At 64.8% G+C, this 50985-nt stretch carries 40 protein-coding genes and 2 pseudogenes (1 of these 42 cut by a window edge); 20 read left to right on the forward strand and 22 right to left on the reverse strand.

Annotation, left to right across the window (positions count from 1 at the left end):
* On the reverse strand, positions 1–617 hold the start of the coding sequence (locus K3F48_RS02610; protein WP_255608039.1) for an SNF2-related protein. The gene continues 2143 nt to the left of window position 1, outside the view; only the first 617 of its 2760 coding nucleotides appear in the window; it begins with the start codon at positions 615–617; its stop codon lies beyond the left edge, outside the window.
* Positions 618–703: 86 nt separating this feature from the next.
* Complete coding sequence (locus tag K3F48_RS02615; RefSeq protein ID WP_222573845.1) at positions 704–898, reverse strand: helix-turn-helix domain-containing protein; 195 nt, start codon at positions 896–898, stop codon at positions 704–706.
* A gap of 367 nt (positions 899–1265) precedes the next feature.
* Between K3F48_RS02615 and K3F48_RS02620 the strand changes: the two genes are divergently transcribed.
* The 3 genes and pseudogenes from K3F48_RS02620 (at position 1266) to K3F48_RS02625 (ending at position 2839) form a co-directional block, all read left to right on the forward strand.
* Positions 1266–1562, forward strand: a complete 297-nt coding sequence (locus K3F48_RS02620) for a helix-turn-helix domain-containing protein (RefSeq protein WP_222573846.1) — start codon at positions 1266–1268, stop codon at positions 1560–1562.
* A pseudogene (locus K3F48_RS24135) lies at positions 1559–1861 on the forward strand (HipA N-terminal domain-containing protein); the annotation flags it as partial. The gene K3F48_RS02620 and the pseudogene K3F48_RS24135, both read left to right, overlap by 4 nt.
* A gap of 57 nt (positions 1862–1918) precedes the next feature.
* Positions 1919–2839 (forward strand): HipA domain-containing protein, encoded by a 921-nt coding sequence (locus K3F48_RS02625; RefSeq protein WP_370631338.1) that lies wholly within the window; start codon positions 1919–1921, stop codon positions 2837–2839.
* Between the two features lie 1336 nt (positions 2840–4175).
* Here the strand turns inward: K3F48_RS02625 and K3F48_RS02630 are convergent.
* Both K3F48_RS02630 and K3F48_RS02635 read right to left on the reverse strand, forming a co-directional pair.
* Positions 4176–4475: a hypothetical protein gene (locus K3F48_RS02630; RefSeq protein WP_222573889.1), complete on the reverse strand. Its 300-nt coding sequence runs from the start codon at positions 4473–4475 to the stop codon at positions 4176–4178.
* A 373-nt stretch (positions 4476–4848) separates the two neighbouring features.
* Positions 4849–5175: pseudogene (locus tag K3F48_RS02635) on the reverse strand (heavy metal-binding domain-containing protein); the annotation flags it as partial.
* Positions 5176–5394: 219 nt separating this feature from the next.
* Between K3F48_RS02635 and K3F48_RS24770 the strand changes: the two are divergent.
* Entirely contained in the window at positions 5395–5826 is a 432-nt protein-coding gene (locus K3F48_RS24770) for a hypothetical protein (RefSeq protein ID WP_370631333.1), read from the forward strand.
* An 86-nt stretch (positions 5827–5912) separates the two neighbouring features.
* Here K3F48_RS24770 and K3F48_RS02645 read toward each other — a convergent pair whose 3' ends face one another.
* Together K3F48_RS02645 and K3F48_RS02650 are read right to left on the reverse strand one after the other, a co-directional pair.
* A complete protein-coding gene (locus K3F48_RS02645; protein WP_222573848.1) occupies positions 5913–7004 on the reverse strand; it encodes an ATP-binding protein in 1092 nt (363 codons plus the stop codon).
* Positions 7001–7687, reverse strand: a complete 687-nt coding sequence (locus K3F48_RS02650; protein WP_222573849.1) for a response regulator — start codon at positions 7685–7687, stop codon at positions 7001–7003. Before K3F48_RS02650 ends, K3F48_RS02645 begins: the two co-directional genes overlap by 4 nt.
* A gap of 238 nt (positions 7688–7925) precedes the next feature.
* Between K3F48_RS02650 and K3F48_RS02655 the strand changes: the two genes are divergently transcribed.
* From K3F48_RS02655 to ada, 14 genes are all read left to right on the forward strand, one after another.
* Positions 7926–9119: an efflux RND transporter periplasmic adaptor subunit gene (locus K3F48_RS02655; RefSeq protein WP_222573850.1), complete on the forward strand. Its 1194-nt coding sequence runs from the start codon at positions 7926–7928 to the stop codon at positions 9117–9119.
* 8 nt (positions 9120–9127) lie between these two features.
* Positions 9128–12241, forward strand: coding sequence for an efflux RND transporter permease subunit (locus tag K3F48_RS02660; protein ID WP_222573883.1), 3114 nt, complete (start codon positions 9128–9130; stop codon positions 12239–12241).
* 522 nt (positions 12242–12763) lie between these two features.
* Positions 12764–14968, forward strand: a complete 2205-nt coding sequence (locus tag K3F48_RS02665; protein ID WP_370631334.1) for a TonB-dependent receptor — start codon at positions 12764–12766, stop codon at positions 14966–14968.
* 10 nt (positions 14969–14978) lie between these two features.
* Positions 14979–15242, forward strand: coding sequence for a hypothetical protein (locus tag K3F48_RS02670; RefSeq protein WP_222573851.1), 264 nt, complete (start codon positions 14979–14981; stop codon positions 15240–15242).
* A 2-nt stretch (positions 15243–15244) separates the two neighbouring features.
* Positions 15245–15529, forward strand: a complete 285-nt coding sequence (locus tag K3F48_RS02675) for a hypothetical protein (protein ID WP_222573852.1) — start codon at positions 15245–15247, stop codon at positions 15527–15529.
* Between the two features lie 9 nt (positions 15530–15538).
* Complete coding sequence (locus K3F48_RS02680) at positions 15539–17194, forward strand: PepSY domain-containing protein (RefSeq protein ID WP_222573853.1); 1656 nt, start codon at positions 15539–15541, stop codon at positions 17192–17194.
* Positions 17187–17399: an MbtH family protein gene (locus K3F48_RS02685; protein ID WP_222573854.1), complete on the forward strand. Its 213-nt coding sequence runs from the start codon at positions 17187–17189 to the stop codon at positions 17397–17399. Before K3F48_RS02680 ends, K3F48_RS02685 begins: the two co-directional genes overlap by 8 nt.
* 63 nt (positions 17400–17462) lie before the next feature.
* Positions 17463–24638 (forward strand): amino acid adenylation domain-containing protein, encoded by a 7176-nt coding sequence (locus tag K3F48_RS02690; RefSeq protein WP_370631335.1) that lies wholly within the window; start codon positions 17463–17465, stop codon positions 24636–24638.
* Positions 24639–24681: 43 nt separating this feature from the next.
* Positions 24682–25962, forward strand: coding sequence for an enterobactin transporter EntS (gene entS / locus K3F48_RS02695; RefSeq protein WP_222573855.1), 1281 nt, complete (start codon positions 24682–24684; stop codon positions 25960–25962).
* A gap of 124 nt (positions 25963–26086) precedes the next feature.
* Positions 26087–27274 (forward strand): isochorismate synthase MenF, encoded by a 1188-nt coding sequence (locus K3F48_RS02700; RefSeq protein WP_222573856.1) that lies wholly within the window; start codon positions 26087–26089, stop codon positions 27272–27274.
* A complete protein-coding gene (locus tag K3F48_RS02705; RefSeq protein ID WP_222573857.1) occupies positions 27271–28902 on the forward strand; it encodes a (2,3-dihydroxybenzoyl)adenylate synthase in 1632 nt (543 codons plus the stop codon). Before K3F48_RS02700 ends, K3F48_RS02705 begins: the two co-directional genes overlap by 4 nt.
* A gap of 20 nt (positions 28903–28922) precedes the next feature.
* Positions 28923–29792 (forward strand): isochorismatase family protein, encoded by an 870-nt coding sequence (locus K3F48_RS02710; RefSeq protein ID WP_222573858.1) that lies wholly within the window; start codon positions 28923–28925, stop codon positions 29790–29792.
* Positions 29793–29820: 28 nt separating this feature from the next.
* Positions 29821–30591 carry a 2,3-dihydro-2,3-dihydroxybenzoate dehydrogenase gene (gene dhbA / locus K3F48_RS02715; protein WP_305080286.1) on the forward strand — a complete coding sequence of 257 codons (771 nt, stop codon included), beginning with the start codon at positions 29821–29823 and terminating at the stop codon, positions 30589–30591.
* A gap of 158 nt (positions 30592–30749) precedes the next feature.
* The gene (gene ada / locus K3F48_RS02720; protein ID WP_255608044.1) at positions 30750–31832 is read left to right on the forward strand and encodes a bifunctional DNA-binding transcriptional regulator/O6-methylguanine-DNA methyltransferase Ada; all 1083 of its coding nucleotides are present in this window, start codon (positions 30750–30752) and stop codon (positions 31830–31832) included.
* Between the two features lie 164 nt (positions 31833–31996).
* On the opposite strand, the gene K3F48_RS02725 is transcribed toward ada, so the two are convergent.
* From K3F48_RS02725 to K3F48_RS02765, 9 genes are all read right to left on the reverse strand, one after another.
* Positions 31997–33031 (reverse strand): methyltransferase domain-containing protein, encoded by a 1035-nt coding sequence (locus tag K3F48_RS02725; protein WP_222573860.1) that lies wholly within the window; start codon positions 33029–33031, stop codon positions 31997–31999.
* Between the two features lie 157 nt (positions 33032–33188).
* Entirely contained in the window at positions 33189–34238 is a 1050-nt protein-coding gene (locus K3F48_RS02730) for a methyltransferase domain-containing protein (protein ID WP_222573861.1), read from the reverse strand.
* A gap of 472 nt (positions 34239–34710) precedes the next feature.
* Positions 34711–35775 carry an ACR3 family arsenite efflux transporter gene (gene arsB, locus K3F48_RS02735; RefSeq protein ID WP_222573862.1) on the reverse strand — a complete coding sequence of 355 codons (1065 nt, stop codon included), beginning with the start codon at positions 35773–35775 and terminating at the stop codon, positions 34711–34713.
* 89 nt (positions 35776–35864) lie between these two features.
* Entirely contained in the window at positions 35865–37631 is a 1767-nt protein-coding gene (gene arsA, locus K3F48_RS02740; protein WP_222573863.1) for an arsenical pump-driving ATPase, read from the reverse strand.
* A gap of 9 nt (positions 37632–37640) precedes the next feature.
* Complete coding sequence (gene arsD / locus K3F48_RS02745) at positions 37641–37997, reverse strand: arsenite efflux transporter metallochaperone ArsD (protein WP_222573864.1); 357 nt, start codon at positions 37995–37997, stop codon at positions 37641–37643.
* Positions 37998–38015: 18 nt separating this feature from the next.
* On the reverse strand, positions 38016–38453 hold the full coding sequence (gene arsC / locus K3F48_RS02750; protein ID WP_222573865.1) for an arsenate reductase (glutaredoxin): 438 nt from the start codon (positions 38451–38453) through the stop codon (positions 38016–38018).
* Positions 38450–38956: an ArsI/CadI family heavy metal resistance metalloenzyme gene (locus tag K3F48_RS02755; protein WP_222573866.1), complete on the reverse strand. Its 507-nt coding sequence runs from the start codon at positions 38954–38956 to the stop codon at positions 38450–38452. The genes arsC and K3F48_RS02755 overlap by 4 nt, the downstream gene beginning before the upstream one ends.
* Entirely contained in the window at positions 38953–39297 is a 345-nt protein-coding gene (locus tag K3F48_RS02760) for a helix-turn-helix transcriptional regulator (RefSeq protein WP_222573867.1), read from the reverse strand. Before K3F48_RS02760 ends, K3F48_RS02755 begins: the two co-directional genes overlap by 4 nt.
* 78 nt (positions 39298–39375) lie before the next feature.
* Positions 39376–40161: a TSUP family transporter gene (locus K3F48_RS02765; protein ID WP_370631336.1), complete on the reverse strand. Its 786-nt coding sequence runs from the start codon at positions 40159–40161 to the stop codon at positions 39376–39378.
* A gap of 284 nt (positions 40162–40445) precedes the next feature.
* On the opposite strand from K3F48_RS02765, the gene K3F48_RS02770 reads away from it, so the two are divergent.
* The gene (locus K3F48_RS02770; RefSeq protein ID WP_370631337.1) at positions 40446–41405 is read left to right on the forward strand and encodes a substrate-binding domain-containing protein; all 960 of its coding nucleotides are present in this window, start codon (positions 40446–40448) and stop codon (positions 41403–41405) included.
* 93 nt (positions 41406–41498) lie between these two features.
* Here the strand turns inward: K3F48_RS02770 and K3F48_RS02775 are convergent, their stop codons facing one another.
* The 7 genes from K3F48_RS02775 to K3F48_RS02805 all read right to left on the reverse strand — a co-directional run bounded on the left by K3F48_RS02775 (position 41499) and on the right by K3F48_RS02805 (position 47971).
* Positions 41499–42407 carry a metalloregulator ArsR/SmtB family transcription factor gene (locus K3F48_RS02775; protein ID WP_222573868.1) on the reverse strand — a complete coding sequence of 303 codons (909 nt, stop codon included), beginning with the start codon at positions 42405–42407 and terminating at the stop codon, positions 41499–41501.
* A gap of 6 nt (positions 42408–42413) precedes the next feature.
* A complete protein-coding gene (locus K3F48_RS24775; RefSeq protein ID WP_222573869.1) occupies positions 42414–42752 on the reverse strand; it encodes a DUF4880 domain-containing protein in 339 nt (112 codons plus the stop codon).
* Positions 42753–42812: 60 nt separating this feature from the next.
* Positions 42813–43331, reverse strand: coding sequence for an arsenate reductase ArsC (locus K3F48_RS02785; protein ID WP_222573870.1), 519 nt, complete (start codon positions 43329–43331; stop codon positions 42813–42815).
* Between the two features lie 736 nt (positions 43332–44067).
* Positions 44068–44475, reverse strand: a complete 408-nt coding sequence (locus K3F48_RS02790) for a PIN domain-containing protein (RefSeq protein ID WP_222573871.1) — start codon at positions 44473–44475, stop codon at positions 44068–44070.
* 8 nt (positions 44476–44483) lie between these two features.
* A complete protein-coding gene (locus K3F48_RS02795) occupies positions 44484–44771 on the reverse strand; it encodes an antitoxin (RefSeq protein WP_196406931.1) in 288 nt (95 codons plus the stop codon).
* Positions 44772–45213: 442 nt separating this feature from the next.
* Positions 45214–46590: a multicopper oxidase family protein gene (locus K3F48_RS02800; RefSeq protein WP_222573872.1), complete on the reverse strand. Its 1377-nt coding sequence runs from the start codon at positions 46588–46590 to the stop codon at positions 45214–45216.
* 19 nt (positions 46591–46609) lie between these two features.
* Positions 46610–47971 carry a TolC family protein gene (locus K3F48_RS02805; RefSeq protein ID WP_255608047.1) on the reverse strand — a complete coding sequence of 454 codons (1362 nt, stop codon included), beginning with the start codon at positions 47969–47971 and terminating at the stop codon, positions 46610–46612.
* An 816-nt stretch (positions 47972–48787) separates the two neighbouring features.
* Here K3F48_RS02805 and K3F48_RS02810 point away from each other — a divergent pair.
* Positions 48788–50985 (forward strand): copper-translocating P-type ATPase (locus K3F48_RS02810; RefSeq protein ID WP_222573874.1); only part of this gene is annotated, 2198 nt, incomplete at its 3' end.

Here is a 50985-nt window from a genome sequence, read left to right on the forward strand (position 1 = left end):
TCGAAGAGATTATCGCCCGCAAGACGTGCATACTGGGCGCGAAAACTCTTGGCATCGCCGAAGGCATAATCGTCGACCAAGCTTACAAGCCCGTACAGCTCCATGAGCGAGTTCTGAAGCGGAGTTGCCGTGAGCAGTACCTTGGGGGCGTTGGCAAGCGCGCCTTTCAGCGTCTTGCCGATGCGATTGTCGAGCCGATAGACATTGCGCAGCCGGTGCGCCTCGTCGATCACCACCAAATCCCACGGGATCACCATCAGCTCGTCGGCATGCCGGGCGGCGAACTGGAACGAACAAATGACAAGGGCCTTCTGCTCGAAGGGCCGGCGCATGCCGTCCTTGGCCATCTTGTTGTAATTGCGCGCCTCGAGGATCACCGATGGAAGAAAGAACTTTTCCGCGATTTCTTGCGCCCATTGTTTACGGAGGTTCGCAGGCGTGACGACAAGGATGCGGCGGCGGCCTTCTGTCCATTTCTGTGCAAGGACAAGTCCGGCCTCGATGGTTTTACCAAGGCCTACTTCGTCAGCGAGAATTGCGCCCTTGGACATCGGGGACTTGAACGCGAACAACGCCGCCTCGACCTGATGGGGGTTGAGGTCGACCTGAGCATCCATGAGAGCGCCAGCCAGCTTCTCGGCATCCGCAACGGAATGCCGCCTGCCCAGTTCATGAGCGAATAGCTTGGCGTGGTACTCTGTTATCACTTGTCGTTGCCCCCTTGCTGCTCCTCAACCTTGCGTCTGATCCACCTTGCAATTTCCTGCCGCTCAAAACGCCATGATCCCCCGACCTTGAAACCGGGAACCTTGCCTGCCGAGGCCAGCTTGTAGGCGGTCTTCTCATTGATCTTGAGAAGTTCCGCTACCTCCCGGATCGTCAGGATTTCGTCGTTCATGCGTCCAAGCCGCAGGTTGATTCGAAAGAGAATAGGCGAAAATTAGAGAAAATCCGAGAGGAAGATCGACACCTTTGCACGCTATCGTTGTGGCGCGGTCCGACTGGATCATTCAGGAAAGTCCCTGCCGATAGAGGTCGACGAGCATCTTTGCTGGGGGCGTTCAATGGCCGCATTAGGCGCATAGCCTCTACGAGGACGCCTATCGACCGGACGAAATCACAGAAGCGCAATCCGACACGATGCCGGGCGGCATTGCACGATTTAAATACCGGTCACCGAAGCTACAGCGCAGTGTCACCGATCATTTACATATTGACATGTCACCGTACGATGTCATATAGATGTGTGATCGAATGGTGTCATTATGAATGTCCGAACTGCTCTCGAACTGGGCGCTGCGATCCGCGAGCGCCGCCGCCAGTTGAACCTCGACCAGGATAGACTGGCGAAGATCGTCGGCGTGAGCCGGAAATGGATCATCGACGTCGAGAAAGGCAAGACGCGTGCGGAGATCGGGCTGATTTTGCGTACACTCGACGCCCTGGGGATCAGCGTGTCGCTCGACACAACGGAAACCGGGGTGTCCGGAGCCAATACCCCCGACGCGATCGAAACGCCCGACATCGACAGCGTCCTTGATCGGACGCGGGATCGCCGATGACAGCCGAACTCCTCGCTCTCGCTAATGGCCGCAAAGTCGGGCGCGTGATCCGCGATCAGCGCGGGCGTCTGGCCTTCGTCTACGAGGAGACATGGCGCGCCGCACAGGGCGCCTATCCGCTTTCGCTCTCGATGCCGCTCACGGCGGAGAAGCACGGTCATCAGCCGATCGACGCATTCCTGTGGGGGCTGCTGCCCGACAATGAAGCCGTGCTCGCCCGGTGGGCGCGGCGGTTTCAGGTGTCGGCGCGCAATCCCTTCGCGCTTCTCTCCCATGTCGGCGAGGATTGCGCCGGCGCCGTTCAGTTCGTCCGCCCCGACAGGGTCGATGCGATCCTCGGCGAGGAGCGTGGCGCTGTGGAATGGCTGAACGAGGCGGACATCGCCGAACGCCTGAGAACCCTTCGGGCCGACCATGCCGCATGGCGAGCGCCCAGCGACACGGGGCAGTTCAGCTTGGCGGGAGCCCAGCCCAAGACGGCTCTTCTTTGCGAGAACGGGCGATGGGGCGTCCCGTCGGGACGAACGCCGACGACCCATATCCTCAAGCCGCCTACCGGCGAATATGACGGCCATGCCGAGAACGAGCATCTCTGCATGTCGCTCGCCAGCCGGCTCGGCCTGCTCACGGCGCGTTCACGCGTCCAATGGTTTGGCGACGAGGTCGCCATCGTGATCGAGCGCTATGACCGGGATTGGACAGATTCGGCGATCATCCGGGTTCATCAGGAGGATTTTTGCCAGGCGCTGGCGATTCCGCCGACGCGCAAATACGAGAATGAGGGCGGGCCGGGCGCACGCATGGCCGTCGATCTCCTGCGAACCGTGTCGGGCCGGCCCCAGGAAGATGTGCAACGCTTCGTCGAGGCCGTCATTTTCAACTGGCTGATCGCGGGGACGGACGCGCACGCGAAGAACTATTCGCTGCTGATCGGCGCCCAAGGGCGGGCGCGGCTTGCCCCGCTCTACGACATCGCCAGCATCCTGCCTTACGGCTTCGATCCCCACCGGGTGCGTCTGGCGATGAAAATAGGCGACACGTACAAGCTCCGCGACATCGGCGCGCCGCAATGGCGAAAATTCGCCGGGCAGCTTCGGCTGAATGGCGACGAAGTGTTGCACCGGATTCGGGAAATGGCGGCGATGCTCCCCGACCATCTGGCGGATGTGCGCCGGACCGCCGAGTCCGACGGAATCGCCCATTCGATCATGGCCAGGCTTTCTGACGCGCTGACAGAACGCGCCGACCGGTGCCGCAAGGCCATTGGTGAGTTATAGAACGGCGTTCTATCGCTCATGACAGAAACGGCGGCAGGTTTTTGAGACGGTGCCCCCGCATGCGTGGGGCCAAGAACAACCGCCTTTCTTGGGTCATCTCATTTCTTGGGGCCCATTCGCCACCCGATAGCCCTTCAGCGAGAGGGCATTTTATAACTTTCCCGCGCTTGAAGAACGCGAAAGTTATAAATGGCGCTCCGCCTGTCGACGCTGGCGACGGACATAGGCGCCACGGTGCTCAGGCATGCCGTGCCCATACATCGCGCACTATCTCTATCCACGCACCTGTCTCTCTGCCGCAAGCGCGCTTGCTCGGCCCGACCCGCGACGGCCACGCAAGGCCGTTGGTGAGTTATAGAACGGCATTCTATCGCTCACGAAATGGAACGGGTAACAGACTGGCCCAACCCCGGAGCCTGCCAGGACACGCAAAAGGCTGCTCACCTTTTCGGGAAAAGCGGAACGCTCTCGATGTTCGCTTTTTTGGCCGATTCTTTGTCAGCCATAACATCATGAACTTGATTGAAGAATTGAAATTCATCCAGCTTTTTTGGCCGAACCTTTGGCCGATCTCACGAAGCGCGTCTTTACCGGTCGGCGCTATCACCGCAGATGCTGTCGACAAGGTGCGGAGCCTGTTTGCTCGACGATGGGCGAATTCGATTAAGGCGATCCGTCATTCAGAGGTTCGAAACCCGTGAGGCGCTTCCAACCTCCTGTCCAACAGGAATGTCCAACCTAGCGTCCCACATCGGCGCGGAGGCACACTCAAAAAACAGTTGATTTTCCACACAAACCTGTGTAATTTGTCAATGAAAACAAGCTCTTCGCCCGCTCCAAAATAACTCAAGAAAATCCAGCAATTATGCGAGGGCTGCTACAAAGCGGCCTTTCTCGCATTTTGCGTGGTGTCCACATGGTGTCCACCAAGGCCGAATCCGAGGCTTCCTTCTCCGGGGCGTTCGCGCCACCCGTCAGCCGCGTATTTGTGGCTTTTCCGCCCTCGCCTGTGAATCTCGTCGAACGGACTGCAAAAAAATGCCCTAGGATACGCCGGACTCAGCAATTTTGACCGATTGACCGTCCACGAAGACCGGTGTCGCCTCGCGGTCTGCCGCACTCTCATGCGTGCCTGACAAAAATGCAGACGTGACGCTATGCGTTTAAACGTTTCTGTGCCCTCCCTAAACGGTGAAAGCCCTTTTGTAGAAACCGCTTAGGTCTATAAATTACCAGCCGTACCGCGTTGGTGGGGCATCGATGGCCGCAGAGAAATGCGACCGTCAAAGGTGCGGATGATCTGCACATACCCCTCATGTTCAAGCAATGCTGGACCTCAATCCTTAGATATCCAGAGGACCCCGGAGGCCTCACGTACCGTCCAAGTCGCAGCATTGCCGAACTGGTCAATGATTTGCAGAGCGCCGGGAGGAAGTCCGCATCCCTTGTTTGTGACGGCGGAGGGCTTCGACGCGAGCGCCCGCGCGCGCAGGCGAGAGGCGTCGACGCCGAGCCGCGTCAGCGCCAGGACGACCGCCTCCGCCCGCTGCTTCGACAGCTTCCTGGCGTCGCCATGGACGGCGACGATCGCTCTGGCGCGGGGATGGGTCGCCAGAACATCGGCGATCGTCTGCAATCGCATCTCGCGCAGTGGGTTGCAGGCCGGCTCCGCGCGGCTCGAACGCCACGCCGTCGAGCTCGAACCAGGCGAGCTTTCGCGCTGGCGGCGTTTCGCGCTCGAGGTAGGCGCGCAGCTTCGACTCCACCGCTTCGCTCGCGGCGACGCCGGATCGCGCATCGGTCTTCGGCGCTTCGGCGGGTCGCTCGGTGACCGAGGGCGCCGGCTCGCGCCGTGCTGGCGGAGATGGCGGCGTCTCGGCGATGGGGAAGCGCGGCCGCCAGTCGAGCCACGCCAGCCCCGCCGCGATCGCCAGCGCGGCGGCCGTCGCACCCGCCAACGCCAGACCTCTCGATCTTTCCGGGCGACGCAGGGCGCCGGCGGCCGCGGCCGGCTCTTCGTGATGAAGGCCGAAGAAATGCCCGCCCATTTCCAGAACGACGCCCGGAACGGCGAGAGCGAGGCCGATCCAGAACCGCCGTGTCACGTCGACGAGCTCCGGGCTCGGGCCGCTCTCCGCGCTTGCGAGGACAGGTTCGAGCGTCATTCCGCAGATTGGACAATTGCCGGGCTGTGGCCGGCGGATCTGCGGATGCATCGGACATGTGTAGATCGCGTCTGGGCGAAAGCTTCGCCCAGCGCCTTCTCCGAGCGTGATCCCCGCCGGACGAGGCGCATGCTCCTCTCGCGAGTGGCGATGGGCGCGCTCATGGGCCATGAGAGAACCCTTCAGAGACAATGGGGCGCGGATCGCCTCATTCGGAACGGGGGCATCGATTGAAAAACCAGAGATGGGAATATACAGGCGGAAATCGCCGCGTTCGACCACCATGTCGCATGGCGGTCTCTCTATGTCGTGGCGAGCAAGGCCTGTCCGCCGTTGAGCCGCGGCCATTTTTTTTCACTCCGCCTGCGTCAGCTTTACGGATGACGGGGCATGAGCATTGTCGCGAGCGTCGCCGGCGCGCCCGCTCGAATGACGGGCTCGCGATCTGCTGCGCTTCTCGACGGATTGACCAATGCGCTGGCCACAAGAGATCTATCAAAAGATCTATCAAAGATCGTCACCGAGACGCGAGATAACCGCGAGCGCCGGCAAGCCCACCGAAGGAAAAGCGACCGCCAAGCTGTTCATGCACGGCCGCAGCCAGGCCGTGCGCCTGCCAAAGGAGTTCCGCTTCGAGGGGAAAGAGGCGCGCGTCAGCAAGGAGGGCGACAAGGCGATCTTGGGAGCCGGTGCAAAAAAGAGCCGTTCGACGTGGAGGCTCGGCGCGCGCGGCTCGACGCCTTGGGCGCGCGGGACGTCTTGCCCGATGGTCTGCCCGACGATCCGCCGCTCGAGCCCGACGACTCGATCTCATTCGATTGACGCGGACGATGTTGAACAAGCGGAGACTCTGGATCTCCGTGCATTCTATCGTCTCTGCTTTCTCGATGGGCATCGTGGCGGCGCCGTCATTCGGCAGGCTCGTCGATATGATTGCCCGCTCGGGAAAGCGGCAAAACGATCTCGAAGATCGCGCCGCCGGCTGCGGAGGCTCTGTATTGCGCGCGGCCGTGATGCGCCTCTGCTATGGCGCGCACCACGGAGAGGCCGAGGCCCGCGCCGCCATGTCGACGCGAGCGTGAGGCTTCCGCCCGGCTGAATGTATCGAACGCATGGGGCGCGAAGTCGGGAGCGAGGCCCGGCCCCTGGTCCTCGACGGCGATCACGATGTCGTCCTCCTCCGCTCGCGTCGAAACGCGCAGGAGCCCCTGCGTCGCATAGCGTTTTGCGTTCTCGAGAAGGGCGAGCAGCGCCTGCCGCAATCGAACCCCGTCGCAGGCCAGGACGATTCGGCGGGTCTCGAGCTCGATCGTGAAGCCGGCCTCGACGAGAGCGGGCCGCATGGCGTCGACGGCCTGCCGAATCTCCTGCTCGAGATCGGTCGGCTCGAAACGCATCTCCAGACGGCGACTCTCCGACAATGTGACGATGCGCAAATCGTCGACGAGGCGCGACAAGCCTTCCACCTGCGACAGGAGATTGCGGAACAATTCGTCGCTCGGCGCGAACACGCCGTCGGCGAGGCCATGCAGCCGGCCTCGCAGGATCGTCAATGGCGTGCGGAGCTCATGCGCGATCGCGGCGTTCCAGGAGGCCATCGCCGCGACGCTATCCTCGAGGCGTTGCGCCATCGCATTGAAGTCGTCCACCAGTCGAGCTGTTTCACCCAGCGATCTGTCGCCGGGCGAGGCCCGCGCCGTGAGATCGCCGGCGGCGATGCGGCGCGCGCCTTCGGCGAGCGACTCGAGGGGAACGAGAATCCGCTTCGTCAGGCGGAGCGCCGCGAAGATCGCGATGACGAGAGCAAAGAGCAGCAGGACCGCGATAAGTACGAAGTCCGGCGCCTCGGGAAGAAGCGGCGGCGGCCCGGGCGGCGGCGGGTAGTAGGTCAGATAGATGCCGTAGAAGGTGAAGGAGCCGACGAAAACGATCATGACGGCGACGGCGACGACCGCGCTCATCGACAGCGTGATCTGTCGGCTCAAACGATGGCGGCTCATGGCGTCGCCAGCCGATAGCCGACGCCGCGCACGACATTCATCAGCCCGGTCGCGCCGCCTTCGTCGAGCTTGCGGCGCAGATTGCTCATATGACTGTCGACGGTCCGCTCGAGCGCGTCGCCGCCGGGCAGACAAGCGTCCACCAGCTCGCCGCGGGTGAACGCGCGCGAGGGCGATTTCGCCATATGGGCGAGGAGGCGGAATTCCGTCAGCGTCAAGGGCAGCGTCGCCGTGGCGTCGCCGTCTCGCACCTTGGCGAGAAAGCTCTGGAGATCGATCTCGAGCTTGCCGATGCGCAAGACGGCGCTGTCGGCGCGTGCATTGGTTCGCCGCAGAACCGCTTTCACGCGCGCGACGATTTCCGCCGGATTGAACGGCTTCACCACATAATCGTCGGCGCCGAGACGCAGTCCCTGCAGGCGCTCTATGTCCTCGTCGAGCGCGGTAATCATGATGACCGGCGTGTCGCCGCGGCGCCGCAGCTCGGCCAGAGTCTCCCAGCCGTCGACATTCGGCATGTTCACATCCAGCAAGACGATGTCCGGCTTCAGAATCACATGTTGATCGAGCGCGATCCGGCCATCCGCCGCGCTCACGGTTCGTAGCCCTTCCCGCGCCAGATAGGCTTCCAGAATCGCGGTGATGTCCGCTTCGTCGTCGGCGATGAGAACGAGCTCGTTCATTGTCGAACGCTCGCGGGCTTGCTGGATAGGCTCACATCGGTCCTCGCGGGTCGGACGGCGCCTTCGCGCTCTCTCCGCCTCGACATATGGCCGAATTTCCAGCCGCTGCAAACGCTCCCGACGACTCGGAATGACAGGCGTCGGCGGTCTCCATCAAATCTCCATCAAATCTGCGCGATCCGCGAACGGCGACGGCGTAGGTCACGATCCGACCCGATATCTCCTCGAGAGCGCGCCCATGGATATTCGCTCGGCGATCGCCATCTTCACCGCCGCCGCCGCGCTCGCCGGATGCGATTTTCAATCGAGCGACCGAGGCGAGGCGCCCCCCGCGCGGCCCGAGGTGGGCGTCGTCACCTTGCATCCACGAAATGTCGCCATCGCCTCCGAGCTGCCTGGCCGCGTCGTCGCGTCGCTGGTGGCGGAGGTGCGGCCACAGGTCGCGGGGATCATTCAGCAGCGGCTGTTCCAGGAGGGCGGCGAGGTCGCCGAGGGCGCGCCGCTCTATCAGATCGATCCCGGGCCCTATCGCGCCGCTCACGACAGCGCCGTCGCCGCCTCGCAGAAGGCCGAGGCCTCTGTGCCCAGCGCTCGAGCCAAGGTCGAGCGCTACCAGGGATTGAGCAAGAAGAACGCCGTCAGCACGCAGGATCTGGAGACGGCCGTCGCGGCGCTGGCCCAGGCGCGCGCCGATGTGGCGACCGCACGGGCGAATGTCGCGAGCGCCAAGATCAATCTCGACCATACGACGATCAAGGCGCCGATCGGCGGCCGCGCCGACAAATCCTCGCTGACGCAAGGCGCGCTGGTGACCGCCGGTCAGGCCGACACGCTCACCACGATCCGCACGCTCGATCCGATCCATGTCGACCTCGCCCGATCGAGCGCCGCCATGCTCGATCTGCGACAGGCCATCGACGAGGGCCGCATCAGATTGTCGGAGCGCACTGTCGAGGTGAGGCTGAGGCTCGAGAATGGCCGGGTCTATCCGATGACGGGTCGGCTCGAATTCACAGAGGCCAAGGTCAGCCAGACGACCGGAACCGTGACGATGCGCGCGACCTTCCCCAATCCGTCGCGCCTGCTGCTGCCGGGAATGTATGTCCGCGCGATCGTCGAGGAAGGCGTCGCGCCCGGCGGCTTCCTCGTCCCGCAGCGCGCCGTCGTCCGCAATGTCAAGGGCGAGGCGACCGCGCTGGCGCTCGGCAAGGACGACAAGATCGAGGAGCGCGTGCTCACGATCGTCAAGGCCGTCGGCAATAATTGGCTGGTCACGGCGGGGCTCGGCGATGGCGACCGTGTGGTGGTCGAAGGCCTTCGGCTCGTGCGCGCCGGGCAGCAGGCGAGAGGCGTCGAGGTCGTGATCGACGACGCCACCGGCGAGCTGCGCGAGCGCGAGCCGACGATTGCGAAAATCAAGGCGAAAGGCTGACGCGCGTGATCTCGGCGTTTTTCATCGTTCGTTCGATCTTCGCCTGCGTGATCGCGATCGTCGTCATGCTCGGCGGCCTGCTGGCGCTCATCGGCCTGCCGGTTTCGCAATATCCGGAGATCGCGCCGCCGACGATCCAGGTCGCCGCCACCTATCCCGGCGCCGATGCGCGGACGGTCGAGAATTCGGTCACCAAGATCATCGAGCAAGGCATGACCGGCCTCGACCATCTCGACTATATGACGTCGACGTCGACCTCGACCGGCCAGGCCGACATCACTCTCACCTTCACCAACGCCGCCAATTCCGATGTGGCGCAGATGCAGGTGCAGAACAAGCTGCAGCTCGTCACCGCGCTGCTGCCGACCATGGTCCAGTCCAATGGCCTCACCGTCACCAAATCCTCGAGCGCCTTTTTGATGGTCGTCGGTTTCGTCTCGACCGACGGCAAGATGACCGACACGGATCTGTCGGATTACGTCAAGAGCGCGCTCAATGACACGCTGAAACGAGTCGAAGGCGTCGGCGCCACCCAGCTCTTCGGCGCCGGCTATGCGATGCGCATATGGCTCGATCCGGACAGGCTCGCCGAATATGCGCTGATCCCGAGCGATGTCGCGAGCGCGATTCAGGCGCAGAATGCGCAAGTGTCGGCAGGACAGCTCGGCGGTCTGCCGGCGCGCAGAGGGCAGCAGCTCAACGCCACCGTCACGGCGCAGAGCCGCCTGCAGACGCCCGAGCAGTTTCGGAATGTCATCGTGAAAAGCGCGGCCGACGGCTCGCTGGTCCGCATCGGCGATGTCGCGACCGTCGAGCTCGGCGCCGAGGATTATGTCAGCGCCTCGACCTATAATGGCGCGCCAGCGACCGGCCTCGCCATTAATCTGGCGACGGGCGCGAATGCGGTGCGTACGGCCGCGTTGGTGAAGGCGGCGATCGATCGACTCGCGCCGACTTTCCCCGAAGGAATGAAGGTCGTCTATCCCTACGACACGACGCCTTTCGTCAAAATCTCGATCGAGCAGGTGACGCACACGCTGATCGAGGCGATCGCGCTCGTCTTTCTTGTCATGCTGGCCTTTCTGCACAATATTCGCGCCACGCTCATTCCGACGCTCGCCGTGCCGGTGGTGCTGCTCGGAACCTTCGGCGTTCTGGCGGTGGCGGGATATTCGATCAACACGCTCACCATGTTCGCCATGGTGCTGGCGATCGGGCTCCTGGTCGACGACGCCATCGTCGTGGTCGAGAATGTCGAGCGCATCATGCATGAGGAAGGACTGTCGCCACGCGAGGCGACGGTCAAATCCATGCGCGAGATCACCGGCGCGCTCATCGGCGTCACGACGGTCTTGTCCGCGGTCTTCGTGCCGATGGCCTTCTTCGGCGGCTCGGTCGGCGTCATCTATCGCCAGTTCTCGGTCACCATCGTTGCGGCCATGGCGCTGTCGGTCGGCGTCGCGTTGATCCTGACGCCGGCGCTCTGCGCAACGCTTCTGCGTCCGCCGAATCCGGGCGCCGAAAAGGCCGGCTTGTTCCGCTGGCTCGATCGCGAGATGGAACGCGGCGCCGACGCCTATCGAGATGGCGCGCACGCTGTTCTGCGGCGCCCGAGACGCGGCTTCGCGGCTCTGGCCGTGATGACGATCGCGGCCGCCGCGCTGTTCACGCGCCTGCCGAGCTCATTCCTGCCGCAGGAGGATCAGGGCTATCTGATGGTCAGCGTGCAGCTGCCTGTCGGCGCGACCAGCGACCGCACGGAACGCGCGCTCGATCAGGTGACGCGCTACTTCCTCGATCGGGAGAATAAGGCTGTCGACGGCGTCATGACGGTGAGAGGCTTCGCCTTCAGCGGACTCGGCCAGAATGTCGGCATGGCCTTCGTGGGCCTGCGCGACTTTTCGGAACGCAAGGCGTCCGACCTCTCCGCGACCGCGGTGACGGAGCGCGCGACGGCGGCGCTCGCCGGCATTCGCGACGCACAGGTCTTCGTGCTGGCGCCGCCGGCGATCGAGGGATTGGGCACGAGCAGCGGCTTCGATTTCTATCTCGAGGATATGACCGGCGCCGGCCACGAAAAGCTCTTGGCCGCGCGCGACCATCTGCTCGCCGCATCGGCGCGAAGCAGGCTCTTGAACGGCGTGCGGCCGAACGGCCAGGACGACACGCCGCAATTTGCGATCGAGGTCGATCAGGACAAAGCGAGCGCCCTCGGCGTCGGACTTTCCGACGTCAACGCCACGCTGTCGACGGCCTGGGGCGGCGCCTATGTGAACGACTTCATCGATCGCGGCCGCGTCAAGAAAGTCTATCTGCAATCGGCGGCCGATTTCCGCATGCAGCCGGACGATCTCGACCGCTGGCATGTCCGCACTGCATCGGGCGAGATGGCGCCTTTCTCGTCCTTCGCGTCCGGTCGCTGGGCATTCATCTCGCCGCGCCTCGAGCGCTACAATGGATCGCCCGCCGTTCAGATTCAGGGCGAGGCCGCGATCGGCGCCAGCTCCGGCGACGCCATGACGGAGATCGACCGTCTCGTCGCCGGCCTGCCGCCCGGATTCTCCCATGAGTGGGCCAGCCTGTCGCGGCAGGAGCGCCTCTCGGGCAACCAGGCCACGGCGCTCTATGCGATCTCGCTCCTCGTCGTTTTTCTATGCCTCGCCGCGCTCTATGAGAGCTGGACGGTCCCGCTCGCCGTCATGCTGTGCGCGCCGATCGGTGTGCTCGGCGCGCTCGTCGCGGCGCTGATGTTCGGCGAGGCCAATGACGTCTATTTCAAGGTCGGCCTGCTGACGACGATCGGTCTCGTCGCCAAGAACGCTATTCTGATCGTCGAATTCGCCATCGACCATCAAAGGGCGGGCATGGATGTGTTTGAAGCGACGCTGCTCGCGGCGCGCCAGCGGCTGCGTCCGATCGTCATGACCTCCTTCGCCTTCATTCTCGGCGTCGCGCCGCTCGCCTTCGCCCGTGGCGCCGGCTCGGCCGCGCAAAATGCGATCGGCGTCGGCGTCATGGGCGGCATGATCGCGGCGACGACGCTCGCCATCTTCTTCGTTCCTCTGCTGCTCGTCGGCGTGCGCGGCGTCTTCGAGGACGGAAGCGGATGGTTGCGCCGATGAGCGCTGCGGAGGCGGGCAAGAGCGAGCCGAAGAACGGGCGGCCTTGTCGAAAAGGGCGAGACCATAGCCTGGACAAATTCCGAGCGGCGTAGCGCGCCTTCGTATTCGCTCGCGATCGTCGCGATAGCCGCTGATCGTCACACGCGCGCGCCAGCTGCGCCAGTCGCGTGCATGTGGGACCGCGCACGAAGGCGCTCTTGTTCGGAAGTCTTACAATTCCAAATTTGCCGGAATGCGATAGCTAAACTGCTATTGCAATTGAGCAAAATCATAATCTGCAAATGTTTCAACATGAGCTGTGCCGCAATTGACCCATATGGCTCAGTTTATAGGATAAGCGAAAGATATGTTGATGTAATGTGAAGGGAAAACATGAATACGCTCTGCCCATGCCGCGCCACGACCTCGAGTCGTTCCCGAGTAAAAAAACGGTCGGACAGCCGGCCCGATGGGGGCAGATTGCTGAGCGCCGCGGCGCTTCTGCTCTTGAGCGCGGACGCGGCTGCGCAGGCGGAGCCCGCCGTGACCTCCTTGCCGGCCGTGGCCGTCGATGCGCCCAAAGAGAAGCCGCGGCCGGTCGTGCGGCAGAACGCAGCCGCGACGCGCGTCGCGCGGACGCGAGCACGCGCCGCGACGACGCCCGCGCAGAGACATGCGCCGTCGCCAACGGTCTCTGCGACGCCATCGAGCGCGTCCGCGCCTTTTGCGGCGCCCGCGCGAGCGGAGCTCGGCAACCTGCCGAAGGAATATGCCGGCGGCCAGGCGGCGCGCGGCGCGCGTCTCGGCATGCTCGGCAATCGCGATTTTCTGGACACGCCTTTCAATGTGACGAGCTACACGTCGAAGCTCATCGAGAACCAGCAGGCGCGCACGCTCTCCGATGTTCTCGAGAACGATCCCTCCGTACGCTTCACCGTCTCTTCCGGTCAGGTCCGCGAGAATTTTCGCATCCGCGGCTTTTCCGTTCTCGTGAGCGAGACGGCGCTCAATGGGCTCTACGGCGTCGCGCCGGACGGACGCGTGCCGACGGAGTTTCTAGAGCGAGTCGAGGTGTTGAAAGGACCAGCGGCTCTGCTGAGCGGCATGGCTCCATATGGCGCGGTCGGCGGATCGATCAATCTCGTCACCAAGCAGGCCGGCGATACGCCGGTCACGAGAGTCACCGGCGATTATACGTCGAACTCGCAATTCGGGACGCATATCGACATCGGCAGGCGCTTCGGCCAGGACAACGCCTTCGGCATTCGTTTCAACGGCGTGTATCGTGGCGGCGACACGACGCTCGATTATCAATCTCGTGAGCGCGGGCTCGAGGCGCTCGCGCTCGACTATCGCGGCGTGAAGCTGCGCATCGCGCTCGACGCTTATTTCAACCAGGAGGTCGCCCGCGGCGGCGTGCCGATGATGGCGAGCTTCACCGGAACGGGCGTCGCCGCCGCGCCGGATTCCAGCAACAATATTTTCCGCGGACTCTCTGGCCGCATGAACAATTCCGGCGCCATGGGGCGTGCGGAATATGATCTCGCCGATAATGTCACGCTGTTCGCGAGCGCGGGCGCGATCGACGCCCGCTTCAACGGGCTGACGAACTCGACCGTCGCGACCAATGTCAATGTGCTCGGACGCTACAACGGAACCGCCATTAATCTGCGCGGCTATACAGACACGATTTCGTTTCAAGGCGGCCTGCGCGCCGACTTCCGAACTTTCGACATCGGGCATCGATTGTCCTTGAGCGCGGCCAATCTCGAGTCGAAGACCGGCTCGGCCTTTCAGCGCGGCTCGGCCTTTGTGTCGAGCATTTATTTTCCCGTCACGCCGCTCGTCGCGCGCGATCCGGGAGAAGCGCCGAAGTCGACCGATACGACGCTGTCGAGCATCGCCCTCGCCGATACGCTCTCGGCCTTCGACGATCGCGCGCAGCTCATTCTCGGCCTGCGCGCGCAGCGTGTTCAGGCGAAGAGCTATAATGCGACCGGCGCCGAGACGAACTATTACGACGAGAGCGCGGTGACGCCTGCTTTCGGCCTCATCGTCAAGCCTCTGCCGATGCCCATGTCGGTCTACGCCAATTACATCGAAGGCCTGACCCAGGGCGACCGCGTCACCGACACGACGGCGAACTATAATCAGATGTTTCCGCCCTATAAGTCGCGGCAGATCGAGACGGGCGTCAAATGGGACGCCGGAACCGTCGCCAACACGCTGAGCTTCTATGAGATCGAGAAGCCGAGCCTCATCAAGAGCGGCAATGTCTACAATTCCGACGGACGTCAGCGCAATCAAGGCATAGAATGGAACGTGTTCGGCGAAATCGTCGAAGGCGTGCGCATTCTCGGCGGCGCGGCCTATACGATCGGCGTGCTCACCAAGACGGCGAATGGCCAGCTCGACGGCAAGACCGCCTATGGCACGCCGAAATGGCAGGTCAATCTCGGAGGCGAATGGGACACGCCATTCGTTCCGGGCCTGACGCTCGAAGGACGCGTCGTCTACACGAGCGCGCAATTCGTCAACTCCGCCAATACGCAGAAAATTCCCGAATGGGCGCGCCTCGACGCGGGCCTTCGCTATTCGACGCAGCTCGTCGACAAGAAAGTCACCTTCCGCGCCAATGCGAATAATCTGCTCGATCACAATTATTGGGCCGGGTCCTATTTCGCGGATGGCATCGTCACATTGAGCTCGCCGCGAACGGTTCTCATGTCTGCGACCGTCGATTTCTGAGGACAGCGAAATGTCGGCGGCGCTCTTCCATTCGTCGGCTCTCGCGCTCGTCCTCGCCGGCTCGGCCTGCATCTATGGCGCCTCGCCGCGGCAATCGCTCTTGCGCGTTCGGCGGCGGAGAGCCGGCGTCTTCGCTGTCGCTTTACTCCTCGCCGCTTGGATGGTCTGGCGGAGTCGTCTCGAATCCACGACGGCCTTCTTCACGACGCTCGCCGCGCTGATGCCGCTGCTGATCGCATGGCCGTGCCTCGCCGCCCTGAGAAAGAGGAAATAGGCATGACGGAGTTTCGCTCCGATTGGCTGAGCAAGAGCGTCGCCGGCTCTGTCTTCGGCTTCACTTTGGCGATCGCGGTCGCCGGGCTCTTCGCCGTCGCGGGACCGGGCGGCCTCGAGGCGCGCAACAAATATCAATTCGTCATGTGGCTCGTCGCGCCGATCTGGCTCTGCGTCGCGAGCCTCGTCTTCTTCTTTCGCAGCGGCCGCGCCGCTCTTTTGTGGCTCGGCGGCGCAAATCTTCTCGCCTTCGGCGGGCTCTATCTCTGTCGGCGGCTTCTGCACTGAGGACGAGCAATGCGCGGCGAGATTTTGCGGCTCTACAAGAGCGTTCACACATGGACCGGCCTCGTGACCGGCATGTTGCTCTTCATCTGCTTCTACGCGGGCGCGCTCACCATCTTCTCGGAGCCTCTCGCTCATTGGGCGTCGCCGCCGACTGGCGGATCGATTTCGGTCGAGGACGCCGATCGGCTCATCGAGACGACATTGGCGGCGCGGCCCGAAGCGGCCAAGGATTTTACGCTCCGTCTCGCGACGGCGAGCGAGCCGGCTCGTCTGAGCTGGCGCAAGAGCCGCAACGATGATGTCGTCTGGTCGGCGACGCTCGGCGCGGATGGCGAATTGCGCGTCGATCGCTCGAATGTTTCCGGCGTCGGCGCCTTTGTGGACACGATCCATCGCACGGCGGGCCTCCCTCTCGATCGTGAGACGGGAACGACGGCGATGGGCGTCGTGAGCGCCGTCTACGCCGTCGCGCTCATCTCCGGCCTCATCCTGGTTCTGCCCTCGCTGGCCAAGGACCTTCTGGCGCTGCGCCTCACCACGAATCTGAAACGAATGTGGCTCGACGCGCATAATCTCGTCGGCGTCGCCAGCTTCCCTTTCCATCTCGTCATCGCGCTGACCGCCGTCGTGTTCGGCCTGCACGAGCCGATCTATGATGCTTTGGATCATGTCGTCTATGACGGCAGGCTGCCGACCATCATGCGCTCGACCGGCCCCTTCGCCGGAGTGAAGCGCGACGAGCAGAAGGCGCCGATGAAGACGGTCGCGGAATTGGTCGCGGTCGTCGTTTCGGCATCGCCGAATTTCTCGCCCACCAGCCTGCACTATCGCGACGCGGACACGCGCGGCGCGCTGGTGCGCGTCATCGGAGAGGACCCGCGCTTTCTCTCGCGCGGCGGCGGCTTCGCCGTCGTGCGCGGCGCGACCGCGGAGGTCGTCAATGTCGATTATCTTCCCGAGAAGCAGAGCGGCTGGACGGCCGCCGTGTCGCCCTTCTTCGCGCTGCATTTCGGCAGCTATGGCGGCGAGCCCGTGCGCTGGGCCTATTTCTCGCTCGGCCTCGCGGGCGCCTTCCTGTTCTATTCGGGCAATCTCTTGTGGATCGAATCGCGTCGGCGGACCGCGCGCCGCCATGGGGAGAAGGTCGTGCAGACCACGGCCGCGCGCCTCATGGCGGCGGCGTCGATCGGCGTATGCCTCGGATGCGTCTGCGCGCTCTCTTTCGCCATCGTCTCCACCAAATGGCTCTACGGCCATGTCGAGGATGTCGATGCATGGCGCCGCGGAATTTATCACGCCGTCTTCTTCGGCGCTCTCGCCTTCGCGCTTGTGCGTGGCGCGGCGCGCGCCGGAGTCGAGCTGGCCTGTGTCGCGGCGCTCGGCGCTCTCGCGCTTCCCGTCACCAGCGCGGTCGCATGGGCGGCGCCGGGCCTCGGGCCCTGGGCGGCCGCCGATCCCGAGAGCGCGGGCGTCGACATCGTCGGTTTGATCGCCGCGCTCTGCTTCGCGGCTCTGGCGCGGGCGACGGCGCGCCGCGCAGAGCGCGGACCGACCGATAGCGTCTGGTCGGCTCGCGAAGCGAGCCGAAGCGCCCGATCTCCACTTTCTTCGAACGGATGCGCCGTTGCGGTCGGCGCCGATGCAGGAGACGACATCCATGGATGACGCGCAGATCAATCCCTTCGATGATGAGCGGCTGAGCTTCGTCGTTCTCGTCAATTCCCGCGCGCAATACAGTCTGTGGCCAGATTTCTCCGCCGATCCGAACGGATGGCGCCGCATCTTTGGTCCGGGGACGCGCCAGCAATGCATGCAATATGTCGACGATCATTGGATCGACATGCGACCGCGCGCGGAGGCCGGGGGATAACGCGCCTTTTCGCATGAGATTTTCTGTTTCGTGACCATTCTTATTTCGAAAGGACGAGAAATCGTGCTCGCAGACATCGCTTCAGAGCGGCAGCTCGCGGCTGCGCGGACGCTTCCGCTCGTCGCGGCGCAGCCCGGCATATGGATGGCGGATCAGCTCTCCGCCGGGTCCAACGCCTATGTCGTCGCGCAATATGTCGAGCTGAACGGTCGGCTCGATGTCGCCTGCTTCAGCGCCGCGGTTCGTGTCGGCCTCGCCGAGGCCGATCTCGTCCATGCGCGCTTCGTGGAGACGGAGGAGGGCCCCGCGCAGATCGTGCCGAGCGATCTGCAGGCGGCCGATCTGCCGGAGCCGGAGCTTGTCGATGTTCGAGGCGAGAGCGATCCCGGCGGCGCCGCGCTGCGCGCGATGCGCGCCGATCTCGAGACGCCCTTGTCGATCGCGCAGGGCGCGCGGCTCTATCGCCACATTCTGTTTCGTCTCGGCTCGGCGACGGAGGCAGGCGTCGAGCGCTGGTTCTGGTTTCAGCGCTATCATCATCTCTCGGTCGACGGCTTCGGGTTCACGGCGATCGCGCGCCGGGTCAGCGAGATCTACACCGCGCTGCGTCGTGGCCTCACGCCGTCTCCATCGCCTTTCATCTCCTTCGCCGAGGTGGTGAAGGAATATGCGGCCTATGAGGGCTCGCCTGCGCAATCCGCCGATCGGCGATTTTGGGCGGAGCACGCGCGCGATCTGCCGCCTCCTCTGCGCCTGTCGACGCGGCGTGCTCCGGCGGAAGGAAAATTCGCGCTCCCGCGGCGCGAGCGGATCGTGCTGGACGCGCGCACGACGGCGCTGCTGTCCGAGCAGGCGGAAGCCGGGCGCGTCTCCGTCGGCGTCACGGCGATGGCGGCGGTCGTCGTCTATCTGCGCCGCATGACGGGCGCGGCCCGCCTCGCGGTCGGCGCGCATTTCATGCGCCGCATGGGCTCAGTGGCGTTGCATGCCGTGGGGCCGGTGGTGAATGTCCTGCCCCTGCAGATCACGATCGACGCCGATATGTCCTTCGTCGATGTCGCCGCCGCGCTCGGGCGCGAATTGGATGTGGTGCGTCGGCGTCAGCGATATGAGGCCGAGCAGCTGCGGCGCGATCTCGGCTTTCTCGGCTCGGGACGTTCGCTCTATGGGCCTCTTCTGAATTTCAAAATGTTCGACTATCGTCTCGATTTCGCGGGGGTTGAAGGGATCACGCATCAGCTCGCGTCCGGTCCCGTCGAGGACATCGAATTCGACCTCTATCTCGGCGAGCGCGAGCTGATCGTCGATGTCGTCGCCAATGGCGAGCGCTACAAGGAGCAAGAGCTCGAGCTGCACGCGGAGCGACTCTCGCGCTTCGCGCGTCGGCTCGCCGAGAGCCCCGAAGCGCCGATCGGCGAAATCGCGCTCATGACGCCGAGCGAAGCGGCGCTGATGGCGGCGGCCAATGACACACGGCGCGCCGTTCCATCGATCACGCTCTGCGATCTCCTCGACGCGCAGGCCGAACGCACGCCGAATGCGCCCGCCCTGATCGATGGCCGACATACGTTGTCCTATCGCGACATGCGCCGTGAAGTCGCGCGGCTGGCGCGGGACCTCGCCGCCGCCGGCGTCGTTCGCGGCGATCGCGTCGCCGTGGCGCTGCCGCGCTCCGTCCATCTGAGCCTGGCGCTGATGGCGGCGCTCGAAGCGGGCGCCGCCTATCTGCCGCTCGACACCGGCTATCCCGACGAGCGCCTCGCCTTCATGGTCGAGGACGCGGAGCCACGGCTCATCGTCACCGATAGCGCGTTGCGCGGGCGCTTCGAGACGATGGCTCCGGTTCTGATCTTCGATACGCTCGGCGTCACAGAAGCGGATCCGCGGCCCACGCGCGTCGCTTCGCCGTCGCCAAAGGATGCCGCCTATGTCATCTATACGTCCGGCTCGACGGGGCGGCCCAAGGGCGTCGTCGTGCCGCATGGGGCCGTCGTCAATTTTCTGCTCTGGCTGCAGCATGAATATCATCTCACGACCGATGACGTCGTGCTGCAGAAGACGCCGTGCAGCTTCGACGTGTCGGTCGGCGAATTCTTCTGGCCGCTGACGGCGGGCGCGCGCCTCGTGATGGCGCCGCCGGAAGTGGATCGCGATCCGGAGGAATTGCTGCGTGTCATTCGCGCGCATCGCGTCACCACGCTGAATTTCGTGCCGTCGCTGCTTTCGGCCTTCGTGGGGGCCGCGCGCGCGACGCCGGGCGCGGAGCCGGAAAAGACCGATTTGCGGCGCGTGTTCTGCATTGGCGAGCCGCTGTCGCGCGAGCTCGCGGAAGCGTTCGAGCGGAGTTTCCGCGCGCCGCTGCATAATGTGTACGGCCCGACCGAGGCGACCGTGGAGGTCACCTATCAGCCGGCGTTCGGCGCGTCGCTCGCGGCGGCCGAGGGCGTCGGCGTGCCCGTGGGGCGCCCGCTGTGGAATTGCGGCGTGCGCGTGCTGGACGCGCGGCTGCGTCCGGTCCCGATCGGCGTCGCCGGCGATCTCTATCTGATCGGCGCGCAGCTCGCTCAATATTATTGGCGGCGGCCTTCGCTGACGGCGAGTCGCTTCGTCGCCGATCCCGACGGCGACGGCGAGCGCATGTATCGCACCGGCGACGTCGCCCGTTGGCTGCCCAGCGGCGTTGTCGATTTTCTCGGGCGCAACGACGATCAGCTCAAAATTCGCGGGCAGCGCATCGAATTGGGCGAGATCGAGAGCGCGCTCCTCGATCAGCCCGGCGTCGGCGGCGCAGCGGCGGTCGCGCGTCTCTTCGGCGCGGCGGCGGGGGACGTCGACGCGCGCCAGATCGTCGCCTATGCGACGCCGGACGCGCCGGGGCGCGCGCTCGACGCGGACGCTTTGCGCGCCGCTCTGGCGCGCCGCCTACCGGCCTATATGACGCCGGTCGCCATCGTTCTTCTCGACGAATTTCCGCTCGGCGCGAGCGGCAAGCTCGATCGCAAGGCGCTGCCCGACCCGTCCTTGGATGTGCCGACGGCGCGCGCGCCGGCGCCCGGCCTCGAGACTCTGCTCGCGGAAATTTTCACGGAGGCGCTGCAGGTCGAAGCGGTCGGCGCGGAAGATGATTTCTTCTTTCTCGGCGGCGACAGCATTTCCGCCATCGGCTTCTGCGCGGCGCTGCGCAAGCGCGGCTTCCTGCTGCGGCCGCGCGACGTGTTCGAGCTGCGCTGCGTCGCGCGCCTCGCAGCCGCGCTACGGCCTGCGGAGGAGTCGTCTCCGCTCGAGGATCGCGTCGATGCGGAGATCGTCGCCGCCCTGCGCGCGCGGCACGGCGCGATCGCGGCCGTGCTGCCGGCGCTGCCGTTGCAGGAGGGGCTGTTGTTTCACGCCCGGCTCGGCGACAGCGCGAGCCGCTACAACGCCATTTCGCGCTTCGATCTCGACGGGCCGCTCGATGTCGGCCGACTGCGCGACGCGCTCGAGGCGCTGCTGCGCCGTCATCCGCAGCTCGCCGCGATCTTCGACGTCGAGCAGGGCAGGGCGTTCCAGATTCTGCCGCTCGTCGAGGGGCCGCAGGCGCTGCGCCGCTGGCCCTGGAGCGAGCATCGTCTAGACGGTCTCGGCGCGCAGGAGCGCGCCGCCGCCCTCGATCGGATCGAGCTCGAAGAGCTCGCCCGCGACCTCATCGCCGAGAGCGGCGGACGCCGCATGCTCGCGCGCGCCGTGCTGGTTCGGCTGGCCGAAGAGAGCCATGCGCTGCTTGTCGTCTCCCATCATCTCATCGGCGACGGCTGGTCCTCCGGCGTGATGATGCGCGATCTTCTCGCCGCCTACGCCGGCGCCGCGCTCGCGCCGATCCTTCCCGATTATGCGAGCGTCGTCCGCCGCCTCGCGGCGCGTGATCCAGAACCCGCTCGCGCCGCATGGCGGGAGGCGTTCGCCGGCGCCGAGCCGACGCTGCTGTTCGATCCCGCTGCGCCATTCGGCGAGACGCGTGAGTTGACGCTCGATCTGCGTCCCGGCCTGGCGAAGGAGCTGGAGGCGTTCGGCCGCCGGCGCGGCCTCACCTTCGCCACTCTGATGCAAGGCGTGTGGGGCGCCTTTCTCTGCGCGATGACCGGGCGCGGCGATGTGGTGTTCGGCGCGCCGGTCTCCGGGCGCTCGGAGGCGGAGGCGGGGCTCGACGAGCATATCGGTCTCTTCACCAACACGCTGCCCGTGCGCGCGCGGCTGCGGCCCGATCGGCCGCTCGCCGCGCAACTCGCCGAGCTGCAGGCGCGGCAGATCGCCCTCATGGAGCATGACGGCCTCGGCCTCGGCGAGATCCAGCGTCTCGCCGGCGTCTCGACGCTGTTCGACACGCTGCTCGTCGTCGAGAATTTTCCCGACGACGCGCGCCTCTACGCCGCGGAATTCGCGGGCCTGCGCCTCGCCGGCGCGCGCAATCGCAGCTACTCGCATTATCCGCTGACGCTGATGGCGCCGCCCGGCCGCGAGTTGGAGCTGCGGCTCGAATATCGCGAAGGCGTCGCCGCGCCCGAGCGCCTCAGACACCGCATTCTCCGGCTGCTCGAGCAGCTCGTCGCCGCGCCCGACGTCCCGCTCGCGGCGTTCGACCTCCTCACGCCGGACGAGCGCGCGACGATCGCCGCCGCCAATGACACGCGCGTCGCGACGCTGGCGGCGACGCTCTGCAGTCTGCTCGAGGATCAGGCGCGGAGGACGCCGCATGCGCTCGCGCTGATCGACGCGGACCATGCGCTCACTTACTCGCAAGTTCGCCGTCAGGTCGCGCGATTGGCGCGCCGTCTCGCCGGGGCCGGAGTCGGAAGAGGCGACCTCGTCGCGGTCGCCCTGCCGCGGTCGGCGCGGCTCTCCATCGCTCTGATGGCGGCGCAGCAGGCCGGCGCCGCCTATCTTCCGCTCGACACGAGCTATCCCGACGAGCGTCTGCGCGACATGGTCGAGGACGGCGCGCCGCGCCTCATCGTCACGGATGAGGCGTCGCGAAGCCGCTTCGAGGGGCTGGCGCCGCTGCTCGCCTTCGACCGCTTGCCGGAGATCGGGGAAGAGGAGGAGCCCGGCTTCGCCTCTCCCGCGACGCCCGACGATCCAGCCTATGTGATCTACACCTCCGGCTCGACTGGTCGGCCCAAGGGCGTCGTCGTCTCGCATCGCGCCATCGTCAACCGGCTGCTGTGGATGCAGCACGAATATGGCCTTTGCGCCGAAGACGTCGTGCTGCAGAAGACGCCGTCGAGCTTCGACGTCTCGGTCTGGGAGTTCTTCTGGCCGCTGATGACCGGCGCCGTTCTCGTCATGGCGCCGCCGGAGGCGCATCGCGATCCGGCGGAGATTTTGCGTCTCATCCGCGCGCATCGCGTCACCACCCTGCATTTCGTTCCCTCGATGCTCGCGGCCTTCGTCGCCGCGACCGACGCGGCGCGCGCCGCCGAGGCGGAGAGCCTGCGCCGCGTGTTCTGCAGCGGCGAGGCGCTGTCGCGGGAGCTGGCCGAGGACTTCGAGAGGCTGTTCGGCGCGCCGCTGCACAATCTCTATGGGCCGACCGAGGCCGCCGTGGACGTCACCTACCAGCCGGCCTTCGGCGCGGCGCTCGCCGGGCTCGAGACCTCGGGCGTCCCGATCGGCCGGCCGGTGTGGAACACGGGCGTGCGCGTGCTCGACGCATGGCTGCGGGAGACGCCGATCGGCGTTCCGGGCGACCTCTATCTCACCGGCGTCCAGCTCGCGGAGGGCTATCTGCGCCGGCCGTCGCTGACGGCGAGCCGTTTCGTCGCCGATCCCAACGGCGACGGCGAGCGCATGTATCGCACCGGGGATATCGTCCGCTGGCGCCCGGACGGCGCGCTCGACTATCTCGGACGCGGCGACGATCAGATCAAGATTCGCGGCCAGCGCGTCGAGCTCGGCGAGATCGAGAGCGTCTTGCGGGAACAGCCCGGCGTGGAGCAGGCGGCCGTCGTCGCGAGGGCGCCCTCGGCGGGCGGCCTCGCCGGCGCGGACGAGCGGCGGCTCGTCGGCTATGTGGTCGCGGCCGAGGGCGCCGAATTGAACGCCGAGGCGCTGCGCCGCGCATTGGCGTTGCGGCTGCCGGCGCATATGACGCCCGCAGCGATCGTTCGCCTCGCCGAATTTCCGCTCTCCGCCAGCGGCAAGCTCGATCGCAAGGCGCTGCCGGAGCCGGAGGCCGCGCCGCGACGCAATGGACGCAAGCCGACGCCCGGCGTCGAGATCGCGCTCGCCGAACTCTTCGCCCGCGCGCTCGGCGTCGATCAGCTCGACGCGGACGATGATTTCTTCGCGCTCGGCGGCCATTCCTTGATGGCCATGCGCCTCGCCGCCGATATTCAGCGCGAGATGAAGGTTTCCGTCTCGGTCGGCCAGCTGATGGCGGCGCCGAGCGTCGAGAGCCTCGCGCGCGAATTGTTCTCGGAGCGTCGCGAGGAGGACCGCCGCGCGGGATTTGGCGAGACGCTGCGCCTGCGCGCGGGCGAGGGGTCGCCGCTCGTCTGCATCCATCCGGCCTCGGGCTTCTCCTGGCAATTCGGCGCGCTCACCCGCTATCTGCGCAGCGATTGGCCGGCAGTCGCGCTGCAATCGCCGCGGCCGTCGGGGCCGATCGCCTCCTGCCGCAATATGGAAGAGGTCTGCGATCGGCATCTCGCGACGCTGCGCGAAATCCAGCCGCGCGGTCCCTATCGGCTGCTCGGCTATTCGCTCGGCGGCGTCGTGGCGCAGGCCATTGCGGCGCGTCTTTCGGCCGAAGGGGAGGAGATCGCCTTTCTCGGCCTGCTCGACACGTACCCTTCAGAAATCCAGGATTGGAGCAAGCCGCTCGACGCGGCCGGCGAAGCGGAGATCGAGCGCGAGAAGGCGCTGTTCATGGACGCTTCGCAAGTGGCGCTCGACTCGGCGCTCGCGCGCGAGAAGGCGGAGATGTTCGGCCATATCATGGCCAATTACGAGGACTCGGTCCGGCTGCTCGCCTCCGCGCGAACCCCTCGCTACGAGGGCGAGGCGACGCTCTTCGTCGCGCTGCGCACGCTGCCGGAAGGCATGGACGTCGAGGCGACATGGCGGCCCTATGTCGGCGCGTTGAACGTCGTCGCTTTCGATTGCCCGCACACCGAGATCATCTCGCCGCGCATGCTGCGGGAGCTCGGCCCCGCGCTGAACGAGATTCTCGTCGCGATCGACGCGAAGCGAGGCGCGCGATGACCTCTCGCCTCCCTCTCCCGAGATTTCCAGCGATAGGACGACCATGACCAGACCTCGCATTTTGACGGACTTCAGCCTGCTGCGAAACAATCGCGATTTCCGCGCGGTCTTCGTGGCGCGGACGCTGTCGCTGCTCGCGCTCGGCCTGCTCACCGTCGCGGTTCCCGTGCAGGCGCTGCAGCTGACCGGCTCCCCGGCCGCCGCCGGATTCATCGTCGCATTCGGCGGCGCCGCGGCCTTCGTCGGCCTGCTCGCAGGCGGCGTGCTGGCGGATCGTCACGACCGCCGCCAGCTCATCCTCTTCGCGCGCGGAACCTGCGGCCTCGGCTTCGTCGCGCTCGCCCTCAACGGCTTCTCGACCTCGCCCTCGCTCGCCGTCGTCTATGCGCTCGCGGCCTGGGACGGCTTCTTCAGCGCATTGGGCATTACGGCGCTGCTCGCCGCGACGCCCGCCATCGTCGGGCGCGAAAATCTCGCCGCGGCCGGCGCGCTCAATATGATCGCCATGCGCCTCGGCGGCGTCGCGTCGCCGGCGCTCGGCGGGCTGCTCATCATGTCGGCCGGCCTCGGCTGGACCTATGCCTGCGCCGCGGCCGGCGTGCTGGCGACGCTGGCGCCGCTCATGCGCCTGCCGTCGCTGCCGCCCAAGGGCGCGAGTCCCGAGACGCCGGCGCGCGCGCTGCTCGCGGGCGTGCGCTATCTCTTCGAAAACCGCGTCGTCGGCGCCGTCGTCGCAGTGGGGACGCTGGCGAGCCTCGCCGGCGGCGTGCGCATTCTGTTTCCCGCGCTCGCCGGCGCCTATGGGGGCGGTCCCGCCGAAGCGGGGCTCATGTATTCCGCCGTTCCGCTCGGCGCGGCGCTCGGCGCGACGACGAGCGGCTTCGTCGCGCGCATCGCCCGCCCCGGCCTCGCGCTGCTCTCCTGCGCCGCGGCCGCCTTCGTCGCGCTGGCCGCGCTCGACGCCGTCGGCGGGCCCGTTCCTGCGCTCCTTCTTCTCGTGGTCTACGGCTATCTCGGCTCCATCGTCTCGCTGCTGCAATTCACGCTGGTGCAGAAGAACACGCCGGACCGTTTGCTCGGCCGCGTCAACGGCCTCTGGACCGCGCAATTCATCGTCGGCGACGCGCTCGGCGCGCTCCTGCTCGGCCTCCTCGGCGGCGTTCTTTCGCCTGCGCCGGCGGTGGGCATGTTCGGCCTCGCCGCTCTTCTCTCGTGCCTCACGATGGCAGCGGCCTTCGGCGCTCTGCGCCGATCGCCGGCCGAACCCTCCGCCGAAGTCGAGGCGACCGAAAAGGAAAAGCAGAGCTTCGCGCCCTCGAGGTGACGCGCGACGCCCGAAACGAACACAGGGGACGGTCTTCTCGATGATCGCGACGGCGCTGGCCGACGCGGCTGGAAGCGCGCGTCCCACGCGACCGATTTTCATTCGTCCACAAAGGAGAGTTCCGATGGACGCGATTGTCGCAGAGAGGCCGTCTCGAGACGTGTCGGGGCATGCCGAAAAACCGTCGTTTCTGTTCGGTTCGCCCCATTGCGCCATAGAGGCCTATGGCGTCTTCGAGAGAATTCGCACGCCCGCCGTCGGCGGCGGGCGTGCGGACAGCGTCCTGCAGGCGGCGGTGGACGCCACGCTGGCGCGAGCGCGGCGCGCGGGGCAGGAAAATCCGATCGTCGTCGGCGCGATCCCCTTCGACTCGCGTCAGCCCTCTTTCCTCTTCGCCCCGAAGACGCATCGCATCTCGGCGCCGCGCATCGCGACGAACGCGCCCGAGGCGCAGGCGAATGTTTCCGCGCTGTGGTTTCGCAGCGTGCCGGGTCAGAGAGGATTCGAGGAGGCGGTGGCCCAGGCCATCGCAACATTTCGCGACGGCCATGCGAGCAAGGCGGTGCTGTCGCGTATTCTCGAGATCGAATTCTCCGAGCGCGTCGACGCCATGGCGATTCTCGAAATCCTGCGGCGCCAGAATCCCGCTGGCTATCATTTCCACGCGCCATTGCCAGACGGCGGCGTTCTGCTCGGCGCGAGCCCGGAGCTGCTGATCCGCAAGATCGGCGGCTCGATCCGATCCAATCCTCTTGCCGGCTCGGCGAAGCGCGTCGCCGACGCCGAAGAGGATGCGCGCGTCGGGCGTCGTCTCCTGCAATCGAGCAAGGATAATTTCGAGCACAGGCTGGTGATCGACGAAATCCGTCGCCTGCTCGCGCCGCTCTGCGCAAAGCTGAGCATTCCGGAGGAGCCGGCGCTGATGAGCACGCCGACCATGTGGCATCTCTCGTCCTCCGTCTCCGGCGAGCTCGCCGACGGGCGGCTCTCCTCGTTGCAGCTGGCGAGCCTGCTGCATCCGACGCCTGCCATATGCGGATCTCCGACGGCGCAGGCGCGCATGTTGATCGAGCGGCTCGAGCCTTTCGACCGCGGATTCTTCGCCGGAATCGTCGGCTGGTGCGACGAGAAGGGCGATGGCGAATGGGCGATCGCCATAAGATGCGGCACGGTGAACGAGATGGTCGTGCGCCTGTTCGCGGGAGCGGGAATCGTCGAAGCCTCCGACCCGCGCGCCGAATGGGCCGAAACGGAAGCCAAGCTCGGCACCATGCTGCGCGCTTTCGGCGTCGAGCGGGGGATCGCGCCATGAGCGTCGCTCTCACCAATGTCGACTTCACCCCTTGGCCGGAAGAATTCGCGCGCCGCTATCGCGAGAAGGGCTATTGGCGCGGCGAGCCTCTGACCGCGATCCTGGCAAAGCGGCTGGCGGTCGCTCCCGACGCCGCGGCGATCATCTGCGGCGAGCGCCGCTTCAGCTACGCCGAGCTCGACGCCTGGTCGACGAGCCTCGCCATAGGATTCTCGCGCCAGGGCCTGCGCGCCGGCGACACGGCGCTCGTGCAGCTCCCGAATGTCGCGGAGTTCTACGCGGCGCTCTTCGCTCTCCTGAAAATCGGCGTTGCGCCCGTCAATGCGCTGTTCAGCCACAATCGGTTGGAGCTCTCGGCCTATGCCGAGCAGATACGGCCTGCGCTTCTCATCGCCTGCGCGCGGCATGCGCTGTTCGCCAATGGCGCTTTCGTCGAAGCCTTGCAGATCGCCATTCCGGCGCTGCGCGTCGTGCAGATCCTCGGCGAGACGTCCTATGCGGAAAGCCTGCAGCCTTTCGCCGAGCGTCGCTACGAGGTCTCGGCCCGAGAGCTGCGCGGCTCTGCGCCGGGAGAGGTCGCCTTTCTGCAATTGTCGGGCGGCAGCACGGGAGCGCCCAAGCTCATCCCGCGCACGCATGACGATTATTACTACAGCGTGCGCCGCAGCGCCGAGATTTGCGGCTTGACCGAGAATAGCCGCTATCTCTGCGCGCTGCCGGCTCCGCATAATTTTCCATTGAGCTCGCCGGGCGCGCTCGGCGTGTTTCACGCCGGCGGAACGGTCGTGCTGGCGCCGGACCCGAGCCCATCCGTCTGCTTCGATCTCATCCGCCGCCATGGCGTCGACATCGCCGCCGTCGCGCCGCCGATCGCCATGCTCTGGCTGGAGGCGGCGGCGGACGAGGCGCCGATTCCAAGCCTCCGCCTGCTGCAGGTCGGTGGCGCGAGGCTCGGCGAAGCGGTCGCGCGGCGCATTCCCGCGACGCTCGGCTGCCGCTTGCAGCAAGTGTTCGGCATGGCCGAAGGGCTGGTGAACTATACGCGCCTCGACGATGACGAGGAGTCGATCTTCACGACACAGGGGAAGCCCATGTGCGAGGACGACGAGGTGAAGATCGTCGATGCGGATGGCGCGGCGGTCGGCGTCGGCGAGACCGGCGAATTGCTCACGCGCGGACCCTATACATTCCGCGGCTATCATCGCGCCCCGGAGGAGAACGCCCGCGCCTTCGACGCCGAGGGCTTCTATCGCTCCGGCGATCTCGTGCGCATGACGGAGACCGGCCATATTCAAGTCGTCGGGCGCAAGAAGGATCAGATCAACCGCGGCGGCGAGAAATTCGCGGCGGAGGAGCTCGAGACTCTGCTGCTGACGCATGCCCAAGTCGCCGACGCCGCGCTGATCGCGACGCCCGACGCGCTGATGGGCGAGAAGAGCTGCGCCTGCGTCGTGGCGCGCGGCGATGTGCGGCCGCTCGCTCTGCGCAAGCATTTGCGCGCGCTCGGCGTCGCCGAATTCAAGCTGCCGGACCGTTTCGAATTTCTCGAGCGGCTGCCGGTCACGGCCGCCGGCAAGATCGACAAGCGCGCCTTGCGCGATCTCGTCGCGAGTAGACCGGCTCATTGAGACTCGAAGAGGAAACGACAATGGCTATTCCCCGGCTTCCGACCTATTCCCTGCCGCAGCCAGAGGATTTTCCGAAGAACAGGGTCGGCTGGACCTTCGCGCCGAAGCGCGCTGTGCTGCTCATTCACGACATGCAGGATTATTTCCTGCATTTCTTCGGCGAGGACAGCCCGCTCGTCGCGCAGCTCGTCGCCAATGTCGCGGCGCTGCGCGCCTTCTGCACGTCGCACGCCGTTCCGGTCGTCTACACGGCGCAGCCGATCGATCAGAGCCTGGAGGATCGCGGCCTGCTGAACGATATGTGGGGGCCGGGGCTGAACGCGCATCCGCAGCTGAAGGACATAGCCGCGGCGCTGGCGCCTCGAAGCGAGGATATAGTGCTCGTCAAATGGCGCTACAGCGCCTTCCAGCGCTCGCCGCTCGAGCAGATGATGAGAGAGTGGGGCCGCGATCAGCTGGTGATCTGCGGCGTTTATGGGCATATCGGATGCCTGACGACGGCGCTCGACTCCTTCATGCGCGATTTCGAGACCTTCGTCGTCGGCGACGCCATCGCCGATTTTTCGCCAGAGGACCATGACACGACCTTGCGATATGTCGCCGGCCGCTGCGGCGTCGTCGTCGGAGTGGATGCGTTGATCCGCGCACCCGCGTCGCGTCTGACGCGCGCGGAGGTCGAGGCGCATGTGCGAACGCTCATTTCCCTCGACGGGGAGATGTTCGATCCGACTGAAAATCTGATGAACTACGGGCTCGATTCCGTTCGGGTCATGACGCTGGCGACGCAATGGCGCAAGCTCGGCGTCGATGTCGGCTTCGTCGACCTCGCCGATAATCCGACGCTCGAAGGCTGGTGGGCGCTGATCGAGCGCAAGCTCGCCGCGGCGTGACGTTCATCGTCGAGGAGGGACGGTCGAGATGAAGTCTGCGCGGGGTCCACAGATGGACTTCACCGGCAAGAGCGTCTGGGTGACGGGCGCAGGGCAAGGGATCGGCCTTTGCGCCGCGACGACATTCGTCGCGCTCGGCGCGAATGTCATCGGGCTGGACAAGGCGTTCGCCGAAGCGAGCTATCCATTTCGCACGCTCAACGTGGACATCGCCGATCACGAGCAGACGGCGCGCGCCTGCGCGCATCTGCTGGACGACGCCGGACGGCTGGATGTGCTCGTCAACGCGGCGGGAATTCTGCGGCTCGGCGCGACGGAGGAAGTGAGCCTCGAGGATTGGCGCGCCTCTTTCGACGTCAATGTTTCGGGCGCCTTTCATCTGCTGCGCAACACCATCGCTCAGTTCAAGCGTCAGCGCTTCGGCGCCGTGGTCACGATCGGCTCCAATGCGGCGCATGTTCCGCGCCTGTCGATGGCGGCCTATTGCGCCTCCAAGGCTGCGCTCGCCAGCCTGACGCATTGCGTCGCGCTGGAGCTGGCGCCCTTCGGAGTTCGATGCAATCTCGTCTCGCCCGGCTCGACCGACACGCCCATGCAGCGCTCCATGTGGCGCGCGCCGGACGCCGAGCAGCGCGTCATTGCCGGCAATCCCGAGACGTTCAAGCTCGGCGTTCCGCTCGGCAAGATCGCGACGCCGCAGGAGATCGCCAATGTCGTCGCCTTTCTGGCGTCGGATCTTTCGAGCCACATCGTCATGCAGGACATCGTCGTCGATGGCGGCGCCATATTGACGGCATAGCGTCGCGATCCGCCGAAGATCGCAGCGAGGTCGTCAGGGTCAAATCGCGGTCGTCGTCTCGTTTGCGCGGCCGAACGAATTTGGCGGCAGGAAGCGGAGCAGCGATCCTCACGCTTTGAGCTATCGTTGGTGGAGAGTAGCATTCGGATACAATGACAATGGGTCGACCAACCCTCCATGCTGACGAGATGCTTCGGGCCGTGGCGACGCGCGACAGGGCCTATGAGGGCCGGTTCCTCTATGGCGTCGAGACCACGCGAATATTCTGCCGTCCATCATGCCCATCGCGCGCCGCGAAGCCGGAAAATCTCCGTTTCTTCGCGGATGTTCCGGAAGCGCAGGCGGCGGGCTATCGCGCATGCAAACGTTGCAGGCCTCAGGAACGACCTTCCGATGTCGAGAAGGCGCAGGAAATCGCCCGCCTCATCGAAAAGCGCGCGGAGGAAGTCTTACCGCTCTCCCGACTCGCAGCCGCGGTCGGCTTATCCCCGACCCATATGCAAAAGCTATTCAAAGCGGTGTTCGGCGTCTCGCCCAAAGCCTATCAGGATGGGCTGAGAGCAAGACGTCTCAAGGAGCTTCTACGAGACGGCGACGGCGTGACGGGCGCCATCTACGAGGCCGGCTATGGCCGGCCGAGCCGGGTCTATGGCGAAGGGCGACGCAATATCGGCACGGCCCCATCGGCTTATCGAGCGGGCGGCGCCGGCGAGACGATCAGCTATGCGTGTCGCTGTTGCGCGCTCGGCCCGCTCATGATGGCCGCCACCGATCGTGGCGTCTGCTTCGTCATGTTCGGCGAAAGCGAAGCGTCGCTTGTGGACGCCTTGGCCGCCGAGTTCCCGAAAGCGCGGCTGCAACAATCGATCGAGGTTGATGGCGAGCAGTTGAGCCGATGGATCGACGCGCTCGATGCGCATCTTTCGCGGCGTGGACCGCGCCCGGAGCTGCCGCTCGATCTTCGGGGAACGGCCTTTCAGCTGCTGGTCTGGCGATTTCTGATCGGCCTTCCCGAAGGGAATGTCGTCAGCTACGCCGATGTCGCGGCAGGAATAGGCAAACCGAAAGCGCATCGCGCCGCGGCGTCGGCATGTGCTGCCAATCGCTTGGCGGTGCTGGCGCCATGCCATCGTGTGCTTCGTGGGGGTGGCGGCCTCGGCGGTTACCGCTGGGGCGTCGACCGAAAGCGAGCGCTCCTCGATTTGGAGCGCGCCAGCCTTCCCGATGCGCGAAAACGATAGGTTCGGATATTGCGAATGTCTTCTGGCGGGCCTCGAGGAGGTCGAATGGCTTCGGCCTGGCCATTGCGAGGTCGTCGACCGGCGGTCATGATCGCCGCCTCGGCCGCCTCGGGCATGAGCGCCTGGCGAATATCCCAGCATCAGCTCGGCGCCGTGCGGGTCTGTCACGAGATGCTCTGCTCGCAGACGTCCATGACGGGAATATTCGTTCCGCAGCCCTGAAAGGGGCCGACATGAGTCGTGAAGTCTCCGAGAAAATCGAAACAGCTAGCGAGCCGGCTCTGCTTCAAGATGCGCCACGTATTGCCGCAGACTGGGAACGCTCGACCTGGCTCGAGGAGATGGCGGCTATCGAGCGTAAAGTCGCGCAGCCCATCCTCCATGCCGCCCTTATAGACGACAGCCTGACCATAGTCCTCGCAGGTGGGCTCGAGACCTTCGATCTTGAACAAGCGATAGGTTGCGGAATAGAAGCGTGCGGCGCCGATTTTCTTCTCCACCTCGGGGTCGGTGATGGCGAGCGGCCGGCTCGTGACGAGGCGGGGATCGCCGAAGCCGGCGGCTTTCGCCATCGTGAGAAAGTCGCTCCAATAGAGCGCGCCTCCGAGGCCTTCTCCATAGACAACCGGGTCTTTGCGAAGAGTGTCGCTCATGCGCCTGTCGGCATACATGTCTGCGAAATAGAATTCGCCGCCGGGCTTCAACAGGTCGAACACCCCTTTCAATACCGCGGGCTTGTCCACCGATAGATTGACGACGCAATTCGAGACGATGACGTCGAAGCTCTGCGGCTCGAGGCCGAGCGAGTCCAGCTTTTCGATGAATCCTTCGAGAAAATCGACATTGGGGCGATCATAGCCGAACCTGTCCATGTGCCAGTCGACATATGCGCGGGCCGTTTGCAGCTGCTCGGGCGTCATATCGACGCCGATGACCTCGCCCGCGGGACCGACGAGCTGCGACAGCGCATAGACGTCGCGACCCGAGCCGCAGCCGAGATCGAGGATGCGTCGGCCTTCCAACAATTCGGGAGCGACCAGTCCGCAGCCGTAATATTTGGCCAGAACCTCCTCGTGGATGTTCGCGAGGAGCGTTTTGATGCGCGCGGGCATATCGCTCGCCGCGCAGGCCGTGGTCTTGAGATCGCCGGAACCACGCAAGGTCTTGCCGTAGTAGTTTTTGACTGAATCGATGTCCATCACTTCCTCCCTCTCGACTGGTAAGCCGGGGCGAGGTCGTCCCGGCTCATTTCGTCGGAACGACCCAGATCCGCGCTCTCGCCTGTTCCCGATCGCTGCGCCTTTGTTTTTTATGCCGGCGCCACGAGTCTGCCGTTCGCGGTTACGGCCTTCGGCTTCAGCAACATTCCGTCGCCGCCCCGTCTCGATCGCTCGCGAACGGAATATTCGTTCCGCAGCCCGGAAAGACGCCGAAATGCGTGGAGAAATCGCCGAAGAACTTGAAATAAGGGGCGAACCGGCTCTCTTTCAACATGCGCCAAGTGTTGCCGCAGACCGGAAATGCGCGCCCCTTCTCGATGACGTGATGGCTGTCGAGCATGAAACTGTGCGGCGCGTCCGCACCGCTGCCGCCCGTGTAGACGACGACCTGCCCGTAATCCTCGCAGGCTGGCTCGAGGGCGTCGATCTTGAATAGGCGATAGGTCGCGGAATAGAAGCGCGCCGCGCCGATTTTCTCCTCGACCTCGGCATCGGTGATCTCGAGCGGCCGGCTCGTGACGAGGCGGGGATCGCCGAATCCGGCGGCCTTCGCGAGCGTGAGGAAATCACCCCAGTAGAGCGCTCCGCCGAGGCATTCGCCATAGACGACGGGATCCATGCGGGCGGCCTCGTCCAGGCGCCTGTCGGCGTAGACGTCGGCGAAATAGAACTCTCCGCCGCTCTTCAATAGATCGAACACGCCCTTCAGCACCGCCGGCTTGTCGATCGACAGATTGATGACGCAATTGGAGACGACGACGTCGAAGCTTTGCGGCTCGAGGCCGAGCGTGTCGAGCTTTTCGATGAGGCCGTCGAGGAAGCTGACATTGGGGCGATCATAGCCGAACCTGTCCATATGCCAGTCGACATGCGCGCGCGCCGTCTCCAATTGCTCTGGCGTCATATCGACTCCGACGACTTCTCCATTGGGGCCGACGAGCTGGGACAGCGCATAGACGTCGCGGCCGGCGCCGCAGCCGAGGTCGAGAACGCGCCGGCCCTCGAGCGTCTCCGGAACGACGAGGCCGCAGCCGTAATATTTGGTGAGAACCTCGTCGTGGATATTGGCGAGGAGCGCCTTGACGCGCGCGGGCATGTCGCCGGGCGTGCAGCAAGCCATGGTCTTCAAATCGTCGGAGCTGCGCAGGGTCTTGCCGTAATAGTCTTTGACGACATCGATATCCATGATTTCGCCCTTTTCTAAAAAAAGTGAATCGAGGGCGATCGCCTCGGCCGGCTCGCTTCGTCGAGGCCGAGCGCGACGTCCTCACTTACTAGACGATCGAGCGTCGGGCCAACCCGAAGGCAAATTTCAATTTTTGGCGGCCGGAATGTCGAGGCGGAAAGGCCTCGGCTGATATGAAAGAGTTCGAAATGTCGAAACTCATTGACATATCGTGATATTGGATAGCCCGCCGCTTCCGCCGATTTTTTTTCACTCCGCTCTGCCGCGTCAGCAGACCCGGTGGGCTATGGTCGCTCGTTCCGGAGCGCTCGTTTTTGCGGCGCCGGCATAGAGAGCATTCGTCTCGATCGAATTCGCGCCACTCTCGCGCAGGAGAGTCGGGGCGCCAGACCGAGCCGATGGGATGGTCGAATTGGTCGGCGGCGGCATTATAGGCGGCGGCCGCTTTCGCCCTATGCGGCTCCCAGCTCGTTCATCGGATTGTCGCGATTGTCCCTCGGGCGCGCGCGGCCGCGGCGGAGTTCTCGTACCATGCGCGTGAGTTACGGACGACATGGACGACGGAGAGCATGACCGGCACTTCGACCAGTACGCCGACGACGGTCGCGAGCGCAGCGCCCGATTGGAAACCGAACAAAGCGATCGCCGTCGCGACGGCCAGCTCGAAGAAATTGCTGGCCCCGATCAGCGCCGAAGGCCCGGCGACGCTCCATTCGACGCCGAGGCGGCGATTGAGGAGATAGGCGAGCCCGGCGTTGAAATAGACCTGGATCAGGATCGGCGTCGCCAAGAGCGCGATGACCAGCGGCTGACGCATGATCTCCTCGCCCTGCAGGCCGAACAGAATGACGAGCGTGAGCAGCAGCGCCGCGAGCGAGAGCGGACCGAGCACGTGCAGCGTCGCGCCGAGCGCCGCCGCGCCGCCCTTCGCCAGCAAAGCGCGGCGCCAGAGCTGCGATGCGATGACCGGCGCGACGATATAGAGGCCGACCGACAGCAGCAGCGTGCCCCAGGGCACGGTGATCGAGGACAGGCCGAGCAGCAGAGCGACGAGCGGCGCGAAGGCGACGATCATGATCGTGTCGTTGAGCGCGACCTGCGACAGAGTGAAATGCGGCTCGCCGTCGACGAGATTGGACCACACGAACACCATCGCCGTGCAGGGCGCCGCCGCCAGCAGAATGAGGCCGGCGATATAGGCGTCGATCTGATCGGCCGGCAGATAGGGCCGGAACAGATGCGCGATGAACAGCCAGCCGAGCAGCGCCATCGAGAACGGCTTGACCAGCCAATTGACGCCGACCGTGACCGCGATGCCGCGCCAATGCTCGCGCACTTGCGCCAGCGCGGCGAGGTCGATCTTCAGCAGCATGGGGATGATCATCAACCACACCAGCGCCGCGACCGGGAGATTCACCTGCGCGATCGTCGCTTCTCCAATGGTGTGAAAAACGACGGGCGCCGCCTGGCCGAGCGCGATGCCGACGATGATGCAGAGCGCGACCCATAGCGTCAAATAGCGCTCGAAAACGCCCATGGCGGGCGCCGCGGATGCTTTGCTTCGATCCGGCTCCATGGCGGCGGGAGTTGCGCGCAGTTCCATCAGTTTCCCTTTCGGCAAGAATATCAGGCGGCGACGACGCGACTCGCCAACTCCAGAAGGCGAGAAACGCCGACCGGCTCTTCCTTCAGCAGAGGAACGATCGCATAGCGTCGCGCATGCGCAGCGGCGACGGCGTCGATCTCGCGTTTTTCATTGCGCGCGCGCTGACGCAGCAGCGGCGAATGCGGGCGCGCGGCGGCCACGCTATTGTTGATGATCCATGCCCAGGGCTCGATTCCGGCGCGCCGCAGATCGTCCTGAAGACCAGCGGCCTCGAGCACGGGCGTCGTCTCGGCGAGCGTCACCAGCAGAACCTTGGTCTGCTTCGGGTCCTGCAATTGCATCATCGGGGTCGTGTAATGCGCGCCTTTGGCGTCCAATTGGCGCGCGACCTCGCGATGATAGGCGCCGGTTGCGTCCAGCAGCAGCAGAGTGTGGCCGGTCGGCGCCGTGTCCATCACCACGAAGCTCTCGCCCGCCTCGCGGATGATGCGCGAGAACGCCTGAAACACGGCGATCTCCTCGGTGCAGGGCGAGCGCAAATCTTCTTCCAGCATCGCGCGGCCCGCGGCGTCGAGCTTGACGCCCTTGGCGGCCAATATCTCGCGACGATAACGCTCGGTTTCCGCATGCGGATCGATGCGGCTCACTTTCAGATGCTCCAATGATCCATGCAGCGTTTCGGCAAGATGCGCGGCCGGATCGGAGGTCGTGAGATGCACGGGCAGGCCGCGGCGCGCGAGCTCCACGGCGACGGCGGCGGCCAGAGTCGTCTTGCCGACGCCGCCCTTGCCCATCAGCATCACGAGGCCGTGACCATCCGCCGCTATAACGTCGACCAGCTCCGACAGACTCGGCGCATCGAGCGCGATCGGCTCGTCCTCGCTCGCGCTCGCCGGCGACGGCGTCGCGCCGAGCAATTGCCGCAAGGCGTCGAGCCCGACCAGATTGAACGGCCTCAGCGCGACGCGATCGCAGGGCAAAGCGGCGAGCGCGGCGGGAAGCGCGCGCAACGCCGTCTGCTCGCGATCACAGATGGCGGCGGCGAGCGCATCCTGTTTCGCCTCCTCTTCCGGCAGCAAGCCGTTAATGACGAGATATTGCTGCGCGATGCCGATCGCCACCAGCTCCTTATGCGTGCGGGCGATCTCGTTCAGCGCGGAGCGCTGCGCGCGGGCGACCAGCACGAGGCGCGTGCGCGCGGCGTCGGCGAGCGCCTCCACGGCGCGGCCATATTGCGCGCGCTGCTTGTCCAGCCCCGCCAGCGGCCCGAGGCAGGAGGCGTCGCCCTTGCCGGATTCGAGAAAGCCGCTCCAGGCGCCGGGCAATTGCAGCAGGCGGATCGTGTGACCCGTCGGCGCGGTGTCGAAGATGATGTGGTCGTAATTAGCGGTCAGCGCGGAATCGACCAGCAGCGCGGTGAATTCATCGAAGGCGGCGATCTCCGTCGTGCAGGCGCCCGATAGCTGCTCCTCGATCCCCTTCACCACAGCGTCCGGAAGCACGCCGCGCACCGGGCCGACGATGCGGTCGCGATAGGCTCGAGCGGCCGCCTGCGGGTCGATCTCCAGCGCCGACAGGCCCGGCGCGCCGGGAATGTCGGTCATCCGATTGCCGATGATCGTTCCGAACACTTGCGCCACATTGGACGCCGGATCGGTGCTGACCAGCAGCACGCGGCAGCCGGACTCGGCGAGCGCGATCGCCGTCGCGCAAGCGATCGACGTCTTGCCGACGCCGCCCTTGCCGGTGAAGAACAGAAAACGCGGCGGTTGCTCGAGGAATTTCATCACCGGCCTTCAGCAGCTGCCGCCGCCGCAGCATCCGCTCTGCTTCGGCTCCGTCGCGGTCTCGACGAGGCCGGCCCAGCGGGCCAGCTCGCTGCGGCTCGGATAGCGCCCGGCGAGAGCGACCTCGCCCGCAATGAGCACGAGCGGCAGCGCCTCCTGTCCGGAGCGCTCGAGAAAGCCTTTGACGATCGCATTCTCGGCGAAGGCGAGCGGCTGCTGCGCCAGATTGAAGCGCTCGATGCGGGCGCCGTTCTGCTTGGCCCAGTCGACATCGGCGGCAAAGCTCACCAGCGCCTGATCGACCTCGGTGCCGCACACGCCCGTGCTGCAGCAGAGCGCCGGGTCATAGATTTCGATTGCCGTCATATCCGTCTCCCTCGAATGTTATGCCGTCGCCACGCGCCGGCCGGCGGAATCGACGATGAGCTCGCCGTCCTCCTTGTAAAACGCGCCGCGCTGCGGCTGCGGCAGAATGTCCAGAACCGCCTCGGACGGACGGCACAGCTTCACGCCCATGGAGGTGACGACGATCGGCCGATTGATGAGGATCGGATCCGCCATCATCGCATCGAGCAGCGCCTCGTCGGTCAGCGTCGGATCGCCGAGGCCGAGCTCGTGGTAGGGCGCGCCCTTTTCGCGCAGCAGCGCCCGTGTCGATATCCCCATGCGCGCGATGAGCTGCGCGAGCAGCGCGCGCGTCGGCGGCGACTTCAAATATTCGATCACATGCGGCTCGATGCCGGCGTTGCGGATGAGGCCGAGCGTGTTGCGCGAGGTTCCGCAATCGGGATTGTGATAGATGATCACATCGGGCGCGCTCATGCCGGCTCCTTCGCGCCACAGCAGGGCGCCTTTGCGGGAAGCTCCGGCTTCGGCGGACAGCATTCGCCTTGCGGCGTGGTCGGCGCGCAGCAAGGCGTGTCGCTCTTCAGCGCATCCAGCGCCGGATCGTCGCCATAGACCGCGCTCTCGCCCGTGGTAAGGAAGGTCTCCCATTTGAGACCCTGCGGATCGGCGATCCAGGATTTTTCAGAACTCGCATAGCAGCAGGTGGTCGCGCCTTCTTCAAAGACGCGCCCGCCGGCCTGCTTCAGGCGCCCGTAGACGTCGCGCAGCTCGTCTGTCGTTTCGACCTGAATGCCGAGATGCTCCACGCCGAGGCTCGCGCCTCGCGCCGAAATGGCGAAATTCACGCGCGGATCGTCCAGCATCCATTTGGCGTAATCGGGCTTTGCGACCGTCGGCGCGGCGCCGAACAGCGCGCTGTAGAAATGGATGGATCGCGGCAGGTCCTCGACGGACACATGCAGATGCAGGCGCTTCATGGAACCCTCTCGGTCTGGCAGGTCGTATCGGCTTCCGTGACGCAGCAGGAGGCGGCTTCGCCCTTGCAGCAATTCTCCGTCAGATAGGCGAGCAGCGCCGTCATGACGGGATAGGCGGCCGAATAGATCAAGGAGCGGCCGTCCCGGCGGAACGTGACGAGGTCTGCGTGCTTGAGCTGATTGAGATGGAACGACAAGGTCGTCGCCGGAAGTCCGAGCCGCTCGCTGATCCGCCCCGCGGGAAGCCCCTCCGGGCCCGCTTGCATCAGCAGCCGGAAAATATCGAGGCGGGTCTCGTGCGCGAGCGCCACGAGGGCCGCGATGGCGTCATTCTTTTCCATAATTCAAATATGTTTGAATTATAGAAATTGTCAAGGCGGATGAGCGCGCGCGCGGCGAATTTCCGTTCGAGCGCCGATTTACTCGTGGCGCCAGACTTTCACCGACGACGCCAAGAGAATCAGGGCGAGAGCCGGGATCAAGAGCTGGTCCGACACGATCCCGAGGAGACGCCCGCCTATGAAGGTTCCCGCGATCGAGCCCAACGCCATGATGAGGACGAACGCCTTGTTGCGCGTCACGACGCCAAAGGCGCTGTCGCGGCTGTAACGACTGAAGCCGACGATCATGGTCGGCAGACTGACGGCGAGCGAGAGGCTGCCGGCGAGCTTGATGTCGGCGCCGAAGAGCAGCGCCAGAGTCGGAATCAACAACTCGCCTCCCGCGACTCCCATAAGGGACGAGACGATCCCTATGCCGAAGCCCGCGATCACGCCGGCGACGATCAGCAACGCTCCCGAGAGGTGCGCGGACGCCGCCGTCGCGCCATGTCCGAAGACCAATGCTCCGGCGATCAGCGCCAGAAGCGCGGCGAGGGTCCGATACAGGTTGCGGGAGCTCAGCTTCGTCGCCCATCCGGCTCCGAACCACGCGCCGGCCAGACTGCCGGCGAGCAAATTGAGAATGATCGACCAATTGGAGGCGACTGCTGCAAAGGGGACGGACGCTGAGCGAAACGGCAGAGCGGTCGCGACGACGATGAGACTCATCGCCTTGTTGAGGATCACCGCCTCGAGAGCGCGAAATCGAAAGGGCCCGATGAGCAGCGGCAGTCGAAATTCGGCGCCTCCGAGACCGATCAACCCGCCGAGCGCGCCGATCGCTGCGCCGCCGATGAAGGCGAAAGCCTGGCCAGGCTTGGTCACGGGCCGAGTGGCCTCCCCGCTCTCGCCGACAGTGGATGACGAAGCGGACTCTGACGGAACTGGCATATCGGACCTCCGAAGGGTTTCGGATCGCGACGCGCGGCGCAATACTCGAAACGACACGAAATGAAACGAAATCGAGGATAGCGTTTCGCCACCCTCGACAGCGCCGTTTCAAATGCAATGGGACGGCGTCAATGTAAACATGAAGGGATTGAACCCAGGTGACGCCGCATCGGAAATGTGCCAAACAATACGAAATGTCACGAATATGGATGTAAGCCGTGCCGCCACACGAACGTCGCGCTCTGACCGCCGAGGACGTCGCCGAGATGCTGCACGTCAGCAAGAGCGGCGTGTACGGCCTGATCAAGAACGGCGACATCAACCATTACAAGGTCGGTCGAAAGATCCGATTCACCGAAGCTCATGTGCGGGAATACGTCGAGCGATCCGGCAAGACCGCGCGCGCCGCGATGCGCAATGGGCCGTCGGCGCTCGACGAGGACCGCTATTTCGATTTGTCGCCGGAACGCCGAAGCGCGAATGGTTTCGTCATCTGCGGCCAGGATCTGATACTCGACATTCTATCGAACTTCATGCGCATGCATGGCGTGATGGCGTTGCGGGCCTACATCGGCAGCTATGACAGCCTCGTCTCCCTGTACCTGGACAAGGTCAGCGCCGCCACCGCGCATCTTTGGGACAGTTCGACCGGCGACTACAACGCGCCCTATGTCAGAGCGCTCGTGCCGGGCGTCCGCTGCCTGATCGTGAATGTCACCTATCGCATGCAAGGTTTTTACGTCGCCAAGGGCAATCCGAAAGGCATTCGTTCGTGGCGTGATCTCGCGCGAGACGACATCACGATGATCAATCGCGAGAAGGGCGCCGGCTCACGCGTGCTGCTCGACGAAAACCTCGGCCTCCTGGGGCTATACGGCAGCAAAATCAAGGGTTACGACAATGAGAACCCGTCGCATCTCACCGTGGCGAGCGCGGTGGGGAGAGGCGACGCGGATGTTGCGGTCGGCAACGAGAAAATTGCCCGGCAGGTCGAAAATGTCGATTTTGTTCCGCTCGAGAAGGAGCGCTACGACATCGTCGTCAAAAAGGAGCAGCTCGAGACGCCCGAGATATCGACAATGTTGAAAATTCTGCGATCCGACCGGTTCAGGAACGAGTTCGAGAACATTGGCGGGTATGATATTCGCGACATCGGAAAAATCGTCGCCGAAACGTGAGCCGGGCGCTCGAAAACAGCCATGGGGCTCCGAGCGTCGGAGCGTGGACGAACGGCGGGTCGCTTTGCGGAATCCGCTGCCACCCGCCACCGCTCACGCGGCATTATTCACCGCCAGCTCCGTCGCCCCCTCCATCGTCGCAATGTCGGCGAGACGGCTCTTCAGGGCGGCTCGGTCCAACGACTCGAGCGGCAGATTGACGAAGGCCGTCAGCCTCGCGCCGAGGCGCCGATAAGCGTCCATGAAGGCGGCGCGCTTCTGCGCGTCGCCCTTCGCCAGCGCCGGGTCGGCGACGCCCCAATGCGCCAGCAGCGCGTTGCGCGGCCAGGGCCCCGAGGGCTGCTCGCAGATGTCGTCACAGAGGGTGATGACGAAATCCATTCGCGGCGCGTCGGGCTTCGTAAACTGCTTCCAGCTCTTGGAGCGAAACGCGCGCGTGTCGTAGCCGAGCGACGACAGCAGTTCGACGCCGATGGGATCGGGCTGCTCGGCCGGCCGGCTGCCGGCCGAAAAAGCGCGGAAGCGGTCGCCGCCCTCGCGGTTCAGAATCGCCTCCGCCAGAATGGAGCGCGCGGCGTTGCCGGAGCAGAGAAACAGAACGTTGCGCGCCCGCTTGCCCGCCGATTTCGGACGCTTCTGCGGAAAGGCCGGCGCCGCGAGCGCGAGGCCGGGATGCGCGACGTCGAGCGAGGCCCCGAGATCGGCGAGCATCGTCGTGAGCACATGGCCCAGTTTGCTGGAATTGGCGGCGTAGATCACCGAGCGCCCCTCTCGTCGTCCGAGGACAAGTCCAGCGCGCTCGAGATGAGCGATATGGGTCGAGAGCGTATTGTGCGGCACGGCGAGAAGGCGGGCGATATCGCCCACCGGCAGCCCATAGGGAAGATAGCGCAACAGCAGCCGATAGGCCTCGAGCCGCGTCGTCTGCGCCAAGGCGTCGAAAATGCCTATGATTTCCTCCGTGACGAGCCGATCTTCCGCCACTTTGTCCTTCGCCTCCATGGACCCTCAGCGGCCCTTTGGCGAGAATAGTCGTTTTCTCGATGCGTCGCTATCTATCGACATGCGCTCCTCGAGCGGAACGCATCGAGCGGCTGCCGAAGACGGAGCCGCGGCGGGCGCTCCGGCCGCGGCTTCGTCGGCGAATTGGCGCGCCGCCTCACGGCAGGCGCGCCAGAGCCACGAGGCTTCGCGGAAGGCTTGCTCATGGTCGGCGCTCATCCCGCGCCATTGCCGCAATTCGTCGAGATCGGCGCGCGTCGCTTCGTCCGAAAGCAAGCGGACGACCCATGAGAGCGCCTCGCACAGCAGCGGGTCCAAATCGGAAGGCGGATCGTCCGGTTCCATCAGATCGCGAGTCCGGTGTTTCGAGCATGACCAGGCCGCCTGCCTCCGCGCGTGACGCGCTCAGGCGGCCCCATCGACAGGCTTCGTCTTGCCGATCTCCTCGAGCCGTCTCTGCAACGAGAGCTTGTCGAGACCCTTCATGGGCAAGGAGGCGAAGATCGAAATGCGATTATTGAGCATCCGGAATGCGTCGGCGAAGGCCAGATGCTTTTCGACCTCGGTCCCTTCGACAGCGGCGGGGTCCGGCAGGCCCCAATGCGCCGTCACCGGCTGGCCCGGCCAATAGGGACACTCTTCCTTGGCGGCGTCGTCGCAGACGGTGAAGACGAAATCGAGCGGCGGTGCGCCGGGCTCGGCGAATTCGCTCCAGCTCTTCGAGCGATAGCCGTCCGCCTTGAATCCGGACTTCTCCAAAATCGCCACTGTGTAGGGATTGACCTCGCCTTTCGGCCGGGAGCCCGCGCTATAGGCTTTGAAGCGGCCGGCGCCCACGCGATCGAGGATCGCCTCGGCGATAATCGAGCGCGCGGAATTGCCGGTGCACAGAAACAGCACGTTAAAGACTTTGTCCTCCGTCATTGCCCTTCTCCCGAGATTCGTCGTTATGTCCGCAGATATCGACATATCGACGTATACCGCTCGCCGCTTGTTCTGCAAGTCAGGAGATCGGCTTTGATGCGATTATTTGATTGTCGCGATACGCCCGCGCTCGGCTCATGGCGTGATTCAGCTGATTTGACAGGGCGTCGATGCCGAGCGTGACGGAACCGGCTCCTTCCCTCGCTCTATCTCGACCTCGTCCGGCTCCATAGGGACGATCTCGCGGAAGTCGGTCCAAATGTTCGCGCCTCCTTCCGCGCACGCTTCGACGGCGACTCGCCACGGTCGATCCGGCGCTCTATGGCGAGCGCCCACTCCTTTAGCGTCACGCCGGCGGAGAAACGTCTCGTTGACGTATTTCCCTTCGCGTCGAACTCGAGCGCGCGAGGAGCCAGCCTCGAGCCTCGTGAAGGTCGCCATTTCGTGTGCACTGAGAAGTCGAAAAGGAGCGAAAAGTGTCGTATCGAGGCGTGCGGGAGAGTGCGCACGACCCGACCTGGGGCCTCGAGAGCAAAATGAAATCGCTTACAAATCAAGACATTAGATTCTCTACCGCGCCCATGATGGACTGGACTGAAATAGTCGCTATTTCAAATATATAACAGCTGTCGTGTGCACGCCGTGTGCAGGGCTTGTTCTCTTTTTCTTCCTGCTCGCCCAGCCGCGCTGGAACGCGCCGCCCCTCTCCCGGACGCGAGTTTCCGGACGACAATCGTCATACCGCCCAATCCGTCACCAGCAGCCCCGGCACGCGCTCGAACTCGCGGCGATTGAGCGTCACCAGCGCCGCGCCGCGCCGCCGCGCCTGCGCCGCGATGAGATAGTCGAAGGGGCCGATCGGCGTCCCCTGCCGTTCGAGGAACGCCCTTATGTCCGCCGCTTCGCGCGCATCCTCGGCGTCGAACGCCGGCTGGCCGATCCCGGCCGATAAAAAGCCCTTGAGGAGGGCGCGCGCCTGTTCGGTTCGGTCGCTCTTGGCGATTCCATAATCGAGCTCGAATAGCACGATCGCGGGGACGATGAGCGCCGTTCCCGCCCTCAGCTCATTCTCGAGCCTCGTGGCGATCCAGGGCTTCCGCTTGTTCAGGGCGAAGATGACGATGTTGGTGTCGAGACAAAACATCGTCCGCGTCAATCGAATGAGATCGAGTCGTCGGGCTCGAGCGGCGGATCGTCGGGCAGACCATCGGGCAAGAAGTCGCGCGCGCCCAAGGCGTCGAGCCGCGCGCGCCAGGCCTCCACGTCGAACGGCTCCTTTTCCAAAGGCTCCAAGATCACCTTGTCGCCCACCTTGCTGACGCGCACCTCTTTCCCCTCGAACCGGAACTCCTTTGGCAGGCGCACGGCCTGGCTTCGGCCGTGCATGAACAGCTTGGCGGTCGCTTTTCGTTCGGTGGGCTTGCCGGCGCTCGCGGTCATCTCGCGTCTCGGTGGAGTGACGTCTATCTTTGGTAGATATCATGCGGCCAGAGCATCGGTCAATTCGTCGAGAAGCGCAGGCAGGCGCGCGCCGAACGGGGCGTGCGCCCGGACGTCCGCCACGGTCGGAAAAAGGTCGCAAAGGCGTCGTCGACCCGCCGTCCGGCGGCGATCTCATCGACATGCTTGTCGAAAGAGAGAAACGTCTCGTTGACGGATTTCCCCTTGCGTCGAGCTCGAGCGCGCCAGGAGCCGGATTTGAGCTAAGTGCAGGTCGTCCATCGCCCCCCGGGCGCGACCAAGCGGCCGCCACGATTTTAGTCGCCCGAAGCGCATCCTTGTTACGCGCTGCGCATCAGCAGCCTCTGGCCCACTGCCGAAATAGAGTTCCGCTGCTGCGAGCCGACACCGTCTTGCCCATCAGATCGCCTATTTTCATTTTTCAATGATGCTCATGCTGATCGTGGCCGGACGGTTGCGCTTTCGGGCTCTTCGTTTTCATCACTCCATCATGCCGCGGCGCGTCTTTAGGGCGACCCTCGACCTCATGAGCGACGGTCCCCTCCGGGAACTCATATGGACCCGGGTCTTTATAGTCGTCGCGCGCCAGACCCTCTCGGATCTTCATGAGCGTGAACATGCCGCCCATTTCGATAGGTCCAAATTGGCCTGTTCCCGTCATCATGGGAAGCGCATTGTTCGGCCCAGGCATTTGCATCGACGCCATTTCGCCCATCCCGGACGAACCCATGGGCATGTAATCCGGAACCAATTTGGTGATGGCTTCGACAATGCGGGGGCTCTGCTTCACTCCGATGAAAGTTCTCAAATCATGGCCCATCGCGTTCATCGTGTGATGCGACTTGTGGCAGTGCAAAGCCCAATCACCCGGGTTGTTCGCGACGAGCTCGAAGGCGCGAATTGTTCCGACAGGGACGTCTACGGTCGATTCGGGCATTTGAGCAGATCGAGGAATCCAGCCCCCATCCGTGCCCGTGACTACAAAATGGTGGCCATGCAGGTGAATCGGATGATTTGTCATGCTGAGATTCGCTATCCGCACGCGCACGCGATCGTTCAAGCGTACAACGAGCGGGTCGATGCCGGGAAAGACCCGGTTATTGAATGTCCACATATTGAAGTTCGTCATCTCCACGACCTTGGGCACATAGGTTCCGGGATCGACGTCATAGGTGGCCAACATGAACGCGAAATCGCGATCGACCCTATGCTGCTCGGGATCGCGTGGATGAACGATGATCATTCCCATCAAGCCCATCGCCATCTGCACCATTTCGTCCGAATGCGTGTGGTACATGAACGTCCCGCTCGTCTTCAGCTCGAATTCGTAGACAAAGGTCTTGCCTGGCGGAATATGAGGCTGCGTGACGCCGGCCACGCCATCCATGCCATTCGGCAACAAGATTCCATGCCAGTGGATCGAGGTGGGTTCCGGCAGCTTATTCGTCGCGAAAATGCGGATCTTATCGCCTTCGACCGCCTCTATGGTCGGACCCGGCGATTGGCCGTTATAGCCCCAAAGATGCACTTTCATCCCGGGCGCGAACTCACGCTCGACGGCTTCCGCGACGAGATGAAACTCTTTGACGCCCTCGTTCATGCGCCAGGGCAAGCTCCACCCGTTCAACGTCACGACGGGTCGGTATTCGGGACCATTCGAGGGGGACAACGGAGGCTGTGTCGCCGCGCTCGTCGCATAATGAGCTTCCGGTATGCTCGCCGCTTGCGCGCGGCCGCTGAGAGCGGCGACGCTTACAAGTCCAGCCGCGGCGCCGATGAAGCTCCTTCGAGACATCATTGTTTGTCCCCCTCGTTCGTCACTGTCCGATCGCATCCGTCCGTGATCCGGACGTCTCCTCGACTCGCGCTTCGGCTCCGCCGATGACCGCAGCTCGAAGGTCTGTGCTAGCGAGCCAGAAATCGCGCTTGGCTTCGATCGCCGCAATTCTCGCCAATATCCTATGGCGCACCTCGGCGAGCAGTGGGAAGACGTCGATCAGCATCGCATTGTAGCGCAGCAGACTTTCATCCACGATGATCTTGCGCAGCGGTAAAATCTCGCGCTGATAATGATTTGCTATGTCCCACGTCGAGCGATAGGTGCGATACGCCAATCGTGCTTCCGAACGAATGTCGACCGCTTTTGCCGCCAGGCGGTTGAACGCCTGCATGTAGTTCTGCTCCGCTTCGCGCGTGCGCGCCTCGCCGAGATCGAAAATCGGAATCTCAATCGTGGCGCCTGGGCCAACAACCTTGAATCGAACATTCTCGGTGTCGATCGTCCCGTCACTCGAAACACTGGTGACGGTTTCTCGCGTGTCCTTGTAGATGCCGGACAACTGGAAGACATTGACGAAGCGGGTCGCTCCGACGAGCCCATACGACTTTGCGAGCGCGTCGAGTTCTATGCCTGCGACGAAAAGATCGGGGCGGCGCGCAACCGCCTCCTGCTCGACCATGGGCATGTTTTGTGGACGAGAGGGCGGCGCAGGCAAGGTGGCGGGAAGCTTGAAATCGAGATCATCGCCCCACAAGCCCAGCGAGCGGATCAGCTGCTCGCGCTCGGCGATCGCGCGCTGGCGAGCCTTCGCGAGCTGAGCAGTGAGATCGGCGTAGAACACTTGCTCGCGCGCCTGATCGAGCTTGTTCATCGCGCCGGTTTCGCCCAATGCTCTGGCGAGCCCCGCCGCCGCTTCGGCCGTCGAATTCGCCTTGGCGAGAAAATCGACGAGCTCCCGCGCAGCGACAGCGCGATAGTAGTCCCTCCGCGCGCTGGCTGCGAGCCGGAGTGTTTCCTCGGCCGCGCGCAGCTGCGCCTGATGGAACCGGTCCGAGGCGATCTCCGCCCGCGCCGGCAAAGTCGCCAATGCGAGAATATCGGCGGCAATGATCGCCTCGAGCTCCAATTTCAGCGGTCCGGCAATCCGCGAAATGGAAAAGCTCGGGTTTGGCGGAAGGATCGCGTTCACCATCGCCGCTTCCGCGGAGCCCAAGGCGTTATATGCCGCTTGGAGTCTGCGATTGCCGAGCAGAGCGATTTGCACCGCGGAGTCGGCGGTCAGCGCTCGCGAGAGCAGAAGCTCGACACGAGCTCGAGCCGACGCAGCGTCCTCCGGGGTGCGGATCGCCAGCACGTCCTTTTCGAGCGGGCTGCCGGCGACGCTCGCGACAATGCTCATGCCGCCATCGTCCGAAAAACCGACGCAGGCGGAGAGCGTAATGGCCGAGAGCAATGCTGCGCCAGCTCGAATCCTCGAGCCGAGCCGACGCCGTCGCAACATCGACGGAAAGCATCGGAGCCGACTCAATGCTCATGCTCCGAGCCGCCGTCACGCCCGTGACCCGATGATCGGGTCACCCGAGCATTTTGCTCTCTCCAGGAACCCGGTCGGACCGGCTGTTGGCTGACGTAAGAGCCGATCGTAGAATGATAATGTGTAGCGGTCGCAGGCGCTCCGGCGTCGAACGGTTCAGGGGCGATAAACGGCAGCGGAGTTGGCGCGCAGCTATGAACTGTTCCGACAATCAATGAAACAGCGCCGACCTTCTCGAGAATATAAAGGAAGGACGCAAATAGCAGCCGCAGCTCAGCGGCGGACGTTTGTGCTCGCCACGACATAGAGAAGCCTCGGTCGCAGGGGATTCATACTCCGGCCACCGAATCACTCACGAGCAACGTTAGCTCGCTCATGCCGGCAAGGCTATTCGATAGGCGCCATAGGCCCAATACGCCGCTGATCGAGGAAGCCGCCAACATCAGGCGGCGTTCGCCTCGTCGGTGGTTCGAATGTCGCCTCACGGGGGAGATCGCTTCCCCATAAATCGGCTGGCCTAGTTCGTCGGCGAGCGGTTCGACCTCGGCCGCCATGTCCCGGCGACATAGTGGTCGAACGCGGCGATTTCTGCCCCTATATTCCCATCTCTGGTTTTTCAATCGATGACCGGCCGTTCCGAATGAGGCGATCCGCGCCCCATTGTCTCTGAAGGGTTCTCTCATGGCCCATGAGCACGCCCATCACCAATCGCGAGAAAGCGCTCGGCGAAGCTCTGGCCCGGACGCGATCTACACATGTCCGATGCATCCGCATATCCGCCGGCCGCAGCCCGGCAATTGTCCAATCTGCGGAATGGCGCTCGAACCTGTCCTCGCAAGCGCGGAGAGCGGACCGAGCCCAGAGCTCGTCGACATGACGCGGCGCTTCTGGATCGGCCTCGCTCTCGCCGTTCCTGGCGTCGTACTGGAGATGGGCGGGCATTTCTTCGGCCTTCACCATCTCATTCCGCCGCAGACGTCCAACTGGATTCAATTCGCTCTGGCGACTCCGGTGGTGCTGTGGGCCGGCGCGCCCTTCTTCGCGCGGGCGGCGCGGTCGCTCGTCACGCGCAATCTCAACATGTTCACGCTCATCGCCATGGGCACGGGAGTGGCCTTCGCCTATAGCGCGCTCGCGACTCTCGCGCCGTCGCTGATTCCCGCGGCCTTCCACAATGCGGATGGCTCGGTCGCGATCTATTTCGAGGCCGCCGCCGTCATCACCGTTCTCGTGCTGCTCGGCCAGGTGCTGGAACTGCGCGCGCGAGAGCAGACCGGCGGCGCGATTCGCGCCTTGCTCGATCTCGCGCCGAAATCTGCGCGCCGCATCGCGGCCGATGGCTCGGACGAGGATATTCCGCTCGAGGATGTCGCGGTCGGCGATCGGCTTCGCGTGCGCCCCGGGGAAAAGGTGCCCGTCGACGGCGAGCTGCTCGACGGCCGCAGCTCGGTCGACGAATCCCTGGTCACGGGCGAGTCTCTGCCGGTGGCCAAGGCGGCCGGCGACAAGGTCATCGGCGGCGCGCTCAACCAGAGCGGCGGCTTCGTCATGCGCGCCGATAAGGTCGGCAGCGACACGATGCTCGCGCGCATCGTCGACATGGTCGCCGCAGCGCAGCGCAGCCGAGCGCCGATCCAGCGCCTCGCCGATCAGGTCTCCGGCTGGTTCGTGCCGGCCGTCATCGGCGTCGCCATTCTCGCCTTCATCGCCTGGACCCTCTGGGGACCGGAGCCGCGCATGGCCTATGGCCTCGTCGCCGCGGTCTCCGTCCTCATCATCGCCTGCCCCTGCGCGCTCGGCCTCGCGACGCCCATGTCGATCATGGTCGGCGTCGGACGCGGCGCGCAGAGCGGCGTGCTCATCAAGAACGCCGAGGCGCTCGAGCGCTTCGAGAAGGTCGACACGCTGGTCGTCGACAAGACCGGCACCCTCACCGAGGGCAAGCCGCAGGTCATCGCCATCCACCCGACAGCGGGGCTCGCCGAGAATGATCTCCTGCGTCTGGCCGCGAGCCTCGAAAGGGCGAGCGAGCACCCTCTGGCGCAGGCCATCGTGCAATCGGCGCTGGCGCGCGGGATCGAGCTCGCCGAGGCGAGGGATTTCGATTCACCGGTCGGCAAGGGCGTGACGGGCGTGGTCGAAGGCCGATTGCTCGCCATCGGCAATCGCCGTTTCCTGGACGAGATCGGAATCGATGCCGCCGTCGCCGATGCGGAGGCGGAACGGCTGAGAGAAGACGGCGCCACGGCGATTTTCGTCGCCATCGATAGCGTTGTCGCCGGCGTGATCGGCATCGCCGATCCTGTCAAGGAGACAACGCCCGCCGCCCTGCAGGCGCTGCGGAAGGATGGCGTCCGCGTCGTCATGCTGACGGGCGACAATTGGACGACCGCTCGGGCGGTGGCGAAGCGGCTCAGCATCGACGAGGTCGAAGCCGAGATCCTCCCGGAGGACAAGAGCAAGGTGGTGAGCAGGCTGAGAGAGTCCGGCCGCATCGTCGCCATGGCGGGCGACGGCGTCAATGACGCGCCGGCGCTCGCCGCCGCCGATGTCGGGATCGCCATGGGGACCGGAACCGATGTCGCCATCGAGAGCGCCGGCGTCACCTTGTTGAAAGGCGATCTGCGGGGCATCGTCCGCGGCCGGCGCCTCTCGGCCGCGACGATGCGCAACATTCGCGAGAATCTCTTCTTCGCCTTTTTCTACAACGCCGCCGGCGTGCCCGTCGCCGCGGGCGCGCTCTATCCCGCTTTCGGCCTGCTGCTGTCGCCGACGATCGCCGCCGCGGCCATGGCGTTGTCGTCGGTGAGCGTGATCGCCAATTCGCTGCGGCTGCGCCGATCGCAAATCGAAGAGCCGGCCGCGGCCGCCGGCGCCCT

Origin of the sequence: Methylosinus sp. Sm6 (assembly GCF_019802345.1) — a bacterium.
Taxonomy (GTDB): domain Bacteria; phylum Pseudomonadota; class Alphaproteobacteria; order Rhizobiales; family Beijerinckiaceae; genus Methylosinus.

Excerpts from the sequence above, each read along its gene's own strand:
- ada (WP_255608044.1), top strand. The coding sequence starts at position 30,750 with ATGGGTCGACCAACCCTCCATGCTGACGAGATGCTTCGGGCCGTGGCG.
- K3F48_RS02795 (WP_196406931.1), bottom strand. The coding sequence starts at position 44,771 with ATGACCGCGAGCGCCGGCAAGCCCACCGAACGAAAAGCGACCGCCAAG.
- arsC (WP_222573865.1), bottom strand. The coding sequence starts at position 38,453 with ATGAGCGCGCCCGATGTGATCATCTATCACAATCCCGATTGCGGAACC.
- arsA (WP_222573863.1), bottom strand. The coding sequence starts at position 37,631 with ATGAAATTCCTCGAGCAACCGCCGCGTTTTCTGTTCTTCACCGGCAAG.
- K3F48_RS02700 (WP_222573856.1), top strand. The coding sequence starts at position 26,087 with ATGGACGCGATTGTCGCAGAGAGGCCGTCTCGAGACGTGTCGGGGCAT.
- K3F48_RS02645 (WP_222573848.1), bottom strand. The coding sequence starts at position 7,004 with ATGAGCCGCCATCGTTTGAGCCGACAGATCACGCTGTCGATGAGCGCG.
- K3F48_RS02730 (WP_222573861.1), bottom strand. The coding sequence starts at position 34,238 with ATGGATATCGATGTCGTCAAAGACTATTACGGCAAGACCCTGCGCAGC.
- K3F48_RS02760 (WP_222573867.1), bottom strand. The coding sequence starts at position 39,297 with ATGGAAAAGAATGACGCCATCGCGGCCCTCGTGGCGCTCGCGCACGAG.
- K3F48_RS02800 (WP_222573872.1), bottom strand. The coding sequence starts at position 46,590 with ATGATGTCTCGAAGGAGCTTCATCGGCGCCGCGGCTGGACTTGTAAGC.
- K3F48_RS02725 (WP_222573860.1), bottom strand. The coding sequence starts at position 33,031 with ATGGACATCGATTCAGTCAAAAACTACTACGGCAAGACCTTGCGTGGT.
- dhbA (WP_305080286.1), top strand. The coding sequence starts at position 29,821 with ATGAAGTCTGCGCGGGGTCCACAGATGGACTTCACCGGCAAGAGCGTC.
- K3F48_RS02685 (WP_222573854.1), top strand. The coding sequence starts at position 17,187 with ATGGATGACGCGCAGATCAATCCCTTCGATGATGAGCGGCTGAGCTTC.
- K3F48_RS24770 (WP_370631333.1), top strand. The coding sequence starts at position 5,395 with ATGAGCATTGTCGCGAGCGTCGCCGGCGCGCCCGCTCGAATGACGGGC.
- K3F48_RS02650 (WP_222573849.1), bottom strand. The coding sequence starts at position 7,687 with ATGAACGAGCTCGTTCTCATCGCCGACGACGAAGCGGACATCACCGCG.
- K3F48_RS02710 (WP_222573858.1), top strand. The coding sequence starts at position 28,923 with ATGGCTATTCCCCGGCTTCCGACCTATTCCCTGCCGCAGCCAGAGGAT.
- K3F48_RS02615 (WP_222573845.1), bottom strand. The coding sequence starts at position 898 with ATGAACGACGAAATCCTGACGATCCGGGAGGTAGCGGAACTTCTCAAG.
- arsD (WP_222573864.1), bottom strand. The coding sequence starts at position 37,997 with ATGACGGCAATCGAAATCTATGACCCGGCGCTCTGCTGCAGCACGGGC.
- K3F48_RS02705 (WP_222573857.1), top strand. The coding sequence starts at position 27,271 with ATGAGCGTCGCTCTCACCAATGTCGACTTCACCCCTTGGCCGGAAGAA.
- K3F48_RS02655 (WP_222573850.1), top strand. The coding sequence starts at position 7,926 with ATGGATATTCGCTCGGCGATCGCCATCTTCACCGCCGCCGCCGCGCTC.
- K3F48_RS02785 (WP_222573870.1), bottom strand. The coding sequence starts at position 43,331 with ATGACGGAGGACAAAGTCTTTAACGTGCTGTTTCTGTGCACCGGCAAT.
- K3F48_RS02775 (WP_222573868.1), bottom strand. The coding sequence starts at position 42,407 with ATGGAGGCGAAGGACAAAGTGGCGGAAGATCGGCTCGTCACGGAGGAA.
- K3F48_RS02755 (WP_222573866.1), bottom strand. The coding sequence starts at position 38,956 with ATGAAGCGCCTGCATCTGCATGTGTCCGTCGAGGACCTGCCGCGATCC.
- K3F48_RS02620 (WP_222573846.1), top strand. The coding sequence starts at position 1,266 with ATGAATGTCCGAACTGCTCTCGAACTGGGCGCTGCGATCCGCGAGCGC.
- arsB (WP_222573862.1), bottom strand. The coding sequence starts at position 35,775 with ATGGGCGTTTTCGAGCGCTATTTGACGCTATGGGTCGCGCTCTGCATC.
- K3F48_RS02680 (WP_222573853.1), top strand. The coding sequence starts at position 15,539 with ATGCGCGGCGAGATTTTGCGGCTCTACAAGAGCGTTCACACATGGACC.
- K3F48_RS02805 (WP_255608047.1), bottom strand. The coding sequence starts at position 47,971 with ATGAGCATTGTCGCGAGCGTCGCCGGCAGCCCGCTCGAAAAGGACGTG.
- entS (WP_222573855.1), top strand. The coding sequence starts at position 24,682 with ATGACCAGACCTCGCATTTTGACGGACTTCAGCCTGCTGCGAAACAAT.
- K3F48_RS02675 (WP_222573852.1), top strand. The coding sequence starts at position 15,245 with ATGACGGAGTTTCGCTCCGATTGGCTGAGCAAGAGCGTCGCCGGCTCT.
- K3F48_RS24775 (WP_222573869.1), bottom strand. The coding sequence starts at position 42,752 with ATGGAACCGGACGATCCGCCTTCCGATTTGGACCCGCTGCTGTGCGAG.
- K3F48_RS02670 (WP_222573851.1), top strand. The coding sequence starts at position 14,979 with ATGTCGGCGGCGCTCTTCCATTCGTCGGCTCTCGCGCTCGTCCTCGCC.
- K3F48_RS02790 (WP_222573871.1), bottom strand. The coding sequence starts at position 44,475 with ATGTTTTGTCTCGACACCAACATCGTCATCTTCGCCCTGAACAAGCGG.